This window comes from Fuscovulum blasticum DSM 2131, assembly GCF_003034965.1.
In the GTDB taxonomy this organism is placed as follows: domain Bacteria; phylum Pseudomonadota; class Alphaproteobacteria; order Rhodobacterales; family Rhodobacteraceae; genus Pseudogemmobacter; species Pseudogemmobacter blasticus.
The window spans coordinates 113715-169990 of record NZ_PZKE01000005.1 but is presented as its reverse complement, the minus strand read 5'-3'; the positions used below and the strand labels follow the sequence as shown (position 1 = coordinate 169990).

Annotated in this window: 49 protein-coding genes, 3 tRNA genes and 1 pseudogene (2 of these 53 cut by a window edge); 31 read left to right on the top strand and 22 right to left on the bottom strand. The window is 65.8% G+C overall.

What is annotated here, in order from left to right; genetic code table 11:
- The 6 genes from metA to C5F44_RS07190 all read right to left on the bottom strand — a co-directional run.
- Positions 1-835, bottom strand: partial view of a homoserine O-acetyltransferase MetA gene (gene metA, locus C5F44_RS07215; RefSeq protein WP_107672837.1) — the 5' portion only. It extends 83 nt beyond the left edge of the window; 835 of the gene's 918 nt are visible here — the first part of the coding sequence; the start codon lies at positions 833-835; the stop codon falls past the left edge of the window.
- A gap of 25 nt (positions 836-860) precedes the next feature.
- Entirely contained in the window at positions 861-1748 is an 888-nt protein-coding gene (locus C5F44_RS07210) for an ATPase (protein ID WP_107672836.1), read from the bottom strand.
- Positions 1749-1860: 112 nt separating this feature from the next.
- On the bottom strand, positions 1861-3000 hold the full coding sequence (locus C5F44_RS07205) for an OmpP1/FadL family transporter (RefSeq protein WP_107672835.1): 1140 nt from the start codon (positions 2998-3000) through the stop codon (positions 1861-1863).
- A 95-nt stretch (positions 3001-3095) separates the two neighbouring features.
- On the bottom strand, positions 3096-3938 hold the full coding sequence (locus tag C5F44_RS07200) for a DMT family transporter (protein WP_412917532.1): 843 nt from the start codon (positions 3936-3938) through the stop codon (positions 3096-3098).
- 87 nt (positions 3939-4025) lie between these two features.
- Positions 4026-6065 (bottom strand): NADH:flavin oxidoreductase, encoded by a 2040-nt coding sequence (locus tag C5F44_RS07195; RefSeq protein WP_107672833.1) that lies wholly within the window; start codon positions 6063-6065, stop codon positions 4026-4028.
- 124 nt (positions 6066-6189) lie between these two features.
- Entirely contained in the window at positions 6190-6624 is a 435-nt protein-coding gene (locus C5F44_RS07190; protein WP_107672832.1) for a MarR family winged helix-turn-helix transcriptional regulator, read from the bottom strand.
- 86 nt (positions 6625-6710) lie between these two features.
- On the opposite strand from C5F44_RS07190, the gene C5F44_RS07185 reads away from it, so the two are divergent.
- From C5F44_RS07185 to C5F44_RS07125, 13 genes and pseudogenes are all read left to right on the top strand, one after another.
- A complete protein-coding gene (locus C5F44_RS07185) occupies positions 6711-7523 on the top strand; it encodes an FAD binding domain-containing protein (RefSeq protein WP_107672831.1) in 813 nt (270 codons plus the stop codon).
- Positions 7520-10201 carry a molybdopterin-dependent oxidoreductase gene (locus tag C5F44_RS07180; protein WP_107672830.1) on the top strand — a complete coding sequence of 894 codons (2682 nt, stop codon included), beginning with the start codon at positions 7520-7522 and terminating at the stop codon, positions 10199-10201. The genes C5F44_RS07185 and C5F44_RS07180 overlap by 4 nt, the downstream gene beginning before the upstream one ends.
- Positions 10202-10285: 84 nt before the next feature.
- Positions 10286-11738: pseudogene (locus tag C5F44_RS07175) on the top strand (6-hydroxynicotinate reductase).
- On the top strand, positions 11735-12574 hold the full coding sequence (locus C5F44_RS07170) for a UPF0280 family protein (protein ID WP_107672829.1): 840 nt from the start codon (positions 11735-11737) through the stop codon (positions 12572-12574). The pseudogene C5F44_RS07175 and the gene C5F44_RS07170 overlap by 4 nt, the downstream one beginning before the upstream one ends.
- Positions 12567-13148: an amino acid synthesis family protein gene (locus tag C5F44_RS07165; RefSeq protein WP_107672828.1), complete on the top strand. Its 582-nt coding sequence runs from the start codon at positions 12567-12569 to the stop codon at positions 13146-13148. Before C5F44_RS07170 ends, C5F44_RS07165 begins: the two co-directional genes overlap by 8 nt.
- Positions 13145-14509 carry a hypothetical protein gene (locus tag C5F44_RS07160; RefSeq protein ID WP_107672827.1) on the top strand — a complete coding sequence of 455 codons (1365 nt, stop codon included), beginning with the start codon at positions 13145-13147 and terminating at the stop codon, positions 14507-14509. Before C5F44_RS07165 ends, C5F44_RS07160 begins: the two co-directional genes overlap by 4 nt.
- Positions 14510-14597: 88 nt before the next feature.
- Complete coding sequence (locus C5F44_RS07155; RefSeq protein ID WP_107672826.1) at positions 14598-15869, top strand: ABC transporter substrate-binding protein; 1272 nt, start codon at positions 14598-14600, stop codon at positions 15867-15869.
- Positions 15870-15952: 83 nt separating this feature from the next.
- Positions 15953-16834 (top strand): branched-chain amino acid ABC transporter permease, encoded by an 882-nt coding sequence (locus tag C5F44_RS07150; RefSeq protein ID WP_107672825.1) that lies wholly within the window; start codon positions 15953-15955, stop codon positions 16832-16834.
- On the top strand, positions 16831-17763 hold the full coding sequence (locus C5F44_RS07145; protein ID WP_107672824.1) for a branched-chain amino acid ABC transporter permease: 933 nt from the start codon (positions 16831-16833) through the stop codon (positions 17761-17763). Before C5F44_RS07150 ends, C5F44_RS07145 begins: the two co-directional genes overlap by 4 nt.
- Entirely contained in the window at positions 17760-18467 is a 708-nt protein-coding gene (locus tag C5F44_RS07140) for an ABC transporter ATP-binding protein (RefSeq protein WP_107672823.1), read from the top strand. Before C5F44_RS07145 ends, C5F44_RS07140 begins: the two co-directional genes overlap by 4 nt.
- Positions 18454-19155, top strand: coding sequence for an ABC transporter ATP-binding protein (locus tag C5F44_RS07135; RefSeq protein ID WP_412917534.1), 702 nt, complete (start codon positions 18454-18456; stop codon positions 19153-19155). Before C5F44_RS07140 ends, C5F44_RS07135 begins: the two co-directional genes overlap by 14 nt.
- A 131-nt stretch (positions 19156-19286) precedes the next feature.
- Positions 19287-21308, top strand: a complete 2022-nt coding sequence (locus tag C5F44_RS07130) for a hydantoinase/oxoprolinase family protein (RefSeq protein WP_107672821.1) — start codon at positions 19287-19289, stop codon at positions 21306-21308.
- The gene (locus C5F44_RS07125; protein ID WP_107672820.1) at positions 21305-22981 is read left to right on the top strand and encodes a hydantoinase B/oxoprolinase family protein; all 1677 of its coding nucleotides are present in this window, start codon (positions 21305-21307) and stop codon (positions 22979-22981) included. Before C5F44_RS07130 ends, C5F44_RS07125 begins: the two co-directional genes overlap by 4 nt.
- Before the next feature lie 121 nt (positions 22982-23102).
- On the opposite strand, the gene C5F44_RS07120 is transcribed toward C5F44_RS07125, so the two are convergent.
- The 3 genes from C5F44_RS07120 to C5F44_RS07110 are packed head-to-tail and all read right to left on the bottom strand — an operon-like array spanning position 23103 to position 28253.
- Positions 23103-26426, bottom strand: coding sequence for an efflux RND transporter permease subunit (locus C5F44_RS07120; protein ID WP_107672819.1), 3324 nt, complete (start codon positions 26424-26426; stop codon positions 23103-23105).
- Positions 26427-26439: 13 nt separating this feature from the next.
- On the bottom strand, positions 26440-27636 hold the full coding sequence (locus tag C5F44_RS07115; RefSeq protein WP_107672818.1) for an efflux RND transporter periplasmic adaptor subunit: 1197 nt from the start codon (positions 27634-27636) through the stop codon (positions 26440-26442).
- 5 nt (positions 27637-27641) lie between these two features.
- Positions 27642-28253 carry a TetR/AcrR family transcriptional regulator gene (locus C5F44_RS07110; protein ID WP_107672817.1) on the bottom strand — a complete coding sequence of 204 codons (612 nt, stop codon included), beginning with the start codon at positions 28251-28253 and terminating at the stop codon, positions 27642-27644.
- Positions 28254-28417: 164 nt separating this feature from the next.
- On the opposite strand from C5F44_RS07110, the gene tgt reads away from it, so the two are divergent.
- The 6 genes from tgt to C5F44_RS07075 all read left to right on the top strand — a co-directional run bounded on the left by tgt (position 28418) and on the right by C5F44_RS07075 (position 33986).
- The gene (tgt, locus tag C5F44_RS07105; RefSeq protein WP_107672916.1) at positions 28418-29548 is read left to right on the top strand and encodes a tRNA guanosine(34) transglycosylase Tgt; all 1131 of its coding nucleotides are present in this window, start codon (positions 28418-28420) and stop codon (positions 29546-29548) included.
- 184 nt (positions 29549-29732) lie between these two features.
- Positions 29733-30254, top strand: a complete 522-nt coding sequence (locus C5F44_RS07100; RefSeq protein ID WP_107672816.1) for a hypothetical protein — start codon at positions 29733-29735, stop codon at positions 30252-30254.
- A 202-nt stretch (positions 30255-30456) separates the two neighbouring features.
- Positions 30457-32865, top strand: a complete 2409-nt coding sequence (gene lon / locus C5F44_RS07095) for an endopeptidase La (RefSeq protein WP_107672815.1) — start codon at positions 30457-30459, stop codon at positions 32863-32865.
- A 158-nt stretch (positions 32866-33023) separates the two neighbouring features.
- On the top strand, positions 33024-33443 hold the full coding sequence (locus C5F44_RS07090; protein WP_107672814.1) for an HU family DNA-binding protein: 420 nt from the start codon (positions 33024-33026) through the stop codon (positions 33441-33443).
- 13 nt (positions 33444-33456) lie between these two features.
- A tRNA-Val gene (locus C5F44_RS07085) sits at positions 33457-33531 on the top strand.
- 379 nt (positions 33532-33910) lie between these two features.
- Positions 33911-33986: transfer RNA gene (locus tag C5F44_RS07075), tRNA-Val, on the top strand.
- Between the two features lie 28 nt (positions 33987-34014).
- Here the strand turns inward: C5F44_RS07075 and C5F44_RS07070 are convergent.
- Positions 34015-34602, bottom strand: coding sequence for a 3'-5' exonuclease (locus C5F44_RS07070; RefSeq protein ID WP_107672812.1), 588 nt, complete (start codon positions 34600-34602; stop codon positions 34015-34017).
- Between the two features lie 127 nt (positions 34603-34729).
- Between C5F44_RS07070 and C5F44_RS07065 the strand changes: the two genes are divergently transcribed.
- Entirely contained in the window at positions 34730-35974 is a 1245-nt protein-coding gene (locus C5F44_RS07065) for an Hsp70 family protein (protein WP_107672811.1), read from the top strand.
- A 102-nt stretch (positions 35975-36076) separates the two neighbouring features.
- On the opposite strand, the gene C5F44_RS07060 is transcribed toward C5F44_RS07065, so the two are convergent.
- Positions 36077-38104, bottom strand: a complete 2028-nt coding sequence (locus tag C5F44_RS07060) for an elongation factor G (RefSeq protein ID WP_107672810.1) — start codon at positions 38102-38104, stop codon at positions 36077-36079.
- Between the two features lie 230 nt (positions 38105-38334).
- Here C5F44_RS07060 and C5F44_RS07055 point away from each other — a divergent pair, with 230 nt between their 5' ends.
- Together C5F44_RS07055 and C5F44_RS07050 are read left to right on the top strand one after the other, a co-directional pair.
- Positions 38335-39123: a heme-dependent oxidative N-demethylase family protein gene (locus tag C5F44_RS07055; RefSeq protein ID WP_107672809.1), complete on the top strand. Its 789-nt coding sequence runs from the start codon at positions 38335-38337 to the stop codon at positions 39121-39123.
- Positions 39120-39728 (top strand): NAD(P)H-dependent oxidoreductase, encoded by a 609-nt coding sequence (locus C5F44_RS07050; protein ID WP_219908667.1) that lies wholly within the window; start codon positions 39120-39122, stop codon positions 39726-39728. Before C5F44_RS07055 ends, C5F44_RS07050 begins: the two co-directional genes overlap by 4 nt.
- 62 nt (positions 39729-39790) lie before the next feature.
- Here C5F44_RS07050 and tig read toward each other — a convergent pair whose 3' ends face one another.
- A complete protein-coding gene (tig, locus tag C5F44_RS07045) occupies positions 39791-41125 on the bottom strand; it encodes a trigger factor (protein ID WP_107672807.1) in 1335 nt (444 codons plus the stop codon).
- Positions 41126-41150: 25 nt separating this feature from the next.
- A tRNA-Leu gene (locus C5F44_RS07040) sits at positions 41151-41235 on the bottom strand.
- 261 nt (positions 41236-41496) lie between these two features.
- Between C5F44_RS07040 and C5F44_RS07035 the strand changes: the two genes are divergently transcribed.
- Positions 41497-41805: a Hint domain-containing protein gene (locus C5F44_RS07035; RefSeq protein WP_235822557.1), complete on the top strand. Its 309-nt coding sequence runs from the start codon at positions 41497-41499 to the stop codon at positions 41803-41805.
- Positions 41806-41810: 5 nt separating this feature from the next.
- Here C5F44_RS07035 and C5F44_RS07030 read toward each other — a convergent pair whose 3' ends face one another.
- Positions 41811-43361 carry an NAD(P)H-hydrate dehydratase gene (locus C5F44_RS07030; RefSeq protein WP_107672914.1) on the bottom strand — a complete coding sequence of 517 codons (1551 nt, stop codon included), beginning with the start codon at positions 43359-43361 and terminating at the stop codon, positions 41811-41813.
- A 170-nt stretch (positions 43362-43531) separates the two neighbouring features.
- On the opposite strand from C5F44_RS07030, the gene C5F44_RS07025 reads away from it, so the two are divergent.
- The 3 genes from C5F44_RS07025 (at position 43532) to C5F44_RS07015 (ending at position 46155) form a co-directional block, all read left to right on the top strand.
- Positions 43532-43870, top strand: coding sequence for a P-II family nitrogen regulator (locus tag C5F44_RS07025; protein ID WP_107672806.1), 339 nt, complete (start codon positions 43532-43534; stop codon positions 43868-43870).
- An 82-nt stretch (positions 43871-43952) separates the two neighbouring features.
- Complete coding sequence (glnA, locus tag C5F44_RS07020; RefSeq protein WP_107672805.1) at positions 43953-45362, top strand: type I glutamate--ammonia ligase; 1410 nt, start codon at positions 43953-43955, stop codon at positions 45360-45362.
- 247 nt (positions 45363-45609) lie between these two features.
- Positions 45610-46155 carry a hypothetical protein gene (locus C5F44_RS07015; protein WP_107672804.1) on the top strand — a complete coding sequence of 182 codons (546 nt, stop codon included), beginning with the start codon at positions 45610-45612 and terminating at the stop codon, positions 46153-46155.
- On the opposite strand, the gene C5F44_RS07010 is transcribed toward C5F44_RS07015, so the two are convergent.
- The 5 genes from C5F44_RS07010 to rpsF all read right to left on the bottom strand — a co-directional run bounded on the left by C5F44_RS07010 (position 46152) and on the right by rpsF (position 49597).
- A complete protein-coding gene (locus C5F44_RS07010; RefSeq protein WP_107672803.1) occupies positions 46152-47105 on the bottom strand; it encodes a DMT family transporter in 954 nt (317 codons plus the stop codon). The genes C5F44_RS07015 and C5F44_RS07010 overlap by 4 nt on opposite strands.
- A gap of 55 nt (positions 47106-47160) precedes the next feature.
- Positions 47161-48180 (bottom strand): nucleotidyltransferase family protein, encoded by a 1020-nt coding sequence (locus tag C5F44_RS07005; RefSeq protein ID WP_107672802.1) that lies wholly within the window; start codon positions 48178-48180, stop codon positions 47161-47163.
- Positions 48181-48317: 137 nt separating this feature from the next.
- Positions 48318-48887, bottom strand: coding sequence for a 50S ribosomal protein L9 (gene rplI / locus C5F44_RS07000; RefSeq protein WP_107672801.1), 570 nt, complete (start codon positions 48885-48887; stop codon positions 48318-48320).
- 12 nt (positions 48888-48899) lie between these two features.
- Positions 48900-49127, bottom strand: a complete 228-nt coding sequence (gene rpsR, locus C5F44_RS06995; RefSeq protein WP_103256213.1) for a 30S ribosomal protein S18 — start codon at positions 49125-49127, stop codon at positions 48900-48902.
- A 20-nt stretch (positions 49128-49147) separates the two neighbouring features.
- On the bottom strand, positions 49148-49597 hold the full coding sequence (rpsF, locus tag C5F44_RS06990; protein WP_107672800.1) for a 30S ribosomal protein S6: 450 nt from the start codon (positions 49595-49597) through the stop codon (positions 49148-49150).
- 280 nt (positions 49598-49877) lie between these two features.
- Between rpsF and C5F44_RS06985 the strand changes: the two genes are divergently transcribed.
- Positions 49878-50453, top strand: a complete 576-nt coding sequence (locus C5F44_RS06985) for a YceI family protein (RefSeq protein ID WP_107672913.1) — start codon at positions 49878-49880, stop codon at positions 50451-50453.
- A 190-nt stretch (positions 50454-50643) separates the two neighbouring features.
- Positions 50644-51186 (top strand): hypothetical protein, encoded by a 543-nt coding sequence (locus tag C5F44_RS06980; RefSeq protein ID WP_146161912.1) that lies wholly within the window; start codon positions 50644-50646, stop codon positions 51184-51186.
- Positions 51187-51222: 36 nt separating this feature from the next.
- Here C5F44_RS06980 and C5F44_RS06975 read toward each other — a convergent pair whose 3' ends face one another.
- Positions 51223-52434, bottom strand: coding sequence for a cytochrome b/b6 domain-containing protein (locus C5F44_RS06975; RefSeq protein ID WP_107672912.1), 1212 nt, complete (start codon positions 52432-52434; stop codon positions 51223-51225).
- A 158-nt stretch (positions 52435-52592) separates the two neighbouring features.
- Here C5F44_RS06975 and fabD point away from each other — a divergent pair, with 158 nt between their 5' ends.
- The 3 genes from fabD (at position 52593) to C5F44_RS06960 (ending at position 54743) form a co-directional block, all read left to right on the top strand.
- A complete protein-coding gene (gene fabD, locus C5F44_RS06970) occupies positions 52593-53528 on the top strand; it encodes an ACP S-malonyltransferase (RefSeq protein WP_107672798.1) in 936 nt (311 codons plus the stop codon).
- A 77-nt stretch (positions 53529-53605) separates the two neighbouring features.
- Positions 53606-54343: a 3-oxoacyl-[acyl-carrier-protein] reductase gene (fabG, locus tag C5F44_RS06965; RefSeq protein WP_107672797.1), complete on the top strand. Its 738-nt coding sequence runs from the start codon at positions 53606-53608 to the stop codon at positions 54341-54343.
- 166 nt (positions 54344-54509) lie between these two features.
- A complete protein-coding gene (locus C5F44_RS06960; RefSeq protein ID WP_107672796.1) occupies positions 54510-54743 on the top strand; it encodes an acyl carrier protein in 234 nt (77 codons plus the stop codon).
- Positions 54744-54807: 64 nt separating this feature from the next.
- On the opposite strand, the gene C5F44_RS06955 is transcribed toward C5F44_RS06960, so the two are convergent.
- Entirely contained in the window at positions 54808-55752 is a 945-nt protein-coding gene (locus C5F44_RS06955; protein WP_107672795.1) for a nucleoside hydrolase, read from the bottom strand.
- A gap of 97 nt (positions 55753-55849) precedes the next feature.
- Positions 55850-56276, bottom strand: the 3' end of a protein-coding gene (locus tag C5F44_RS06950) for a Fe(3+) ABC transporter substrate-binding protein (RefSeq protein WP_107672794.1). 578 nt of this gene lie beyond the right edge of the window; 427 of the gene's 1005 nt are visible here — the last part of the coding sequence; the start codon falls outside the window, past its right edge; it ends in the stop codon at positions 55850-55852.

Sequence of the window (56276 nt, the reverse complement as noted above, 5' to 3'; positions counted from 1 at the left end):
ACCGCCATCTGTTCAGGGGGCGGCGCGTAGGATCATCGTCGGGATAGTAGTTCAGCGGCACGTTGATCGGCGTGGCATTGGCCACGTCGCGATCATATTCCTGTTTCAGCGTGTCGCTGTCATATTCGAAGTGGTTGAAGATATACAGCGCGCGATGCCCGGTATCGTCCACCAGGCAGGGCCCGGTCTCGGCGCTGCCCAGAAGGGTGCGCAGACCGGGGGCGGCGTCGATTTCCGACTGGCGCATCTCGGTCCAACGGCTGACCGGAATCACGAAATCATCCGAAAACCCGCGCAGCAGCGGCGAGGTGGGGGCAAGATTCTGGTGGCGGAAGCAGCCGAAGGCCTTGGCGGGCAGCATGTGTTTCTGCACGCCATGGAAGTGGTAGATCATTGCCATGCCGCCCCAGCAGACGCCGAAGGTGGAATGGACATGGGTCTGGGTCCAGTCCATCACCTCGCGCAGTTCGTCCCAATAGGTGACCTGCTCGAAGGGCAGATGCTCGATCGGGGCGCCGGTAATGATCAGGCCGTCGAACTTCTCGTGCTTCACCTCCTGAAACGGGCGGTAGAAGGTCGCCATATGCTCTGCGGCGGTGTTCCTGGTCTGATGTTCGGTCATGCGGATCAGTTGCAGGTCGATCTGCAACGGCGTGGCGCCGATCAGCCGGGCAAACTGGTTCTCGGTCTGGATCTTCTTCGGCATCAGGTTCAGCAGGCCGATGCGCAGCGGGCGGATGTCCTGCCGGGCCGCGCGTTCGGGCGACATGACGCTGACGCCTTCCTTTCGGAGAACGTCGAACGCAGGCAGGGTTTCGGGCAGGGTGATGGGCATTTCGGGATCTGGTCCTTGATGCGGGTCAGATATGCACCGGCAGGCGCCGGTCAATGGCACGGGCGATCAAGGCATCGAAATCGCCGGGGCTGCGCACCTCGGCCACTTCTTCGGCAGTAACCGTGACACCCCATTTCGCCATGGCTGCATAGCGCGGCTGGCGGTGCGCCAGAGCGCGGGCATAGGTCCAGCGCACGAAGTGATCGGGATCGCAGGTTTCTTCGGTTTTTCCGAAGGCTGACCGATATTCCTCCCACATTTCATGAAGAAAGGCGGGCTGGTAATACATCGGCTTCGGCGCACGGTCGAACCGGCGGACCAGCTCTGCCGTATGGGCATCAGAGCCGCGAATCCAGACCATCAGCAATGTGCTGGCAAGCTGCGTCATCACCGGATCATGCGCGTCATGCGGGTTCACCACCTCGCAGATCGAGCCCGAGGTATCGCAGACGAAATTCCTGTAACCATAGATGTCTTCGGCCCGCGCGATGAAACGGGCGCTGTCCAGCGTGGCTGCCACCTCGGCCTCACGGTGCTGGTCCTGCCGCTTCATGTATTCGGCAAAGGGCAGGCCGCCCTTGGCCGGATCGCCGGGTTTGCCCAGATAGGTGGAAAGCGGCGCCAGGTTGTTGAAGGTGATGTTGGAGGCGATGAAGACGCTGTCGGTCATCATCAGCTCGCGCAGAAGTGGCACCTTCATCGCTTCGCGCTTGAACATGTCGGCGATGAATTCGCCCATGTAATGCGTGCCGATGCGGTAATCGACCGAGTAATGGAACCAGCCGCCGCCCTTGGACAAGGGTTCGTCGCGCAGCATGTTCGACAGATAGGTCTTGCCCAGGCCAGACATGCCGAACAGCATGATCCGTTTGTGCGATGCCGAAAGATAATCCTGCCCCGAGCTGTAGATCATGGCACCGTCCTAGCCTGCCTGTCCGGGGTCTTGCTACTGCCGCCGGCCGGGGGGTGCAACGAAAAACCCGCCCCCGAAGGGGCGGGTTGGGTCTGCGTCAGGCGCAGAGCGATCAGAAGCTGAAGCCGACACGCACACCGACGGCGACGGCGTCATTGTCGGTCATGTTGGCGCGGGCCACGTCCGGGGTGCCGGTTTCCGGCTGGGCATCGCCCAGTTTCAGATAGCGCACGCCCATGGTGACCTTCATGTTGTCCTGCGTGTAAACCGCAGCAACGCCAATGCCCTTGTAGCCATTGGTCGGCGCCAGCGGCGACACCAGCGGATCGCCACCGGCTTCGTAGGTGGCAAAGACCGAGCCTGACCAGTTGTCGCTGAACTTGCGGCCGACACCCAGGGTGTAGGTGGTCGAATCTTCAAGGCTGACAAGGCCGCCGCCAGTTGCCGCAGTGAATGTGGCAGGGTCGATCAGGAAGTTTGACCAGTCCACCCAACGGATCGTACCGAAGACCAGTGTGTCTTTTGCCACCCCCGACTGGAAGTCGAGGTTCACAGCCTGCGGCGTATCGACCGACAATACGCTGGCGAGAGGCACGCCGGCCGGAATAGGCCCCAATGGCGATGCAAATGTCTCGACCGTATCGAGATCATGGGTCACCTTGGAGAAATAAGTCAAAGCGACGCGCAGGGCGATGTCAGGCCGTTCATAGGCCGCGCCAACCAGATAGCCGGTGCCCCAAGCCGGGTCGAATGAGACGTTGTAGCCCGACAGGTTCGCCGGACCCTGCGGGTCGTAGGCGAGGCCAGACAGGGTTACTTCACCCGAAGCCTTGGAAGCGCGTATACCGCCATGGACTGACCAGTTCTCGTCGAACTTGTAGCGCAGGATCCCGGTGATAACTTCAGAGTCGAGCACTGCCGACGTGCCGCCCAACAAGATTGATTGACCCATTGGATAGTTGATGTCGGCGCCATAAGCGTGTTCGTAGATCAGCGCGGCCGAGAAGTTGTCGTTGAACTTGTAATTCAGCGCCAGTCCCGGAAGGGTGTGCTTGTCGGCCACGCTGCCGGTGGGGCGAGACGCCACATCAGTGCCGCTCACATTGGGATTGATCACGCCGTAGCTCAGTTCGACGTAATTGCCCTTTTCGAAGATGATGCCGATGGACTGGCCCGAACGGTCCACCCCGCCTGCTTCTGCCATCCCCGCCGCTGCCGCCAGTGCGGCGACGCTTGTCATCAGTTTTTTCATTGTCCTCATCCCTGGAAAGGATTTCCCCTGATGCTGACGCTAGGGGGCACGACAAAACGGGTCAATCAATGACGCAACGTCACGGGTTTGTGAGATTATAGCTGTGGCTTGGGTGCACGGGATTCCGCCCGGAGAGAGATATAGTTCGCCGTCAGGATAAGGGCCGCGCCCAGGGCCAGCGTCCAGGCCAGCGGCTCATCATAAAAGGCGGCGCCGATCAGGGCGATGACCGGCAGGCGGGCGAAATCCACCGGGCCCACAAAACTGGCCGGGGCCAGCGACAGCGCCGTGGTCAGGCACAGATGCGCCACGATCCCGGCAAGGCCGATCAGCAAAAGCCAGGGCAGGGTGGCACTGTCGGGCAGGGTGATGGCGCCATCGCGGAAGGACAGCGCCAGGCCGAAGATCGCCTGCAGCAGTGTCAGCCAGAACAGGATGGACAGGATATCCTCGCCCCGGGTCAGTTTCTTGGTCATCAGCATGGTGGCGGCAAAGAACACCGCGCAGCCGGCGGCGGCCATCACGCCCGGTTCGATGTGGCCAAAGTCGGGGCGGGCGACGATCAGGATGCCTGCAAAGCCAAGCCCCGCCGCCAGAAGCCGGGGCCGCGTCAGCCGTTCGCCCAGCACCAGCGGCGACAGCAGGATGACCCAGAGCGGCGAGGTGAATTCCAGCGCGAAGACCTGGGCCAGCGGGATTTGCGTCACCGCCCAGAACCACAGGGCCTGCCCGGTGAAATGGAACCCGTTGCGCAGAACGTGGCTGGGAAAGCGCCTGGCGCTGATGCGGTTCAGCCGGCCCAGCAGGGTGGCCGCCAGCAGCACGATCATCAGCCCCAGGATCGAGCGGTAGGCAAGAATCTCGAAGGTTTCATGCCGGACCTTCACCGCCCGCGTCGCGACTGCCATGGCCGAGAACGAGGCGATGGAGCCTGTCATCCAAAGGGCGGCGGCAAGGGGGCGGTGCGGGTCGGACATGGCGGGAAGATGTGCCCGCCACGCAGCCATTTGTCGAGTCGCGACGGATCAGATGTCCTTCATCAGCCGCAGGGCATCATAGATCGCGGCATGGGTGTTGCGCGCTTCGACCGCATCGCCGATACGGTAGAGGCGAAACCCTTTCGGTCCCCTGCCGGCGGGCTGCGGACGGCCGTCGATCAGGGCGGAATAATCAACCGCACCAAGGTTTTCCGACCGGGGCTTGAGATCGAAGTAGAGCCCCGCATTGGGTTCCGTGCCGTGGTTCACGACGATCTGGTCGAAATGACGTTCCTGCGCCAGATCACGTAGGTAGTCCGAGCCGATCACCGCCTTCAGCCGGTTGCCGTCGCGTGTCACCGATTGCAGGCGGTAGGTCACGGTGAAGGTGACAGATTTTCCTTGCAGGGCGCGCATATAGGGCACGAGGTTCATGCCCATCACCTCGGGCGAGAAGGTGCGGTCTGGCGTCATCACCTCGACCGTGGCACCGGCTTCGGCCAGCACTTCGGCGGCCTGCAAGGCGGCGTGGTCGCCGGCATCATCATAGACCAGCACGGAATTGCCCGGCTTCACGTCGCCCGACAGGATGTCCCAGGCGGTCACGGTCAGGTCATCGCCCGCTGTCAGCGTGGGTTTTTGCGGCAGGCCGCCGGTCGCAACGATGACAACATCCGGGGAAAGAGACAGAACATCATCGGCTTCCGCCCATGTATTGAAGTTGAACTTTACCCCCTTCGCCTCGCATTGCTCCATCCGCCAGTCGATGATGCCAATCATTTCGAACCGTCGTTTGGTCTGCGCGGTCAGGCGGACCTGGCCACCGGCGCGGTCGGCCACTTCGAACACGGTCACGTCATGGCCGCGCTCGGCGGCGACACGGGCGGCTTCCAGCCCCCCGGGGCCGGCCCCGACGACGACAACCTTCTTGCGGACCGCCGCAGGGGTTGCCTCATGGGGCATCCCCTCGACCTCGCGTCCGGTGGCGGGGTTGTGGATGCACAGCGCCATGCCACCCTGATAGATGCGGTCCAGGCAATAGGTGGCCCCGACGCAGGGGCGGATGTCATGTTCGCGCCCTTCGGCGATCTTCCGCACGATATGCGGGTCGGCGATATGGGCGCGGGTCATGCCGACCATATCCAGCAGACCATTCGCCACCGCATGGCGGGCCGTGGCCACATCGGGAATCCGCGAGGCATGGAAGGTGGGCAGCCCCACTTCGGCCCGGATACGGCCGGCGAAATCCAGATGCGGGGCGCTGCGCATACCCTGCACCGGGATCACCCCGGTCAGGGCGGCATCGGTATGGATACGCCCCCGTATGACGTTCACGAAGTCGATCAGCCCGGCGTCCCGGAACCGCCGCGCCAGTTCCACGCCATCTTCGGTGGTGATGCCACCAGAATGATCTTCGTCCGCCACATAGCGGATTCCCAACAGGAAATCCGGTCCCACACGGCGGCGGCAGGCGTCCAGAACCTGGGTTGCAAAGCGCAGGCGGTTGTCGAAGCTGCCGCCATAGTCACCCTCCAGCGCATTGGTCAGCGGGCTGAACATCTGGTCCATCAGATGGCCGTAGACCTCGAACTCCACCCCGTCCAGACCGGCGGCCTGCATCCGTTCCACGCCATCGGCGTAGTCGGTGATGATGCGGTCGATGTCCCAATCCTCGATCACCTTGGGAAAGGCGCGGTGCGCGGGTTCGCGGGCCGGGCCTGCCCCCAGAACCGGCAGCCAGTCGCCCTTGTCCCAGCGGGTGCGATAGCCAAGGTGCGTTACCTGGATCATCACCGCCGCGCCGGCCTCGTGGCAGTCGTCTGCCAGCCGTTTCATCCACGGCACCACCTCATCCTTCCAGACCAGCACATTGCCGAAGGCGGGCGGGCTGTCGCGGCTGACACTGGCAGAACCGGCCGTCATCACCATGGCAACCCCGGCCTTTGCCCGTTCCAGATGATACAGCCGGTAGCGATCCTTGGGCATACCGTCCTCGGTATAGGCCGGCTCGTGGCTGGTGGTCAGAATCCGGTTGCGCAGGCGCAGGTGGCGCAGTTGGAAGGGTTGCAGAAGTGGATCGTTCGACATTGGACCCCCCGGGTCTGTGCGTGCGGTCTGGTGTTGCCGGGTCAGGTTAGACGCGGCGGGCGCCCCGGCTCATGGCGGAATGCGACCGATGAGCGTCGGATTTCGCGCTGCGCTGCGGCGGCTGTCAGGCCAGACGTGCCAGAAGGGCGGAAAGCGTCGCGCGTTCTTCGGTGGTCAGCGGGGCCAGCGTGGCCTCGGTCACCGCAAGCGCGGCCGGAACAAGTGAGGTAACCAGCGTGGCGCCAGTCTCTGTCAGGCTGACCGTCAGGCGGCGGCGGTCGTCAGGATCTGGCGTGGTAACCACAAGCCCCTGCCGGATCAGCCGGTCGACGACGCCCTTGATGGTGGCGGCATCCATCGACGCCTCGCGCCCCAGATGGTTTTGCGACAGGGGGCCCAGTTCGGCCAGACGTGCCAGCACGGCGAATTGCATCGTGGTCAGTTCTGGAATGGCTTGGCCGAACAGCGCCAGATGCCGCTGCGTGACCCGCCGCAGCAGGTAGCCGATCTGTGCATCAAGGTCATATCCGGGCAGGGCCATTGCATCAGAAATACCCATGCCTTCCCCGTTTGCGCAAGACTGTTGACAGCGTGCCGCCGGATCGTGAAGCCTGTTGGTGTGCGAACAATCCAGCCGGTGGCAAGATGGGCTATCTCCGTCCCGCAACCCTGAGCGAGGTGTTCCCCGCAGTGGCCTCCGGTGCGCGGGTGCTGGCGGGCGGCACAGACCTGTATCCGGGGCAGGGTTCGCGTCTGGTCGGGCCGGTGGTTGATCTGACTTCGGTGGCCGCGCTGCGCGGGATCAGCCTTTCGGGCGGCCTGCGCCTTGGGGCCTGCACAAGCTGGAGCGAGATCGCAGAGGCTGGCCTTCCTCCCGCCTGCGCCGCGCTGCAACAGGCGGCGCGTCAGGTGGGGGGGCGGCAGATCCAGAATGTCGGCACTATCGGCGGCAATCTTTGCAATGCCTCGCCCGCGGCCGATGGGGTGCCGCCGCTTCTGGCGCTGGACGCCGAGGTTGAACTGCTGTCGGCGGCCGGGGCTCGACGCCTGCCGCTGGCGCGGTTCCTGCTGGGGCCGCGCAAGGTGGACCTGCGCGCCGGAGAAATTCTTGCCGCCGTGCTGATCCCCGAAACGGCCCTGACCGGGCGGTCGGCCTTTCAAAAGCTGGGCGCGCGGGCCTATCTGGTGATTTCGATCGCCATGGCGGCAGTTCGCCTGACCGTGGACGGCGACCGTATCACCCGGGCGGCAGTGGCGGTTGGCGCTTGCGGGCCGGTTGCCAGCCGGTTGCCTGCGGTCGAGGCGGCGCTGCTTGGCCCGGTGGCCGGGGCGGCGGACCGGGCCCGACAGGCGGATTACGCGGCGCTGTCGCCCATTGACGATGTGCGCGCCACGGCGGCCTATCGCCGGCGGGCGGCGCGGGAGCTGGTGGCCCGGGCGGTGGAGAGCTGCGCATGATCGGCTTTCGCCTGAATGGGCGTGCAGTGCAGGTCGCGGCCCCCCCCGGCGAACGGTTGTCCGAAGTGCTGCGCGAACGGCTGGGGGCGCGGGGCACAAAGGTAGGGTGCGACGCCGGTGATTGCGGCGCCTGTTCGGTGCTGCTGAACGGCCGCTCGGTCTGTTCCTGTCTGGTGCCGGCGGGGCAGGCCGACGGGGCCGAGATCGTGACGGTGGAAGGGGAAACGCCGGAACTGACCCGGCTGCGCGCGGCCTTCCTGCGCCATGGCGCGGCGCAATGCGGCATCTGCACGCCGGGGATGCTGATTGCGGGGGCAGAGCTGCTGGCCCGCAACCCGACCCCGACCGAGGCCGAGGCGATGGACGCGCTTGGCGGTGTGCTGTGCCGCTGCACCGGATACCGCAAGATCCTTGCTGCCGTCTGCGATGCGGCGCCCGCGGTTGCCGCCGATGCGCCGCCGGCCGGGCAGGCGGTGGGGGCGGCGCTGGTCCGGCTGGATGGTGCGGCCAAGGTCGCGGGCGACAGTTTCGGCGCCGACCATGCGCCAGAGGGGGCGCTGACCGTCAAGGCGGTGCGGTCGCCCCATCCCCATGCGGCGTTCCGCTTCGGCGATCTGGCCGGGTTCGCGGCCCGGCCCGGCGTGGCCGGTGTCTTTACGGCTGCCGACATTCCCGGCCGCAACGCCTTTTCCGTCATCCCGCCCTTTGCCGACCAGCCCGCCATTGCCCGTTCCCCCGCGCGGTTCCGGGGCGAATGTGTGGCGCTGGTGGCCTTTGAACCGGGTGCCGAGGCCAGCCTTGACGGCTTTCCCGTGGACTGGGCGCCGCTGCCGCCTGTGTTGACACCCGCCGAGGCTGAATCCGAAGGTGCGCACCTGCTGCACCCCGACCGCAAGGCGAACCTGCTGATCGAGGGGCGGGTGCAGAAGGGCAATGCCGAGGCGGCGCTGGCCGCCAGCGCGCATGTGGTCGAGGGCAGTTTCACCACGTCTTACGTCGAACACGCCTATATCGAACCCGAGGCCGGTGTTGCCTGGATCGAGGGCGATACGCTGGTGATCCGGGCCTGCACCCAGGCGCCGGGGATGGACCGCGAGGATACCGCGCTGGTCCTGGGCCTGCCGGCCGAGCGGGTGCGCATCATCCCCTCTGCCGTGGGGGGCGGCTTCGGTTCGAAGCTTGATCTGTCGGTGCAGCCGCTGATCGGGCTGGTGGCGCTGCGCACTGGACGGCCGGCGCGGATGATCTATTCCCGCGCCGAAAGCATGGCCTCGACCACCAAGCGCCACCCGGCCGAGATGACGGGGCGGATCGGCTGCGATGCCAGGGGCCGCATCACCGGCATCGTGTTCGAGGGGCGCTTCAACACCGGGGCCTATTCCAGTTGGGGGCCGACTGTGGCGAACCGGGTGCCGGTTCATGTGTCCGGCCCCTATCTGACGCCGAACATCACCGCCCGCGCCCGCGCCGTGCATACGCATGGCCCGGTCTCGGGCGCGTTTCGCGGCTTCGGCGTGCCGCAGGGCGCGCTGTGGCAGGAAACGCTGTATGACCGGCTGGCGGAAAAGGCCGGGCTGGACCGGCTGGAGTTCCGCATCCTGAACGCGCTGCGCGACGGTCAGTGCAGCGCCACGGGCCAGATCCTGCAGGCGGTCGGCATCGGCCCCTGTCTTGAGGCATTGCGTCCGCGCTGGCGCGCCGCGCTGGACTGGGCCGCGCAGGGGCCGGGGCGCGGGGTGGGGGTCGCCTCGTGCTGGTATGGCTGCGGCAACACCGCCTTGCCCAACCCGTCAACCATCCGCATCGGTATGACGCCGGGCGGTGAGGTGGTGTTGCATCAGGGCGCAACCGACATCGGGCAGGGCTCGAACACCGTGATTGCGCAGATCGCTGCCGATGCGCTGGGGCTGCCGGTTGCCGCGCTGCGCCTGCTGGGCGGCGATACCGCGATCACGCCGGACGCCGGCAAGACCAGCGCCTCGCGTCAGACCTTCGTTTCGGGGCGGGCGGCGGAAAAGGCGGGCCGCGCCTTGCGCCATGCGACCCTGCGGCTGGCCAATGCGGGGCAGGGTGCCCGTCTAGACCTTGCGCCGGGGTGCATCACCGTTACCGATGGCCCGGTCCGGCGCCGCATCGACCTTACCGCTCTGCCGGTTGACGCCCGCGGCTATGCCCTGTCTGCCGAAGAAACCTATGACCCGCCCACAACGGGGCTGGATGCGAATGGCCAGGGCACGCCCTATGCCGTTTACGGCTATGGCGCCCAACTGGTTGAGCTTTCGGTGGACCGCGCGCTTGGCACGGTCACCCTGTATCACATCACCGCCGCGCATGATCTGGGCCGCGCGATCAACCCGCAACTGGTGACCGGCCAGATCGAGGGAGGTATCGCGCAGGGCATCGGCCTTGCGCTGATGGAGGAATATCTTTCAGGCCGGACCGAGAATCTGCACGACTACCTGATCCCGACCGCGGGCGATGTGCCGCCTATCGACAGCATCCTGCTGGAAATCCCCGATCCCGAAGGTCCGTTCGGCGCCAAAGGTCTGGGGGAACACGTCCTGATCCCCACCGCCCCGGCCATCCTGAACGCCATTCGCCACGCCACCGGCGCCGTCCTGACCCGCACGCCCGCGTTGCCGCACCGCATCCTTGCCGCGATGGAGGGGCAGGAATGACGCCCCCTTCATCTGTCTTCAAATATCCCACTGGGGTCCGGGGGTGTGAAACCCCCGGCTTCCGGCCCCACCCGGAGCCGCGCCATGACCGATGCGCCACTGTCTGAGGCCGCCGAGAAGATCCGCTGCGACGCCTGCCCGGTGATGTGCTACATCGCGCCCGGGCAGACCGGCGCCTGCGACCGCTATGCCAATCACGCAGGCCGGATCGTGCGTAGCGATCCGGTGGTGATGCTGAGCCACGCGCTGGACGCGGGCAGCCGCATCGTGCCCTTTGCCGTGCGTGACTGGGATGGCAGCCCCGTGCCCGCCGATGCCTTCGTGACCGGCATCGGATCAGGGACCACCTACCCGGATTACAAGCCCGCGCCTTTCATCGTTTCTTCCATCATCGACGGGGCCGATATGGTGACCGTGGTCACCGAGGCGATCTTTTCCTATTGCGGGGTCAAGGTGAAGATCGACACCGACCGTTTCCTTGGCCCCGAAGGCGCGACCGTGCGGGTGGGCGGCGAGGCGGTTGGCCATGTCACCACCGCCGAATACGGCAGCCAGATGCTGTCGCTGGGCGGTGTGCACCATCTGACGGGCGGCACCAAGGCGGAAGGCCGTGTCACCTGTGATGCACTGTTGCGGCTGTGCAATGGCGAAGCGGTCGAGATGCGGATTGACCACGGTTCCATCGTGGTGGTGCAGGCAGGCCAGCCGCCGGTGGTGGACGGCACGCCCGAACGGCGGATGCGGGTTGGCTGCGGCTCGGCCACCATCGGGATGTTCGCGGCGCAATGGAAGGGGCTGGTCGATGAGGTGGTGGTGGTCGATGACCACATTACCGGGGTGGTCAGTGAACATCAGGCCGGCAGGGTGCTGGGCTGGCAACCGACCGGCATCCGCATCAAGGGCCAGCGGTCAACGCCGGGGCGCTATTTCAGGGTCTCGGAACCGGGCCTTGGCTGGGGGGGCACCCGCCTGACCGATCCGCTGGAGATTCTGGGCGAGTGGAACCCGAAAAAAGGCGCACGTCCGGGGCTGACGTTGCTGATGGTCTCGACCACCGGCGAAGAGTTTGCCTATTACGAACTGGATGCCGACCTGCATCCGCAGCCGCGTGACCTGCCGGATAGCCTGCGCCGCACGGTGGATCTGATCGACGAGAATTGCGAACCGTCGCTTTGCACCGTGCTGTTCATGGGGGGCGCGGGGGGGCAGTCTGCGCGCCGGGGTGACGAAGAACCCGGTGCGGCTGACCCGATCAGTGCAGGGCGGCATCACCCGGCTGACCAGCGGCGGCGCCGAAACCTATGTCTGGCCGGGCGGCGGGATCACCTTCATGGTCGATGTGACGCGCCTGCCCAAAGGCGCCTTCGGCTATGTGCCGACGCCGGCGCTGGTGGCCCCGCTGGAATTCACCCTGCCTCGAGCCGATTACATTGCCATGGGCGGGCATGAGGGCAGCATCCGCAGCCTCTCTGAAACCATGGCCGAAGGCGGCGAATATCCGACCGAGGCCCATCTGCAACCCTGGCCCCGGCAATGAGCGGGGCGATTGTCGCGCGTCTGCCCGACGGGCGGCTGCATTTGCAGCACGGGCCGATCGACATCGTGGCGGCCGCCTTCGGGTCGGCGGCGGCGGTGCAGGCCGCCCATGCCCGCGCTGCCGCACGCTTCGCAACCGTGCTTGAGGAACTGGTGTCAGAGCTTGCCGCTCTGCGGTCGCCCGAAGCGGCCGTGTCGGGCCGCATCGCCCGGTGCATGGCGGCGGCTGTGGCGCCGTTCCGCCCGGCCTTCATCACCCCGATGGCCGCGGTTGCGGGCGCGGTGGCGGATGAGGTCGTCGCGGCGCTGGCCGGGCCGGGCGTGTTGCGGGCCTATGCCAACAATGGTGGCGACATTGCGTTTTGGCTGGCCCCCGATCAGGCGCTGACCTGCGCGCTGGCGGTGACCGGGGGAATGGACCGGGTGACGGTGCGCGCGGCAGACCCGGTGCGCGGCATCGCCACCTCGGGCTGGCGCGGGCGCAGCCTGTCGCTGGGGATTGCCGATGCGGTCACGGTGGTGGCGCGCAGCGCGGCGGCGGCGGATGCGGCGGCGACGATGATCGCCAATGCGGTTGATCTGCCGGGGCATCCGGGCATCGGGCGGCGCCCGGCCTGCAGGGTGCAGGCCGACAGCGATCTTGGTGCGCGGGCCGTGACGACCGCGGTGCCTTCCCTGCCGCCGGATGACCGGGGCAGGGCGCTGGATGCCGGCCTTCGCGCGGCGCAGGGCTTTGCCGCGCGCGGGCTGATTGAAGGGGCGGCTCTTTTCCTTCAGGGTGAGTGCAGGATGACCGGCGCGCTGGCGCTGCCGGAAAGGGAGGCGACAGGTGTCTGAGTTCAAGCTGCGCAAGATCGTGGTGCAGGTGGAGGAAATCCTCCACGAAGGCGGGCCTGTGGCCGACCCGGCCCCGGTCAAGGGGGCGGTCTATGCCATCTGTTCCAACCCCTTCGCCGGCCGTTTCGAGCCCGACCTTCAGCCGGCGATGGAATGGCTGAAGCCGCTGGCGCTGCGCCTGACCGACCGGCTGGTCGCGGCGCTTGGCGGGCGCGAGGGCATTGATGCCTATGGCAAGGGCGCCATCGTGGGCGAAGCCGGCGAACATGAGCACGGCGCGATCTGGCATGTCTCGGGCGGCTACGGGATGCGCGACCGGCTGGGCGAATGTCGCGCCATCGTGCCAAGCGCCATGAAGGTGGGCGGCCTTGGCAGCACGCTGGACATTCCGCTGGGCCATCTGAACGCGGCTTATGTCCGGTCACGCTTCGACGTGATCACCATCGCCTGCGAGGATGGGCCGCGCGCGAACGAGGTGCTTTTCGCGCTGGCCATGGCGCGCGGCGGCCGGGTCCATTCCCGCATGGGCGGGCTGGAGGTGGATCAGGTCAAGGGGGAGGACGGGTTGCGATGATCCAGAGGGGCCTGCTGACCCCGACACTGATCCTTGCGCTTGTTCCCGGCGTGGCCTTTGCCTGCGCCCTGCCGCCTTCGGTCATCCTGACGCTGCCGACCGGGCATTACATCACCGCCGCCGCGCTGACCGTGGCGCTGACCGCGCTTCTGGCGGCGGTGGCGCCGCGCCTGCCGGCGTTTCGGCCGCATCTGATGTGGGACCGGCCGGTGCTGGTGCCGGAAACCCTGTCTTCCTATCTGGGGTTCCTGGGCTTTCTGGCCTTGCTGTTCATCGGCTGGACCGGCAGCCGCGACCCGATGCACAACCTGATGACGCTGGTGTTCTGGACCGGGGTCTGGATCGTGGTGCCGCTGGGGTCGATGGGTTTCGGCAATCTCTGGCGGCCGATCAACCCCTGGACCGGGCCGGTGCGGATTGCGCGGCTGCTGCTGGGGCGGACCGGCCGTGTCGGACTGGCCCGGCTGGGGTATGTTCCGGCGGTGCTGGGCTATGCGGGGTTTGCCTGGTTCCAGATGATCTCGCTTTACCCGGACGATCCGGCGGTGCTGGCGACGGTGGCCGCCTGCTATTACGGCGTGATCTTCCTTCTTGCCGTGGCCGAAGGCGAGGACTGGTTGCAGAAGGGCGAGTTCCTGACCGTGCTGTTCGGCTTCATCGCCCGCATCGCGCCGCTGTGGCTTGAGGTCGAAGGAAACTGCGCCCGGCTGATGGCCGGCCCGCCCGGCGCGCAGGTGCTGCGCATGGTGCCCCTGGCGCCTTCGGCGGTGATGTTCCTGTGCCTTGCCCTTGCGGCGCTGACCTTCGACGGGCTGAACGAAACCTTCTGGTGGCAGGCCCTGATCGGGGAAAACCCGCTGGAACCGACGGGGCGGTCGGCGGTGGTCTGGGTCAACACGCTGGGGCTTCTGGCGGTCTGGGCCATCACGCTGCTGGCCGTGCCGGGCATGGTCTGGCTGGGCCGCGTCCTTGGCGGGCCGGGTTTTGCGCTGGGGCCGCTGATGCTGTCCTTTCTGGCCATCGCGGCGGGCTATCATGCCGCGCATTATCTGGTGATGCTGCTGACCGCCGGCCAATACACGCTGGCCGCGCTGAATGATCCGTTCTTCACCGGCGACAGCTTCCTTGGTCTGCCACCGTTCTATGTGTCCTTCGGCTTCCTGACCGATCCGCGCATCATGCCCCTTATCTATGGCGCGCAGTTCACGGCCATCCTGGGCGCGCATCTTCTGGCCGTAGTGCTGTCGTGCAAGCTGGCGGGGCCGGGCACGCGGGCGCTGGCGCATGTGCCGATGACCGGATTGATGGTCGGGTATACAGTTCTTGGCCTGTGGCTGCTGTCCACGGCAAGGGTCGGGTGATTTTTGTGGACAGGACGTTTGCGCACCTACAATCTTGACCGCGAGGCCACCCGGAAAGAGGGGCCCGCCCAACACGAGGAGAGACGAGATGACGAATTTCCTGATGCCGTCGCGGCGGGCGCTGCTGAAAGGGGCGGGGGCGGGGCTTCTGGCTTTGGCACTGCCGGCCGTGGTGGGCGCGCAGGCCGCGCCGATCAAGATCGGGTTCCAGTTACACCGCACCGGCATCGGCGCCAGCTATGGCCGCTGGTATGAACGCACCGCGACCGCCGCGCTGAAGCTGATCAATGACGCGGGCGGCATCGCCGGCCGTCCGGTCGAGATCGTGTTCGAGGATGACGCGACCGATCCCAAGCGCGGCGCCGAGGTGGTGGACAAGCTGACCCAGCAGGCCGGTTGCGATCTGGTCATGGGCACGCTGTTTTCCCATGTCGTCATGGGGTCGGCCCCGCGCGCGGGCGAGCTGAAGGTGCCTTATCTGGTCTGTTCCGAAGGTTACCACGTCGCCAGCGGCGCGCTGAACCGCTGGACGCTGCAACCCGGCATCACCGATGTGCGGGCGCAGATTTCCACCATGGCGCCCTGGGTGGCGGCGAACCTGGGCAAGAAGGTGACAATGGTGTTCCCCGACTATGCCTTCGGCCACGATCACCGCGATTTCTTTACCAAGGCCATGGCCGAACAGGGCGGCGAAGTGATCGCCCAGATCGCCATTCCGCCGACCGAAACCAGCTTCACCCGCTATTTCCCGCAGATCCCGGCCGAGACCGAGGTGCTGTATCACGTCATGGTCGGGCCGGCCGTTCTGACCTTTGTCAAGGAGCTGGGCGAATTCTACGGCACCGGCGCGAAACCGGCGCTGTTCGGCTTCGTTGACAGCCTTGAGGCGGTGGATACCGCCACGCCGGGGCTGGAGTTCCTGGAGGGCAGCCATTTCTGGGAAGGTCATCCGCGGGTGAAACCGGCCGATGCCGGCGAACACGAGGCCGCCTATCGCGCCGCCGTGGGGGTGGACGACAACGGCGCCAGCGTCAGCGATGCCAAGGATGTCTCAACCTACGCCCATATGTTCAGCACCTGGGAGACGCTCTATTTCATCAAGAACGCGATGGAGGCCGCGGGCTATACCGGCCCGGCCGACCGGCAGAAACTGGTTGAGGCGATGGAGGCGATCACCGATCTGCCCTATGGGCTGGAACACCCGCAGGGCGCCAAGCGGTTCAACGGCAAGACGCACCAAGTTTTCGGCAGCCAGTACATCAGCCAGATCCAGTCAGGCAAACTGATCAAGGTGCACGCGACCACCATCGACGAGGGGCTTTACCCCGATGCGGTGGATTACACCGCGATGTCGTTCTGATCCCGCCGGGCGGGGCGGCGGGGGTCATGGCCCCTTCCGCCTTTGCCCATGCCGCTTCTCCGGTCAACGGTTTGTCCTGATCCATGGCCTTCGGACCTTTCCTGCTGCTCGCCCTGATGGAAGGGCTGGTGACCGCCGCCGTGCTGGCGCTGGCGGCTTCCGGCCTGTCGCTGGTGTTCGGCGTCATGCGGGTGGTGAACGTCGCCCATGGCGAGTTCTTCATGCTGGGCGCGGTGATCGCCTGGTTCGTGACCGGGATGGTGCCGGGGCCGGCCTGGCTGGCCTTTGCCGTGGCCGTGGTGGTGGCACCGCTTGCCGTGGCGGCGCTGGCGGCACTGGCCGATGCGCTGGTGCTGAAACGGCTGAACTACGACCCCGAGGCGACCATCGTCGCCACCATCGGCCTGCTTTACATGCTGCAACAGGCGGCGCTGACCTTCTATGGCCCCGATGCCCGGCCCGTGGCGGCGCCGTTCGATCTGCGGCTGCAGACGCCGTGGTTCGGCTATTCCGGCTACAAGCTGTTCGTCGTGCTGGCCGCCGGGGTGGTGCTGGCCGGCATCTGGGCGCTGATGACCCGGACAAAGGCTGGTCTGGTGATGCGGGCAACGCAGGTTGACCGCGACGTGGCCCGTGCCTTCGGCATCAACGTGGATCGCGTCTATATGGGCACCTTCGCGCTTGGCGCCGGGCTGGCGGCGCTGGCGGGCGTGCTGATCGTACCGATCACCCAGGCGCATTACCTGATGGGGGGCGATCCGCTGCTCTTGTCCTTCATCGTGGTCATCATCGGCGGCCTTGGCAGCTTGCGCGGCACGCTGGTTGCGGCGCTGGTGATCGGGCTGTCGGATGGTGTGATCAGCATGTTCTTTTCACCGACACTGGCCAAGATCCTGGCCACGCTGCTGGTGGCAATGGTGCTGGTCTTTCGCCCGCAGGGCCTGTTCGGGACGCGCAGCCCATGAAGGTCTGGGCGTCCCATCTGGCTGTTGTTGCGCTGCTGCTGGCGCTTGGCTTCCTGCTGCCGCCCTATCACGCCACCAACATGGCGCGGATCATGGTGCTGGCGGTGTTCGCCATGGGCTACAATCTGGCCTTCGGCTACACCGGCCTTCTGTCGCTGGGCCATGCGCTGTTCTTCGCCGCCGGCATTTATGCCGCCGGGCTGCCGATCTGGCATTGGGGCCTTGGGGCCGCGCCAGCGCTGATCCTTGGCCTTCTGGGCGGCGGTATCGTCGCCGGGGTCACGGGGCTGCTGGCGTTGCGCACCGCAGGTGTCAGCTTCATGATCGTGACGCTGATGTTCGCGCAGGCAGGGTACCTGACGCTGCTTTACTTCAACGGCGTGACCGGCGGGGACGAAGGCTTTGCGCTGCCCGCCTCGGGCCGGATGCTGTTCGGCGCCGATCTTTCCACCGACCTGCCGCGCTATCTGACGGCCTGGGCGCTGTTCTCGGCCACCTTCCTTGCCACGCTGGCGCTGGTGCGGTCGCGCTTTGGCCGCGTGATGGTGGCGCTGCGCGAGAATGAGGAACGCGCGCGGATGCTGGGCATCAACCCGTTCACCGCCAAGCTGGCGGTTCTAGTGCTGTCCGGGGCGGCCTCGGGTCTGGCGGGGGCGGCTTATGGCGTGTTGTTCGGTTATGCCGGGGCCAGCTTTGCCACTATCCAGTATTCCATCCTGCCGATGCTTTACGTTCTGCTGGGCGGCGCGGGCACTGTGGCCGGGCCGCTGCTGGGGGCCGTCCTGATGTTCGCCCTGATCGAGGTGGCGAACGACCTGACCTCGGCCTGGCTGTTCATTGTCGGCGCGGTGCTGGTGATTGTCGTCCTGTTCGCGCCCAAGGGGATTCTTGGCGCGCTGCGCGACCGTTTCTTCCGGGGGCTGCCATGAGCCTTCTGGAAGCCCGCGGCCTGACCCGGCATTTCGGCGGTCTGCGCGCCGTGGACGGGGTGGATTTCGACCTTGCGGCGGGTGAGATTCACGCCCTGATCGGCCCCAATGGCGCCGGCAAGACCACCTTTGTCTCGCTCCTGTCCGGCCGGGTGCCGGTGCAGGCGGGCAGTATCCGGCTGGTGGGCGAGGACATCACCCGCCTGCCGGCCCATGCCCGGGTGCGCAAGGGCATTGCCTATACCTTCCAGATCACCTCGGTCTTTCCGGGGCTGTCGGTCTTTGACAATGTGGCGTTGGCGGTGCAGGGCGGGCGCGGATCGGCGCGTGACCTGCGCGGCGCGGTGGCGGCGGCGCTGTCCCGCGTCGGGCTTGAGGCGATGGCAAGCGACATCGCTGGAACCCTGTCATACGGCCACCAGAGGTTGCTTGAACTGGCCATGGGGCTGGCGCTGCAACCGCGCGTGCTGATCCTGGATGAACCGACACAGGGGCTGGCCGCGGGCGAGATCGGCAATTTCAAGGATCTGGTCCGCAGCCTGGTGCCCGAGGTGGCCGTCCTGCTGATCGAGCACAACATGGAGGTGGTGATGGACCTGGCCCACCGGATCACCGTGCTGAACTTCGGTCAGGTGCTGGCCCGCGGCACGCCCGCCGAGGTGCGCGCCAGCCCCGCCGTGCAGGAGGCCTATCTTGGCGCTTGAGGTGAAGGGGCTGACTGCGGGCTATGGCCCGGTGACCGTGTTGCGCGGTGTCGATTTCGAGGCGCGGGCCGGGCAGGTGACCTGTCTCATGGGCCGCAATGGCGCTGGAAAGACCACGCTTCTGAAGGCGATCATGGGGCTGGTCGAGCTGGCCGAGGGCAGCGTCCGGCTTGGCGGCGTTGATCTGCAAGGGCTGCCGGCACATCGGATTCCGTGCCATGGGCTGGCCTGGGTGCCGCAGGGCCGCCGCCTGTTCGGCCCGCTGACCGTGGCCGAAAACCTTGAGGTCGGGGGCCTGACCCGTGGCAACCGGGCCGAGGTGCGCGAGCATGTTCTGACGCTGTTTCCCCGGTTGCGCGAACGTCTGGCCCAACCTGCCGCCACGCTGTCAGGCGGCGAACAGCAGATGCTGGCGATCGGCCGGGCGCTGTGTCTTGAACCGAAGGTGCTGCTGCTGGACGAACCGACCGAGGGGCTGCAGCCCAGCATGATCGCGCTGATCCGCGATGCCGTATTGCGCCTGCGTGCCGAAGGGGTGGCGGTGGTGCTTGTCGAACAGCGGGTCGAGGCGGTGCTGAAGATGGCCGACCGCGTGGCCTTCATGGCGCATGGCCGTGTGGAAGAGATGGTCGAGGCGCGCCGTCTGGAACCGGGCGCGCGGCAGTTTCTTGATTATGTGGGGGTCTGAATGACAGCCGGTGCGCGCAAGCCCGGAGTTTTCGAAAACTCCGGCACGGACGCCTTGAAGGGGCCGGCCCGATTTCCCGGAGGAAATCGTCGCCGGTCGGATTGCCGCGCGCACCGATCAGGAGAGACCCGATGACCGGCCTGGTTGCCGGCGTCGATGTCGGCGGAACCTTTACCGATCTGGTGATTTTCGATCCGGCCTCGGGTGGGGTGAAACTGGCCAAGGTGCCCACCAGCCTGCCCAATCAGGCCCCCGGTGTGCTGGCTGCGTTTGACGCGGCCGGGGCGCGGCTTGCCGATCTTGACCTGATCGTCCATGGCACCACCACCACCACCAATGCCGTGCTGGAACGGCGACTGGCAAAAACCGGGCTGATCACCACCGCCGGGTTCCGTGACGTGCTGGAACTGGGGCGCCGCACCCGGCCGAACGCCTATGGCATGTCGGGCAGCTTCGTTCCCATCATTCCGCGCAACCTGCGGCTGGAGGTGCCCGAACGGATGGATGCCCGTGGCCGCGTGGTCACGACGCTGGATGAGGATGCGCTGCAAGCCGCCGTCGTGCAGTTGCGCGATCAGGGCTGCGAGGCGCTGGTGATCCATTTCCTTCATGCCTATGCCAACCCTGCGCATGAACTGCGGGCGGGTGAACTTGCCGCAAGTCTTTGGCCGAATGGCTATATCACCCTGGGCCACGCCCTGCTGTCCGAGGCGCGGGAATATGAGCGCGGCGTGACCGCTGCGGTGAACGCCAGCGTTCAGCCCATTCTTGAGCGGTATATCGCGCGTCTGGCGGGGGAGTTGAAGGCGCGCGGCTATGCCCGCGATCTGCTGGTGATGAACGGCAACGGCGGCATGGTCAGCGCGGCCCATGTCGCGCGCGAGGCGGTGAAGACCGTGATGTCGGGCCCGGCCTCGGGCGTGATGGCGGCGGTTGCCACCGGGCGGCGGGCCGGTGTGGCGAACCTGCTGACCTATGACATGGGCGGCACCAGCACCGATGTTGCCATGATCCGCAACGGGGTGGCCCCGGTCTCGAACGAGATCGAGGTGGAATATGCCATGCCGATCCATGTGCCGATGGTGGATGTGCGGACGGTGGGCGCCGGGGGCGGGTCGATCGCGCGGGTCGATGAAAGCGGCATGTTGCGGGTGGGGCCGGAAAGCGCGGGGTCCACGCCCGGACCCATCTGCTATGGCCGGGGTGGCACGCGCGTCACCATCTCGGACGCGAACCTGATCCTTGGCCGCTTGCCCGCCGCCCGCTTCGGCCAGGCGGCCGAGGCCGCGCGGCAGGCCATGTCCGACCAGATCGGGCGGCCCCTGGGCCTGTCAATCGAAGCGGCAGCCGAGGCGGTGGTGCGCATCGCCAATACCCATATGGCGGGTGCGGTGCGGATGGTGTCGATTTCGCTTGGCGCCGATCCGCGCGATTTCGCGCTGTTCGCCTTCGGCGGTGCGGGGCCGCTGCACGCGGTGGCGCTGGCCCGCGAGTTGTCGGTGCCGAAGGTTCTGGTGCCGGCCCGACCGGGCATCACCAATGCGCTTGGCTGCGTGGTGGCCGACCTGCGGCACGATTTCGTTCGCACGCTGAACCGGCCGCTGGATGCGCTGGAGATGGACGAGGTTCACGCCGTTCTGGCCGCGCAAGAGGCCGAGGGGCGGCGGTTGATCGGTGAAGAACGGATCGAGGTCCGCGACATCCGCGCCGAATATTCGGCCGACATGCAGTTCGTTGGCCAGACCCATCTGCTGCGGGTGGCGTTACCCACCGCCCGGCCCACGCGGCAAGACCTGCAACGCCTCTTCGAGGCGGCCTATCACGCCCGGTTCAAGGTGGATCTGACGGAAATCCGCGCAAGTGTGATGAACCTGAACGTCAGTGTGACCGGACGGCGGACCGAGTTGGACCTGTCGCGGCTGATCGACCCGGTCGGGCGCAAGCCAAAGGCCGAACCGGCGGGCAGCCGCCCTGTCTGGTTCGCCGGCGGTTGGGTGGAAACCCCGGTCTACTGGCGCGATCACCTGCCGCTGGACCTGTCACTGACCGGACCGGCGATCATCGAGCAGATGGATACGACGCTGGTGGTCGAACCGGGCTGTCATGTCACCTCGGATGCCGATGGCAACCTGATCGTGGAGGTGGGCGCATGATCGACCCCGTCACTCTGGCCGTGATCCAAGCCGGCTTGCAGCAGGTCTGCGACGAGATGGACCTGACCTTTTCGCGCGCTGCATTTTCGCCGGTGATTGCCGAGGCCGACGACCGTTCGGACGGGATCTATTCGGCGGAAGACGGCAGTCTGATCGCGCAAGGATCGAAGGGTCTGCCGGTCTTTGTCGGGGTGATGCAGTTTTCAACGCGCACGCTGGTGGAACGCATCAGGGCAGGTATCACAGCCGCGCCCGAGCCCGGCGACATCTATATCGTCAACGATCCCTATCTGGGCGGCACGCATCTGATGGATGTGCGTTTCGCCATGCCGGTCTGGCGGCAGGGGCGCATCTGGTGCTGGTTGTCGAACACCGGGCACTGGCCCGATACCGGCGGCATGGTGCCGGGCGGGTTTTCGGCCAGCGCCATCAGTGCCGAGCAGGAAGGGCTGCGACTGCCGCCGGTCAAGCTGTTCAAGAAGGGACAACTGGACGCGGAAATCTGGGCCATCATCCAGTCGAACATCCGCGTGGCCGACCAGCGCATCGGCGATGTGAAGGCGCAGGCCAGCGCGCTGATGGTGGGCGCCGAACGGCTGGGCCAGTTGCTGGACCGCTATGGCGACGACACCGTGACCGAGGCCGTGGCGCGGATGCGCGATCTGGCGGCGCGGCAGATGCGGGCGATGATCGGGCTGATCCCCGTTGGCAGCTACCAGGCCACGGCGTTTATCGACAGCGATGGCGTGGTGAATGAACCGCTGACCATTGCGCTGACCGTCACCCGGCGGGGGGACGGGCTGACGTTCGATTTCGCCGGATCGTCGCCGCCCTGCATGGGCCCGATGAACTCGGTCCGGGCGACCACGCTGTCGTCGGTCTATCTGGCGATGCGCCATATCTTCCCCGATGTGCCGATCAGCGCCGGTGCCTTTGAACCGCTGAACGTGACCGGCATCGAGGGCACCTTTCTGGATGCGCAATATCCGCGCCCGGTGTCGGGCTGCGCGGCCGAGGTCAGCCAGCGCATTGCCGAGGCGGTGTTCGCGGCGCTGGTGCAGGCGATCCCGGACCGGGTGACGGCGGCGCCCGCCGGCACCAGCGGCAATTTCGGCCTTGGTGGCAACGACCCGGAAACCGGATCGGGCTATGTGATGTATCAGATCTCGGGCGGTGGCTATGGCGGCTTTGCCGGGGGCGACGGCATTGCGAACGGATGTTCGACAATCGGCATTTCCAAGGCGCCGCCGGTCGAGATCATGGAACAGAAATACCCGGTGCTTTACCGCCGCTACGCGCTGCACGAAGGCAGTGGCGGGGCGGGGCAATTCCGGGGCGGCATGGGGCTGGATTACGAGATCGAGCTTCTGCGCGGCACCGCACGGGCGTCCTTTGTGATGGACCATGGCCGCACCGGGCCGCAGGGGGCGCTTGGCGGGCAGGATGGTGCGGTGAACCGGGTGGAAATCCATCAGGGCGGCAGGGTGGTCATTCCAGAACACCTGTCCAAGGCGCAGGACATCGTGCTGCAACCCGGTGACCGGGTGCGGGTGCGCACGCCCGGCGGCGGTGGCTATGGTGATCCGGCGGCGCGTGATCCGGCCCGGGTTGCCGAAGATGTGGCCTTGGGCCGCTACACGGCGGATGAGGCCGCGCACCTTTGGCCGCGATGACGTAACCACCAAGGTTTCAGCCCCAAGCCCGATTTCTTGCAAGAAATCGGGCCGGAGCCTTCAAAGGCTCCTCACCGGAGTTTTTGAAAACTCCGGGCGAAGTCTGGGCTTTTGGCCGCGTCTATTCCGCGACATGCAGGGTGGTGCCGGAGCGGGGGGCGCCGCCAAGGCGATCCTCGACCGCCGCCAGCCGGTTGCCCAGCCGGTCCATCTCTTCACGGTTGCGGGCGATGCGGTCGGCCAGAACGTCGGGGGCAGGCGAGTCCGGTTCTTCTTCCTTGCTGCTGACAAGGCGGCGGAAGACCAGAGCCAGCACCCGGCTGATGTCATCCATCACCAGATAGAACGCCGGCACGATGACAAGGCTGAGCACCGTTGAGACGATGATGCCGCCGATCACCGCCGTGGCCATCGGTGCGCGGAAGGCGCCGCCTTCGCCCACGCCAAGGGCCGAGGGCAGCATCCCCGCCGACATTGCGATCGAGGTCATCACCACGGGCTGTGCCCGCTTGTGCCCGGCCTCGACCACGGCCTGATAGCGGTCAAACCCGCGGCGGCGCATTTCGATGGCGAAGTCGATGATCAGGATGGCGTTCTTCGACACGATCCCCATCAGCATCAGCAGCCCGATCAGCACCGGCATCGACAGCGCTGATCCGGTGGACAGCAGCGCGATGGCCACCCCGCCGATGGCCAGCGGCAGCGAGAACAGGATGGTGAAGGGCTGGATGACAGATCCGAACAGCAGGATCAGCACGGTCAGCATCAGCATCATGCCCAGGACCATGGCCTTGACGAAACTGGAGTTCAGTTCCTGCTGGATTTCGGCATCGCCGGATTCCTTGAGCCGTGCGGTCGGGGGCAGTCTGGTTGCATCGGCGATTTCCTTGAACCGGGCCGAGGCTTCCCCCAGGGCCACACCCACGGGAAGGTTCGCGCCCAGGGTGGCGCGGCGTTCCTTGTTCAGCCGTTCAATGGTGCTAGGCCCTTCGGCGATGCGGATGTCGGCCACCGCCGACAGCGGCACCTGCGCCCCGGTCGCGGTGGTGACCTTCAGGCTGGAAATCCTCGTCAGATCCTCGCGCGAGGAATCCGCCAGCCGCACCCGCACCGGGATCAGCCGATTGTCGATGGAGATCTTCGGCAGCGCCGCATCCACATCGCCAATGGTGGCGACCCGCACCACGGCGGCAATGTCCGAGGTGGTGACACCCAGCCGCGCGGCTTCGTCCTTGCGGGGCGTGATCTGGATTTCCGGGCGGGGCAGGGCGCCTTCACTGGCGACATTAGCCAGTTTCGGATCGCCGCGCAGCGCCTCTTCCAGCGCCTTGACGGCGCCGTTCAGGTCGGCCTCGTTGGCGGCCAGTACGGAATAGGAAATGTCACGTTCGCCGCGGTCATTCAGCTTGACCACGCGCACATCGGGCACGGCGGCCAGACGGCGGAAGATTTCGGCCTCGATCACGTTCTGCGGCACGCTGCGGCCCTTGTTTTCCACCTCGGGCACCAGGGCCCCCAGCACGGGGATCTTTCGGCCCAGTTGCGACAGTTTCAGCAGAAGGGAATGGTCGATCTTGACCAGGGTCACCGTGATCGAGGCGCGGCGGATGTCGCGGTCGCCTTTGGGCGAGGCGCCGCCAAGGACAAAGATGTTCTCGATGCCCTCCATATCCCTGATGCTGTCCACCATGGCCTGGGTGGTTCGGTCGGTCTCGTCCAGGGTCGATCCGGGCGGCAGTTCGACCGAGATCGAGACGCGGCTCACGTCTTCCGGCGGCATGAAGCTGCCGGGCACCCGCATCATCGCCATGACCGAGATCACCACCACGACCAGCGCGCCCAGCAGCGTGAGATAATAGCGCCCGAAGGAAACCTTGCGCGAAATCCGCCAGGTGCCGGTCGCGGCCCGCACGGCGCGCAGATAGCCACGCATGAAAGGCCCGTCACGGTGGGCATGTTCGGTGCCGGCATCCTTGGCCCGCATCAGATAGGCCGCCATCATCGGCGTGATCAGCCGCGCCACCAACAGCGAGAACATCACCGAAATGGCGACCGTCAGGCCGAACTGCCGGAAATACTGCCCCGGAATCCCGGCCATGAAGCTGACCGGCACGAAAACCGCGATGATGGTCGAGGTGGTGGCGATCACCGCCAGCCCGATTTCATCCGCCGCATCTATGGCCGCGCGATAGGGCGTTTTTCCCATGCGGATGTGCCGGGTGATGTTTTCGATTTCCACGATGGCATCATCGACCAGAATCCCTGTCGCCAGCGTCAGCGCCAGGAAGGACACCAGGTTCAGCGAGAACCCGATCAAGTCCATCACCCAGAAGGTGGGAATGGCCGACAGCGGCAGCGCAATGGCGGAAATCAGCGTGGCCCGCCAGTTGCGCAGGAAGGCCAGCACCACCAGAACCGCCAGAAGCGACCCTTCGACCAGCGTGTTCAGCGCGCTTTCATAATTGCCGTAGGTGTAGAAGACCGTCTCGTCCACAAGTTTGAAGCCCACGCCGGGGCTTTGCGCCTTCAGCTCGTCAATTGTCTTGTTGACCGTTTCCGCAACCGACACTTCCGAGGCGCCCTTGGCGCGATAGACCGCGAAGACCACCACCTGTTCGCCGTTCACCTTGGCGAAGGACCGCAGTTCTTCATAGGTATCGACGATCCGGCCAAGGTCCGACAGTTTGACATGGCGGCCCGAGGGCGTGGCGATGGTGGTGGCCGACAGCCGGTCCACATCCTGCGCATCGCCCAGCAGGCGGATCGCCTGTTCGCCTTCGCCCAGTTCGGCACGGCCCGCGCCAAGGTTGGTGTTGGTGGCACGCAACTGCCCCGACACGGCCTGCGCCGTCAGACCGAAACTACCCAGCTTCACCGGGTCAAGCAGAACCTGCACCTCGCGGTCGGCACCGCCATAGCGGCTGATGCGGCCGATGCCCTGTTTCGATTGCAGGGCGCGGGTGACGGTGTCATCGACATACCAGCTCAGTTCTTCGAAGGTCATCGCGGGTGCGGTGACGGCGAAGGTCATGATCGCCTGGCCTTCCACGTCGATCTTGGTCACGATCGGCGTATCGGCATCGGCGGGCAGGTCGCCAAGGATCTGGTCGATGGCGTCCTTGGTGTCCTGAACCGCCTCATCCGTCGGCTTTTCCATGCGGAATTCGATCAGCGTGGTCGAAACCCCGTCCGAGATGTTCGAAACCACGTTCTTGACCCCGGTGATGCCGGAGACCGCATCTTCGACCTCTTTCGTCACCTGGGTTTCCAGTTCGGCCGGGGCGGCACCAGACTGGGTGATGGTGACCGAGACAAGCGGGAAGTCGATGTTCGGGAAACGGGTGATCGGCAGCGCCTGAAACGATTGCAGGCCCAGGATCAGCAGCATGAAGAAGGCCAGCAGCGGCGCGACCGGATTTCGGATCGCCCAGGCGGAGAAGTTCATCGCGGGACGCTCCTCAGTTGGTTGCCGGGGCGTCGACCGGGGTGATCCGGTCGCCGCTGCGCACGAAAGACCCCGCCTTGGTGACAACCGTGTCACCGTCGCTTAGACCCGAGAGGATTTCCACGAAGCCGCCGTCGCGGATGCCGGTCTCGACGATCACCCGCTCGACGATGCCGTCCTTGACCCGCATCACGGTCGAGGCGCCGTCTTCCGACCCGACGGCGGTGACCGGCACCGCCAGCGCGTCATGTTCGGCGACAAGGATCTCGGCCTCAAGGAACATTCCGGCGCGCAGGTTGGCCGGGGCATCGACAGCCAGTCGTGCCCGGCCCAGCCGGGTGGTGGCGTCAATCGACGGCTCGACCAGCCGGACCGTGCCGCTGAGCGGCGCGGACAGGCCGGCCGCGCGCAGGTTGGCGCGCTGGCCCGGCTTCAGCCGCAGCAGATCGGCCTCGGCCACATCGACGCGCAATTCCAGTGCGCCGTCGCGTTCCAGCACGAACATCGGCAGGCCCGCGGCCGTGGCGATAGCGCCGATGGTGGCGTTGCGGGCGGTGACGCGGCCCGCGTAGGGGGCCTTCACATCGGTGCGCGTCAGTTGCAGTTCCACATTGGCAAGCTGCGCCTCGGTCAGCGCCAGTTGCGCGCGGGCGGCTTCCAGCGATTGCCGCGCCACGGTGACCCGGGCGGTGGCCGAAACCGCTGTCGCATTGGCAGTGTCCAGCGCGGCCTGGCTGGCAGAGCCCTGTTCATGCAGCTTGCGCGTCCGGTCGGCCACCCGCTGCGCCTCGGCGGCGGAGGATTCCGCATCCAGAAGCTGCGCTTCGGCCTGCGCGATGGTGGCCCTGGCCGAAGCCGCCCCGGCGATTGCCTGCGCGCGTTGCAGTTCCAGCGTCGAGGTTGAAAGCTGCGCCAGAACCTGGCCGGCGGCCACATCATCGCCGACATCGGCCAGAAGCGACTGGATCGGCTGGCCTTCGATCAACGGCTGGACATTCACTTCCTCGATGGGGGCGACCAGACCGGATGCGATGATCCTGTCCGACATCCGGCGCGATGCCGCGGTCGAAACGGTGATGGCTGGCAGGCTGATTTCGGTGGCGGCCTCGGCGGCCGGGTCTGCGGGGCCGGTCTCGGCCCGAACCTGCAAGGGCAAGGCCAGCGCAGCGGCGGCAAGGGCGGCAACAAAGGCGTGGGGGCGAAGGCGCATGGCGTTCAGGGTCCGGTGCTTGCGGTGATTTCGTTCAGCGTGGCGTCAATGCTGCGCAGGATCAGGGCATCAAGGTCGGGGTCTTTTGCGGAAGGATTCCGCGTTTCCGCAGCCTTCACCATCATCACCACGAAACGGGCATGGGCGCCAAAGCGCGCCCGGGTGGTTTCGGGGGCAAGGCCGGTCACGCGGGCAAAGATCTTCAACAGGTTCTCGGCCACCATGTCTTCCAACCCGCCGCAGATCTGGGCGATTTCGCCCTTGCGCTGTGCGGCGGCGCTGATTTCGGCCCAGAGGTGCCCATTCTCGGACGGGCAACCTTCCCCCAGCTTGGTCACGATCTTGGCGCGGATGGCCGCCATCGGTGCCGGAGAGCGGTGAATCTCGTCAAGCTCGCGGCGCATCTCTTCCATGTCGAAGGCCACCATTGCGGCGACGATGGCGTCCTTGGACGGGAAGTAGCGATAGAAGTTGCCAACGCTCATCCCGGCCGCGCGGGCCAGATCCTGCATCGAGGCGCCGTCAAAACCCTTTTCGGCAAAGGCACCACGGATGCGCGCCAGAATCTCGGCGCTGCGGGCATCATTGGCCTGGGGCAGGGTGGCAAGCGTATTCATGGATGGGGAAGGTATCCGGCAAGGGAATGAACGTTCATTCATTGACATATCGGAGCCAATCAAAACGTCAAGTGTCCTGCCGGGCCAAAAGGCGCGCAAGCGACGCGCCCTTGGCAAATGCCGCATTTTCGCGCATGACCCTGCCGGTCCAGCAGGGGAAGATGATGACGGAACGGTTCGGCTTCACGGTCAACGCGCGCGATGGCCGGGCGCGCAGCGGCGTGATCTCGACCCCGCGGGGCGACGTGCGCACCCCGGCCTTCATGCCGGTCGGCACCGCCGGCACCGTCAAGGCGATGCTGCCCGAAAGCGTGCGCGCCACCGGTGCCGACATCCTGCTGGGCAACACCTATCACCTGATGTTGCGGCCCACCGCCGAACGCATCGCCCGGCTTGGCGGCTTGCACCGTTTCATGAACTGGGATCGCCCAATCCTGACCGACAGCGGCGGCTTTCAGGTGATGAGCCTGGCCGACCTGCGCAAGCTGACCGAGGACGGCGTGACCTTCCGCAGCCATGTGGATGGATCGAAACATCACCTGTCGCCCGAACGCAGCATGGAAATCCAGCGGCTGCTGGGCAGCGACATCGTCATGTGTTTCGACGAATGCCCCGCGCTGCCGGCCACCGATGAGGCGGTGGCGAAATCCATGCGGCTGTCGATGCGGTGGGCACAGCGGTCGCGCGATGCCTTTGGCGACCGGCCCGGCCATGCGCTGTTCGGCATCATGCAGGGCGGCGTCAACCGCGACCTACGCGAGGAATCGGCGACGGCGCTGAAAGCCATCGACTTTGACGGTTACGCTGTGGGCGGCCTTGCCGTGGGCGAAGGGCAGGAGGCGATGTTCGGCGTTCTGGATTATGCCCCGGACTTTCTGCCCGAGGACAAGCCCCGCTATCTGATGGGCGTGGGCAAGCCCGATGACATCGTGGGGGCCGTCGAACGCGGCATCGACATGATGGATTGTGTGCTGCCCTCGCGCTCGGGGCGGACCGGGCAGGCCTGGACGCCGCGCGGCCAGGTCAACATCAAGAATGCCCGCCACCAGGACGATCCCCGCCCGCTGGACGAAGGTTGCACCTGTCCGGCCTGCCGCAGCTATTCGCGCGCCTATCTGCACCATGTGTTCAAGGCGCAGGAGATCATCGCCTCGATGCTGCTGACCTGGCACAACCTGCATTATTACCAGCAGTTGATGCAGGGCCTGCGCGATGCCATCGACGCCGGGCAGCTGGCCGCCTTCGTTGCGGAATTCCATGCCCGCCGGGCCGAGGGCGACATTCCCCCGCTGTAGTCCGCCGCCCGTTTCTGCCCCCCGAAGGCAGGCATCTCCGGCGCTTTCCAAGCCGTTTCAAAAACTTCGCCGGCAACTCTGGAAATCCCTTTTCCCCGTTCTACCCTTTCTCGGAAAACAGCCCGGCCATACCGGGTTTCGTCCGAGGGTGGCCGCTATCGTCAAGTTTCAACAAGTATTTTATGTGCTCGACAGCGCGTATCGCCTGCTGTGGGTCGGCGGCGACTGGGATGATTTTGCCGCAGAAAACCTTGGCGGACCGGCACGGGCGTCGCGGGTTCTTGGCAGTAATCTGATGGACCATGTCGCCGGCGCCGAAGCGCAAGAAGTGATGGCGGACATCCTGAACGATGTGCAGGAAACCAAGCGCAGCTTTCGCATGGAATACCGCTGCGACAGCCCCGAGCAGCGGCGGGACATGCGGATGACCGTCACCCCCATGCGGCATGACCGGCTGATGGTGACGCATGATCTGCGCGATGCGCGGTCGCTTCCGGCGGTGGGGCCCGGCTGGCGGTGGGAAAAGGGCGCCTGGGACTGCAAGTGCAGCTTCTGCGGCTTCCTTCGCCGCACCGACGGCTGGGTGGACCCGTTCGAAACCGGGTTGCGGCATCCCGAAGTTGTTGACTACGGCGTGTGTCCGACCTGCCGGCAGGTGATCGAGAAAGAGCTGGAGCGCATCCGCAAAGCCGGCCGCGCCGGTTGAGATGTGGGGAGAGGCGGTCTGCCGAAAGTCAGGCCCGCCCAAAGGGATCGCGCAAAAGCGATGAATAAACGCATTGCGCACACCATGCTGGCCCTTGAACTCTTGGGCCGGTAGGAACAAGTTTGTGGACCAGATCCGTTGGAGAATGTGTGGCTGCCGATGATCGGGGCCGGGCATTTCTGCCGCAAGCGAAGGATAGATAATGAACGAATCCCTGTCTTCCAGCTACCCCGTGCTGCCGCTGCGTGACATCGTGGTGTTTCCCCACATGATCGTTCCGCTGTTTGTCGGCCGCGAGAAATCGGTGCGCGCGTTGGAAGAGGTCATGCAGGACGACAAGCAGATCCTGCTGTCCAGCCAGATCGACCCGACGATCGACGATCCGTCCTCGGACGGTATCTATCGCACCGGGGTTCTGGCCAATGTGCTGCAACTGCTGAAACTGCCCGATGGCACGGTGAAAGTGCTGGTCGAGGGCAAGGCGCGCGTGCGCATCACCGAATTCATCGACAACCCGGCCTATTTCGAAGCCAGCGCCGAGCGTCTTGAAGAAACCGCCGGCGACAAGACCAGCGTCGAGGCGCTGCTGCGCGCCGTGGGCGAGGAATTCGAACGCTACGCCAAGGTCAAGAAGAACATCCCCGAAGAGGCGCTTGCCGCGGTTGCTGAAACCCGCGAACCCGCACGGCTGGCCGACCTTGTGGCCGGTCACCTGGGCATCGACGTGGCGCTGAAGCAGGAAATCCTGGAAACGCTGAACGTCGCCGAGCGTCTGGAAAAGGTTTTCGGCCAGATGCAGGGCGAACTGTCCGTCCTGCAGGTCGAGAAGAAGATCAAGAGCCGCGTCAAGACCCAGATGGAGAAGACGCAGCGCGAATACTATCTGAACGAGCAGATGAAGGCGATCCAGCGCGAGCTGGGTGATGGCGAGGACGGCCAGAATGAAGTGGCCGAGCTGGAAGAGCGGATTCGCAAGACCGCGCTTTCCAAGGAAGCCCGCGAGAAGGCCGAGGCCGAGGTCAAGAAGCTGAAGTCGATGTCGCCGATGTCGGCCGAGGCGACCGTGGTTCGCAACTATCTTGACTGGCTTCTGGGCGTGCCCTGGGGCGTCAAGAGCCGCATGAAGAAAGACCTGACCGCCGCGCAGGCGGTGCTGGATACCGATCACTACGGTCTTGAAAAGGTCAAGGAACGCATCGTCGAATATCTGGCCGTGCAGGCCCGTTCGACCAAGCTCAAGGGACCGATCCTGTGCCTTGTCGGCCCTCCCGGCGTGGGGAAAACCTCGCTTGGCCGGTCTGTTGCCAAGGCCACGGGGCGCGAATTCATCCGCATCTCCTTGGGCGGTGTGCGGGACGAATCCGAAATCCGCGGCCACCGGCGGACCTACATCGGTTCGATGCCCGGCAAGATCATTCAGTCGCTGAAGAAGGCCAAGACCAACAACCCGCTGATCCTGCTCGATGAAATCGACAAGATGGGGCAGGATTTCCGTGGTGATCCGGCCAGTGCCCTGCTTGAGGTGCTGGACCCGGAACAGAACAACACCTTCGTCGACCACTATCTTGAGGTGGAATACGACCTGTCGAACGTGATGTTCATCACCACGGCCAACAGCTACAACATGCCGGGCCCGCTTCTGGACCGGATGGAGATCATCCCGCTTGCCGGCTACACCGAAGACGAAAAGCGCGAGATCGCCCGCCAGCACCTGCTGACCAAGCAGATCAAGGCCAACGGGTTGAAGAAGGGCGAGTTCTCGGTCACGGACGAGGCGCTGACCCATGTCATCCGCTATTACACCCGCGAGGCGGGGGTGCGGAACCTGGAGCGTGAAATCGCCAAGCTTGCCCGCAAGGCGGTGACCGAGATCCTGAAAGGCAAGGAAAAGACCGTCACGGTGACGCCCGAGAAGGCCGAGGAATACCTTGGCGTCCAGCGCTATCGCTATGGTCTTGCCGAGAAGGAGGACCAGATCGGTGTGGTCACCGGGCTGGCCTGGACCAGCGTCGGCGGCGATCTTCTGCAGATCGAGGCGTTGAAGCTGCCGGGCAAGGGCCGGATGAAGACCACCGGCAAGCTGGGCGACGTGATGAAGGAATCGATCGAGGCGGCTTCCAGCTATGTCCGCTCGGTCAGCCCGCAGCTTGGCGTCAAGCCGCCCAAGTTCGAGACGATGGACATTCACGTCCACGTTCCCGATGGCGCGACGCCCAAGGATGGCCCGTCGGCCGGTCTGGCCATGGTAACGTCGATCGTTTCGGTGATCACCGGCATCCCGGTGCGCAAGGACATTGCCATGACGGGCGAAGTGTCGCTGCGGGGCAATGCCATGGCCATCGGTGGGTTGAAGGAAAAGCTGCTGGCAGCGCTGCGCGGCGGGATCAAGACCGTGTTCATTCCAGAAGAGAACGAGAAGGATCTGGCCGAGATTCCCGCAAACGTGAAGGAAGGGCTCAAGATCATTCCCGTCAGCCATGTGCGCGAAGTGCTGGCCCAGGTTCTGGTCCGTCAGCCCGAGCCGGTGGAGTGGGATGAGGTGGCCGAAGAGGCTGCGGCTGCGGCGCGCCTGAAGGCCGCCGAGGGGGCGGCAGGGCAGACCGCGCATTAGCGCAAGCCGATCTTACTGTAAGGTGAAGATGTGCCGGGGAAACCGGCACATCTTTTCATTTTTCCCAAGGCCCGCGGATGCCGCCTTAAACTGGTGGCGTCGCCTGCACGACAGAGGTAGTCTGCGTGGCATCTGTATGTGCAAAGGATTCCTGAAGTATGGCTCCGACCACCAAGAAACCAGCCGCTGCCAAGGCTGCGGCCAAGCCGGTGCGTGCCAAGCCCGCAGCCAAGCCTGCTGCAACCGCGGCTGCGGCGAAAAAGGTCGATGATACGCCTGTCGTCCGTGTGCGCGGCCCCAGCCTTCGCATCAAGGGTCTGGTTGACCAGGTGACAGAGGCAACCGGCGTCAAGAAAAAGGACGTGAAGGCCGTTGTCGAGGCAACGCTTGCCGCGCTTGGCGATGCCCTTGGCCGCAGCGAAGAGCTGAACCTGCCCGGATTCGGCCGTTCGCGCGTGGCGCGCACGGTTGAAAAGGACGGTGCGTCGCATCTGACGCTGAAGATCCGTCGCGGACCGCACAAGAAGCGCGAAAACAATGACAATGATGCTCTTGCGGACGACGGCGAGGATAGCTAAAAGCCGCCCCATCGGGCGATTAGCTCAGCGGTAGAGCGCTTCGTTCACATCGAAGATGTCAGCGGTTCAAATCCGTTATCGCCCACCATTATTTTCAAAGGCGCCTCCTGTCCGGGGGCGCCTTTGTCTTTGTGCCACTCTGTCATGCCGGCTTCGGTCAGTCCGATATGGGCGGCGCCGCGCTTTCAGGGCAGGGCGTCGTCTGGCTTGCGCCGCAGGCTTTGGCTGGTGCCGGCGTCCTTGCGGGCTTTTCGCCATAGGGCGGGTAGATCGGCAGATGCACGATGATGAAGATCGCGGCCACCACAAGGGTTTCCACGATGATCCGCGTTCTGCTTGGCCTTCGCGCCATGTCGGGCAGCATGACACCGCCGTAGCCGGCCCGTCCATTCGTCCTGACGCCGCACACGCAATGTTTCGGCGCCATGCTTGCGTCCGGCGCCGCGCCCCGATAAACGGACCGTCGCGGGTGGTTAGCTCAGTTGGTAGAGCGTCTCGTTTACACCGAGAATGTCGGGGGTTCGAGTCCCTCACCACCCACCATTTCGCGGCACGCAATGACGCGCCGCTGTCACGCCTCGGCGCGCATCCATCCGAAAAACCTGTCGCAGCTTTCGCCGGTGTGCCTTTCGGCCTTCAGAACCACCAGGGCTGCGGCGCGCGCATCTTCGCCGGCGTCATGATGGTCGAAACACAGATCAAGCCGCTGTTTCAGATGCGCCAGCCCATGGCCGCCATTGCCCGTAAATTCAGGCCAGGCGCGGCGGGCGATCCGCACACTGTCGCCCCATTGCCAAGGCGGGGCCTCGCGGCCCAGCAGGGCACAGGCGCCCTGAATCGCCCGGCGGTCAAAACTGCTGTGCTGGATCACCGGCTGCCGCGCCAGCAATGGGGCCAGCCAGCCGATCACCGTGGCAAAGTCCGGCGCATTGCGCACATGGTCCGGGCCGATGCCGTGAAGCTGGGTGTTGAACGAGGAAAAGGGCGCACGGGGGTTCACATAGGTGCACCAGCCATCAATCCGGTCGTCCCCGGTGACGCAGGCGATGCCGATCTGGCAGATGCTTGCGGCATCGCCGTTTGCGGTTTCGACATCCAGCGCGACAAAACGATAAGGGCCCTGGGGCAGCGACGGCTGGGCGTCTGAAACGGGGGGCATCGGCGGCCTTTCTGCGATGGCGCACCCTAGACACCGCCCGTTCCGGGATCAAGCCCGGCCCCTTCGGCGCTTGCGTCGCCGGGGCGGCTGGATTACGCGGGGCGCTTTCCGCGCACAGGGGCTTGGGATGCACAGGCTGGCAATCGACTTCGGCACCTCGAATTCCGCGGTGGCGCTGCCCTATCCCGGCGGGATCTATCGGATCCCGCTGGAACAGGGGGCCGACACGCTGCCCACGGCCGTGTTCTTTCCGGCGGAAGGCGGGCCGATGCGCATTGGCGCGGCAGCGGCCGAGGCCCTGATCGCCGGAGACGAGGGGCGCTACATGCGGGCGCTGAAAAGCGTGCTTGGGCTGCCGTTGCTACACGAATCGCGGCTGATTGCCGGGCGCCGGCGCACGCTGGCCGATGTCATCACCGCCTTTCTGACCGAGATCCGCGACCGCGCCGAGACAGCCACGGGCTTGCGGCTGCGGCGGGCCCTGTCCGGGCGCCCGGTTCACTTCCACACCGCCGATCCCGCCAAGGACGCCCAGGCCGAGGCCGATCTGCGGGCCTGTTATCACGCCGCCGGGTTCGAGGAGGTTGCCTTTCTGGCCGAACCCGAAGCCGCCGCTCTGGCCAGCCACCGGCCCGGTGCAGGGCTGGGGCTGATCGTCGATATCGGTGGCGGCACCTCGGATTTCTCGGTGTTCCGCAGCCGCGATGGTCAGCCCGAGATTATGGCCAGCCATGGCATCCGTCTGGGAGGGACCGATTTCGATCAGGCGGTCTCGCTGGCCCATGCCATGCCGCTCTTGGGGCTTGAGGGGCAGTTGCGGCGGCAGATGGGGGCGGGCCTGCTGCCGGTGCCGCGCGCGCCCTATGTGGATCTTGCGACCTGGGCCAAGATCCCGTTCCTGTATACGCCGGAAACCCGCAGGATGGCCGCCGATCTGGTCAGGATGGCGGTCGAGCCGGCCGTGATGGCGCGGTTTCGCGATGTGCTGGAGCGGGAGTTGGGCCATGGGCTGGCCTTCGCGGTTGAGCGCGGCAAGATCGCGGCGAACCGCGACGATGGGCCGGGCCGGATCGACATGGCGGAGATAGAGCCAGGCCTTTTCGCGCTGGTGACGCCCGACAGTCTGGACGCCGCCCTGGCACGCCATCGCAGCGCGCTGCGCGCGGCCGCGGCCGAAACGCTGGTCTTGGCCGGGGCCGATCCTGCGGCGGTAGGCGAAGTGATCCTTGTCGGAGGTTCAAGCCTGATGCGGCTGGTCCGGCAAGAGATGCAGGTGCTGTTCCCCGCCGCCACGATCCGCACCGCCGAGGCTTTCACCGCCGTGGTCGATGGCCTTGCGCTGGCGGCGCGGGAGCCGGGCCTGGCGAGCTGAGGCCGCACGGCTTAGCGTGAATTGCGCCAGAACATGCCGGAGGGCGGAAAACCGCCCCCCGGTCAGGATATGCGCTTTGTGCCGGCGCAGGGCGGCGCCGGCTCAGGCCTTCAGTGCCTCGGCCCGCGCTGCGATCACCTGGTCGGCCTCGCGGCCGGCAAGCTGTTCCAGATGGTCGAAGCCGGCGGTGTAGAAGCCCACGCCCAGCGTCTGCGACCGGATCTCGGTGATCATCCCGTCAAGTTCGCCTTGCGGGATCAGCGCCGAAACCTCGTCCCAACCTTTCCAGCCGGCCTTGGCGTCAAAGCCAAGCAACTGGCCGCGCCGCGCGGTGACAATGCGCTGCGCGCGCGGCGTGAACTCGGACGGGATCGACAGGATCACCTCCATCACCGGCTCAAGCAGGACCGGGCCGCAGCCGGGCAGGGCCTCTTGCAGCGCCTTGGCCCCTGCCTTCTGGAACGCGAAGTCCGAACTGTCGACGGCATGGTAGCTGCCATCGGTCAGCACCACCGAGACATCGACGACCGGAAAGCCCAGCGTTCCGCGCTGCAATGCCGCCTCGGCGCCCTTCTGGACGGCGGGGATATAGTTCTTCGGCACCACGCCGCCGGTGATCCGGTCCGAGAAGGCAAAACCTTCGCCCCGCGCCCGGGGCGCGATTTCGACCACGATGTCGGCGAACTCGCCATGGCCGCCCGACTGTTTCTTGTGCCGCGAATGTTGGGTGACAGCCTTGCTGATAGTTTCCCTGTAGGAAACCGTTGGCTTGGCGGTCTTCACCGAAAGACCCGCCTCGGACTTCAGTCGCGACAGGGCGATCTGAAGATGGATGTCACCCTGGCCCTGCAACAGTGTTTCCCCTGTATCGGCGGCCCAGGTGGTGGACAGGGCCGGGTCTTCGTCCAGCAGCCGCGCCAGCGCGGTTGACAGCTTCGCCTCGTCCGAAGGGTGTTCGGCGCGGATGGCAAGGGCGGCCAGCGGGGCGGGCGGTTCGGGCCAGTCCACCGCTTGCGACGCGCCTTCGGTCAGCACTTCGCCGGCGCGGGCCTGTGCCATGCGGCCCAGCACCACCACCTCGCCGGGGCCGGCGCTGCCCTTCGGTGTGCTCTTGCGGCCCAGCACCGACGACACGGACCCGACCCGGTCCTGCCCAAGGGTCTGGCCATCCTTCACCTCGCCGCGCCAGATGCGCGCCAGGGCAGACCGGCCTGCCTGACCGGACTGGAAGGTCTTGAACACCTGCAACATCGGGCCGCTGCCTTCGGGCAGGCCCAGCCGGGCGGCGGTGGTGGCGGGCAAGGGGGCGTCATGCCGCAGCGCCTTCCACAGCCGGCGCACACCGTTTTCAAATTCGGCCGCGCCAAAGAACACCGGCACCACCAGATCCTGCTCCAGATCGCGCGCAAGCGAGCCGTAAATCTCTTGCGGGGCCGGGGTCATGTCGTCCAGCACCTGTTCCATGATGCTGTCATCGAAATCGGCCAGGGCCTCCAGCAAGCCGCCGCGTTCCCGGCTTTCATCGGCGCGGATGGCTTCGGGCAGGGGAATCAGGTCGGACGGCCTGTTCGGGTTCCAGCGCCAGGCGCGTTCGGACACCAGGTCGATCAGCCCCGTGACCTGACCGTGTTCGTCGCGGATCGGGATCTCGCGCAGCGCAAGCGGGCGGTCGGACAGTGCCTGCAGGGCATGGAACGTGGCGCGGACATGCGCCTCGGGCGCGTCAAGCCGGTTGATGAAAACCATATGCGGGATGCGCCGGTCATCCAGAAAGCGCAACAGCGGTGAAACCGCCACCGCGCGGTCAGGAAAGGGATCGGCAACGACGACAACGATGTCGGCCACGCACATCGCAGCCCGGGTGTCGGACAGCAGTTCGACCGAGCCGGGGCAGTCGATCAGCGTCCAGTCCTCATCCATGAAGCGGCAGTTGGCGACGGTCATCTCCGTGGAAATCCCGCGGGCGCGCGCTTCGGGCGCGGCATCGCCCACGGTGGTTCGTTCCTTGACGGTTCCGCGCCGGTCGGTGGTTCCGGCGGCATGTAACAGCGATTCGAACAATGTCGTCTTGCCGCTGCCATGCGCGCCGACCAGCGCGGCGCATCGGGTGCCGTGGCTATCGTGGCTCATTTGGTCCCTCCCTTGAGCCGGGGGCGGCGCGAGGGCAGGGCGCGGGATCCAGAGCATCTCTGGCGGCCCGTTGCCCGGCCGCCGGTTCGGGGGCCGCCGTTCTTGCGGTCCCATGGATGTATCTTTGCATCCGCCAGACGGCGGTGTCGCGTGAAATCGGCACGCCGTGTCGCAAGGTCGCGGGTGGCGGGTGTGGTTGTGTTTGCCGATGGCGCGGCTAGGGTGCCGTCATGCAAGACGAACCTGTTTTCCAGTCCCGCCTGCCGTTCCTGCCCTGGATGGACCCGCGCACCGCCCGTCTGCCGGGGATTCTGCCGGTCGAGGTTGATGACTGGCTGGCGGTGGACGATGCCTTCGCCGGCCAGATGGCACTGCGCGACCGGCTGATTGACCAAGCCGAACCGCGCGTTCACGCGCTGCTGCCCGAAGGGCGGCCGGCGGCGGATGAGCTGTATGCGCGGGTGCTGGACCGGCTGACGCGGACGCCGGGCTATGCGGTCGGCCCAACTGCGGTGCTGCGGCCGGATGGCGTTGAGGTGCCGCTGGGCCCGGCGATGCCGCTGCGCACGCTGGGGCGGCTGGTGCAGGAAGACCTGTGTCTGCTGGAGGCGGGTGAAGGGGGCGAACACCGGCTGACCGGGGCGATCCTGTGCTTCCCGGCAAGCTGGACGCTGGCGCAGAAGCTGGGGCGCGGCCTGCTGGGCATCCATGAGCCGGTGCCGCCCTATGACGAAGGTTTGGCCCGCCGGGTGCAGCGGCTGTTCGATGCCATCCGCCCCGAACAGCCGCTGTGGCGGATGAACTATCTGACCTATGACGATTGGGCATTGCACCAGCCCCGGCGCGAGGGCGAGAAACGGCCGCGCCCCGAGGGGCATTTCTTTGTGCGCTGCGAACGGCAATGCCTGCTGCGGCTGCCGGAAACGCGGGCGGTCGTGTTCAGCATCCATACCTATGTGGTCAAGGCCGACACCCTGAGCCCGGCCGAGCAGGCCGCCTTGCGCGAGGCGGTGCATTGAGCGGGCGCCGCTGCCTGCTGGTGCTGGCCCATCCGCAAGACGCCAGCCTTTGCGCGCATCTGGCGGCCGAAGCCGAGGCGGCGGCGCTGTCTGCTGGATGGCAGGTCCGTCGCTGCGATCTTTACGCGCGCGACTTCGATCCGCGTCTTAGAAGGGGCGAAAGGGAAAGCTATTACAGCGGCTTCCGTGGCGAGGCTTCCTGGGAACTTGAAGATCTGGCCTGGGCCGAGGTAGTGATCCTGGTGTTCCCGACCTGGTGGTTCGGCTTTCCCGCGATCCTGAAAGGCTGGTTCGACCGGGTCTGGGCGCCCGGCCTGGCCTATGACCATGCGCCGGTGTTCGGGCCGATGATCCCGCGGCTGACCGTCCTGCAGGCGGTGCTGGCGATCACCACCATGGGTGCTCCCGGCTGGGTCGACTGGCTGGTGATGCGGCGTCCGCTGCGGCGGGTGCTGCGGCTGGGGATCGTCGCACCCTGTGCCCCCAAGGCGCGGCTGGTCTGGCGGGCGCTGTACCGGGCCGAGGCGGTTGCCCCGGCCCGTCTGATCCGGTTCAAGGCGGACATGCGCCGGCAGATCGCGGCGCTGGCGGCCCGGCTGGGCTGACGAATATGAAAAAGGCCGCCCGGTCGGGCGGCCTTTCGGTCACGGCAGGGCCAGACTCGCGATCAGAGTTCGTCCAGCGCCTCGATGGCCTTCTGGAGCTTCTCCTTCGAGACTTCCTTCTCGGTCACCTTGGCCTGACCGACGATCAGGTCCACGACCTTGTCTTCGAAGATCGGCGCGCGCAGTTGCTGTTGCACCTGCTGGTTCTTCTGCACGAATTCGAAGTACTGGCGTTCCTGACCCGGATACTGACGGGCAGCGGCCAGCACGGCCTGGGTCATTTCGGCGTCGGTGACGGTGACTTCGGCCTTGCGACCGACTTCGGCCAGCAACAGGCCAAGGCGAACCCGGCGTTCGGCCAGCGACTTGTGCTCATCCGTGGTCTCGATCGAACCATGGTTGTGGCCATGCTCTTCGGGATGCTCTTCATGCCACAGTTGGTGCGCAATCTGGGCGGCTTCCGCTTCGACCAGCTTCGAGGGCAGTTCGAACTTGACCAGTTCGTCCAGCTTGTCGAGCAGGGCCCGCTTCAGCACGGCGCGCGAGGCTCCGGTGTATTCGGCTTCAAGACGCTGGGTGATCTGCGTCTTCAGCGCGGCCAGATCCTCGGCACCGAACTTCTTGGCCAGTTCGTCGTCGATCTCGGCGGCTTTCGGTTCCTTCACCGCCTTGACGGTGCAGGCAAAGACCGCGTCCTTGCCGGCCAGATGCTTGGCACCGTATTCGGCCGGGAAGGTGACCTTGACCGAAACCTCGTCGCCGACCTTGGCGCCGACAAGCTGGTCTTCGAAGCCGGGGATGAACGACTTGGAGCCGAGCACCAGCGGGTAATCCTCGGCGCTGCCGCCCTGGAATTCCTCACCGTCGACCGAACCCTTGAAGTCGATCACGATCTGGTCGCCGTCCTTGGCCTTGGCGCCCTTCTTGCGGTCGTCGAAGGATTGCGCGCTTTCGGCCAGATTCTTCAGCGCCTCTTCAACGGCGGCGTCATCGGCTTTCACGATCAGCTTTTCCAGCTTGATCTTGGAGGCGTCGAATTCCGGCACCTCGGGCAGGGCTTCGTAGCTGAGTTCAACCACGACATCCTGACCTTCGGCCCAGGTTTCGCCGCCAACCATCTTGACTTCGGGTTGCAGGGCCGGACGGTCGCCGGTGGCCTCGAAGTGGCCCTTCATGGCGCCGTCGATCGTATCCTGCATGGCGTCGCCCATCAGGCGGGCGCCGAACTGCTTCTTCAGGATCGCGAGCGGCACCTTGCCCTTGCGGAAGCCCTTGATTTCAATGTCGGGCTGGGCTTCGACCAGCTTCTCCTGAACCTTGGCCTCCAGCTCGGCCGCCGGCACCGTGATGGTGTAGCCGCGCTTCAGGCCGTCTTTCAGGGTCTCGGTGACCTGCATTCGTGTCGTCCTTCCTGTCCAAACCTGGTGCGGGTGAAGGGACTTGAACCCCCACGCCTTGCGGCGCTGGAACCTAAATCCAGTGCGTCTGCCAATTCCGCCACACCCGCATGTCTTGCCCTTCCGAAACGCGCAAAGCCACCTTGCCCCCTTTGCGTCAGGAGGCACGGTCCACGCGGCCCGGAAAATCCGGCGCCCTTCTAACAAAGGCGGGGGGCGGATGCGAGAGGAAAAGTTTGCAGCTTTTTCGCCGCAACCGCCGCGGTTCGGCATGAAATGGCCTGCGTTTCGGACCGACCGTGGCCCAGTGCTGCCACCATCCGGGGGAAGGGTGGCAAAAAGGGCAATCCCGCCCGCAACGGACCGGCATCATGGGCCAGCGCATCCCGTCTTCTGACAGCAGTTCTGCCACCTGGCCCGGCATCCTGTCCGGCACCCCGGTTCTGACGCTGGACGGCGAATTGCCGGTGCAGTTCCTGTGCCCTGGCGACCGGATCATCACCCGGTCGGGCGCGCGGGTCTTGCGCGGGGTTGAAATGCGGATCGAGGCCGCGCCTGTATTGCCTTTCCTGCCCAAGGTCGCGCCCATGCGGCGGGTCTATGCCCTGCATTTCGACGGCGCAGAAACCGTCTATGCCGGCGGAAGGGAATTGGGCTGCCGTCCCGAAAGCCGGGGCTAGTGCAGTCAGACGCCCAAAGCGCGGAAGACCTTTGGCAGCTCCTCGGGCAGGTCTTCGGCAATCAGGCCGGGGCCGAAGCTGCGTGCGGCTTCCACATGCAGCCAGGCCGCCGTACAGGCGGCGTCGAACGGGGGAAAGCCGCGCGCCATCAACCCGCACAGGAACCCCGCCAGCACGTCGCCAGATCCGGCCGTGGCCAGCCAGGGCGCGGCGCGGTCATAGGCCGCCGCGTTGAGGGCGCACCGGCCCGACGGCGCGGCGATCACCGTATCTGCCCCCTTGAACAGCACCACACAGCCAGCCCGCGCGGCTGCCTCGCGCGTGGCATCGACCTTCGAGAAGGCCGGTCCGCCGGTCATCGGCGCGGCCAGCCTTTCTGAAATGTCGGGGAACAGACGGGCGAACTCTCCGGCGTGCGGGGTCAGGACGCAGCCACCGTGCAGGGCGGAGAAAAGGTCGGGGCGCTGTGACAGAAGGGTCAGCGCATCGGCATCCAGCACCAGCGGTCGCGCCGCCTGCAGCGCGGTGGCCACCAGCGCGGCTTCACGCGCGGTGGTTCCCAGCCCCGGCCCAAGGCAAAGCGCGTTGATCCGCCGGTCCTCCAGCACCCTTGCCAAAGCATCGGCATCGGCAATCGGGCGCAGCATCACCGCGTCCAGCCGCGCGGCAGTCTCGGGCAGGGCATCGGGCGGGCAGCCCAGCGTCACCAGCCCCGCCCCGATCCGCAGGCTGCCACGGGCGGAAAGTCGCGCCGCGCCGCCATGGCCGGGCGGACCGGACAGGATCAGGGCGTGGCCATGGGTGAACTTGTGCCCGGCGCCTTTGGCCAGCGCGCCGGGATCGACGGCTGTTTCCTCGATCGGGGACCAGGCGGCCTCATCGCGCGACAGGTGGTCTGCGGTGGTCTCAAGCCCGATCGGGGCCACCACAAGCCGGCCACAGCGCGCCGACCCTTCGGCCAGCAGATGGCCGGGCTTACGGCTGTGAAACGTTACCGTCAGGTCGGCGGGGTGATCTGGGCCAATCCCTTCGACCAGCATCCGCCCTGACCAGGCACACAGGCCCGAGGGCAGGTCGATGGCCACCAGCCGGGTGCCGGCCTCTTTTGCCATTTCCAGCGCGCCCCAAAGACCCGCCGCCAGCGGGCGTTGCAGGCCGATGCCGAACAGCGCGTCAATGGTGATGTCGGTTCGGCGCAGCAGTGGCCAGTCCAGCGTGTCAAGCGGGGCCACCGCGCCAATCGCCCGCCAGCGGTCGTAATTCGCCCGCGCATCGGGTGGCAGACGGTCGGGGGTGCCGTGCAGGAACACAGCCACATCCCAACCCCATTCCCGCAGCAGGCGGGCCACGACAAAGCCGTCGCCGCCATTGTTGCCGGGGCCGCACAGCACCACCGCGCGGTGTGAGGTGGCGCGCAACGCGGGCCATTCCTGAAAGATCGCCTCGACCACGCCGCGGCCCGCGCGCTCCATCAGCTCAAGGCCGGTCACCCGGCCGCTGGCGATGGCAGCCTGTTCAAGTGCACGCATCTGGGCCGCAGTCAGAAGATCGGTCATCGGCTTTTCCGAGCTGTTCGCATCTTGCTCATTTCCGCGCCGCATTGCCTAAAAAACGGGCAGTCACCAAGGATTTCCAAGGTGGGGCGACCTTGCTGCCACCCTAGTCAATTGTCGGCCTGCAAGGGAAGTGCTGTGAGGGACAGAGCGAGAAACGGGGGAGTCGGCGCATGAAGAAGATTGAGGCGATCATCAAGCCGTTCAAGCTTGATGAAGTTAAGGAGGCGCTTCAGGAAGCCGGCATCCAGGGTCTTTCCGTCACCGAGGTCAAGGGCTTCGGTCGCCAGAAGGGCCATACCGAACTTTATCGCGGCGCCGAATATGTGGTCGATTTCCTGCCCAAGGTGAAGATCGAGGTCGTGCTGACCGACGACATGGTTGATGCCGCCGTGCAGGCCATCGTCTCGGCCGCGCGCACCGACAAGATCGGCGATGGCAAGATCTTCGTCACCCCTGTCGAACAAGCCATCCGCATCCGCACCGGCGAAACCGGCGATGATGCCGTCTGAGCGCAGCACGACGCGCGAAAGATGATCCCTGAACTGGCCTTCGCGGCCTGAACCTGTAACCCAAGCACCGAAAGGCAGTCAGATGAGCGCAGTTGCGAAAGCTCTGAAACTGATCAAGGACGAGGAAGTCGAATACGTCGACATCCGTTTCACCGACCCCAAGGGCAAGCTGCAGCACGTCACGCTGGTGGCTGATCTTGTGGATGAAGACTTCTTCGAGGAAGGCTTCATGTTCGACGGCTCGTCGATCGCCGGCTGGAAGTCGATCGACCAGTCCGACATGAAGCTGATCCCCGATCCGACCAGCGTCTATATCGACCCGTTCTATGCCGAGAAAACCCTCTGCGTGCATTGCAACGTGGTCGAACCCGACACCGGCGAAGCCTATTCGCGCTGCCCGCGTCAGACCGCGGTCAAGGCGGAAGCCTATCTCAAGTCTTCGGGCGTGGGCGACGCGGCCTATTTCGGGCCGGAAGCCGAATTCTTCATCTTCGACGACGTGCGCTATTCGGTGACGCCGCAGAAGGTGTCGTTCCAGATCGACTCGGAAGATGCCGCCTGGAACACCGACGCGGCCTTTGAAGGCGGCAACCTTGCGCATCGTGCCGGCCACAAGGGCGGCTACTTCCCGGTGAACCCGGTCGATGCGGCGCAAGACCTGCGCAGCGAGATGCTGTCCACCATGAAGCGCATGGGTATGCGCGTGGACAAGCACCACCACGAAGTGGCGACCGCCCAGCATGAGCTGGGGATGATCTTTGGCGGACTGGTCGAGCAGGCCGACAACATCCAGAAGTACAAGTATGTGATCCACAACGTGGCTCATGCCTACGGCAAGACCGTGACCTTCATGCCCAAACCCATGAAGGGTGACAACGGCAGCGGGATGCACGTCAACATGTCGATCTGGAAGAACGGCAAGCCGCTGTTCGCCGGCGACAAGTATGCCGACCTGAGCCAGGAAGCCCTGTGGTTCATCGGCGGCATCCTGAAGCACGCCAAGGCGCTGAACGCGCTGACCAACCCGGCGACCAACAGCTACAAGCGCCTGATCCCCGGCTTCGAGGCCCCGGTTCTGCGCGCCTATTCGGCCCGCAACCGCAGTGGCTGCGTCCGTATTCCGTGGACCGAATCGCCCAAGGCCAAGCGTGTGGAAGCCCGCTTCCCCGATCCGGCGGCCAACCCCTATCTGGCCTTCGCCGCCCTGCTGATGGCCGGTCTGGATGGCATCAAGAACAAGATCGACCCGGGTCCGGCTTCGGACAAGGATCTGTATGATCTGCCGCCGGAAGAACTGGCCGAAATCCCGACCGTCTGCGGCAGCCTGCGCGAGGCGCTGGAAGAGCTGGAGAAGGATCACGACTTCCTGCTGGCCGGCGACGTGTTCACCAAGGACCAGCTCGAAGGCTATATCGCGCTGAAGTGGGAAGAGGTTTACGCCTTCGAACACACCCCGCATCCGGTGGAATACCAGATGTATTATTCCTGCTGAGACGGGATTTCCCCGGACCGGCAGCAAGGGCCGTCCCGCAAAGGGCGGCCCTTCGCATTTCCGGCCGCCGCACGGGTCGGGGTATGATTTTCCGCCTGCCTTTTGTAGACCATCCGTGGCAGTCTGGCGTCGTCACATGCTTGCGGTTGATCCGATGAGCCGAAAATCACCCGATGAAAGGCCCCGAATCTGGGCCGAAGGCAGCCAGCACCCACCCTTGCAACCCCGGGCTTTCGCGCTGGCGTCCGTGCTGTTCGCGCGTGAAGGCTTGGGCCGGCTGCTGCGGCGCTGCTCGGTCTGGAGCCATGGCTTTTCGGAAACGGTGGCAAGCGGGCGCTGGCAGATCCCCGAGGCGCGGCTTGGCCGCATCGGGCGGGTTCTGCCAACGTATCAGCAGGTCAGCCGGGCCATCACGGCGGGGGCGGCGCTACTGGAGACGGCCGCGCAGACTGTCCGCCCGCAGACCGCCACACCCGCCGAACCCTTGTTGTCCGTTCCCGACAGGACTGCCGCCGCGCCATCGGGGGCCGATCCGCTGGCTGATCCCGATCTTGCCGCGATCCGGGCCTTGATGACGGCCCCGGCAGAGGCCGCGGCGGACGCCTCCGGTGTTCCCCAGGAATTTTCGGTCGAAGGGGGCGCCTTTACTGACAGCCCCGGCCTGCCGCACCGGATTGCAGCGGCGGGTCTGGGATACGGCCTTCTGGTGCTGGCCGTGCCCTATGGCGCCGTGCGCGCGGGTCTGGCGCATCTGAACGGCGAAGATCTGCGCAAGCTGGTTGAAGAAGGTTAGGCCGGGTCGCCCCCGGGCACCGGCGGGGCCGCGGTCTCGGGGGCAGGCTGGCGGATGACGTAGATCCCGGCGGCGATGATTACCGCGATGCCAACCCAGGCCAGCGCATCGGGCAGGTCGCCCCAGAACTTCCAGCCCCAGAGCAGCCCCCAGAACATGAAGCTGTATTCAAAGGGCGCAATCGCTGCCGAAGGTGCAATCCGGTAGGCATGGGTCAGCAGGGTCAGCCCCACCGCCGCGATCACGCCGCAGGACACCATCAGCGCCAGATCGCGCAGCGGCGGCATGATCCAGCCCCGTGTCAGGAAGGCCAGCGAAGGGTCGGCTGTCCCGGCCATGGTGCCGCTGCCAAAGACCGCCGATAGCACCAGCGCGCAGATCAGAAAGCAGCTATTGCCCCAGAAGGCCATGGCCGCGGCTGATTCCGTGCGCCCCATCGGGCGGGCAACCACCATTGACAGTGCATAGCCAAGCGCCCCCAGGATCGGCAGCAGCGCGGTCCAGCCAAGGCCCGATGCACCCGGCCGCACGATCAGCAGCACGCCGGCAAACCCCAGCACCACTGCAAGGCCCGAGGCGAAGGGCACCTTTTCGCGGAAGAACAGCGCCGTGGACAGGGTGATGAACAGCGGCGCGGTGAAGAACAGCGCCACGGTCGTGGCAATCGGCAGGGCGGCAAGGCCCAGGTAATAGGCCGTATAGGCGGTGAAATTCAGCAGACCGCGCGCCAGCATCTTCCACCAGCCAGGGGTGGTGATGGTGGACAGCCGCCCGTCGAACCACCAGACGATCGCCAGATGAAAGGGCAGGGCGGTCAGGCTGCGCAGGACCATGGCCTGATGCAGCGGATAATCGCCCGACAGCCGTTTCAGGATCAGATCCTGAACCGAGAAGATGGCAATCCCGGCGCACAGGGCCAGGATGCCTTGGGTGATGACCGAGGCGCGCATTCAGGCAGGCTAGCCGCGCCGGCGGCCGATTCTGTCCTGCCGCCGACACCGGCAGTCAAAGCGCGGCGAGACGGGCGGCGGTTTCCGGCATCCGCGCCAGACTGCGGGCGATGTGGTCGCGCCAATGCGGGCCACGCGACAGCGCGTCCTCATGGGCTTCGCGCAGTTCATCGGGCCGGTCCTCGGCCAGAACCTCGACCAGCAGCGCCGCCTGCGCTCGGTCCTTCCGCGACTTGATCTGGTCCGGCCCGCCCCGGCGGCGGTCGGCGACGATCAGCTTGTGAATGGCAAAAGCCTCGGGGCGGGGGATCTGCACCAGAACCCCCGAGCGATACAGCGCCGCCGCCTTGATCGGCTGCGCGATCAGGTAGTTCAGGAAATGCAGCGACTGCGCCGAAACACCAAGCGCCGGCAGGTCGCGGATGTCCTCCTCGGACCGGAACGACGGGGTAAGAAATTCGACCATCACGTCCGAACGTGTCTGGCGCCATTTCCACACGGCCGCCCGCTCAAGACCTGGGACGGGTTCAAAGGACAAGGCCTTGAAGGTTTCCGAGATACTGCCAGTAACCTGATCATCCAGTGCAAGCGAAAGGCGTTCGAACTGAGCAAAATCAATGTCGCCAGTCTGGGCAAGTTCAGAACTGGGAATTCGTAGCCCAAGTTCGCCCTCATACAGCCGGAAGGCCTGTGTGCCTACCAGGGTTCCACCAAGCCGGAAGACCCCCAGCTTTTCTGCCGCCGCGAACAATGCGCCGACAGAGCCATCGGTTGACAGCATTCCTTCGGCCCGCAGAAGCCGGACCAGCCTTGTTCTTGTCTGGCGGCGTTGGGCAACTTCGGCGGCAAGACCCGCCTGCCGTTCAAGACGGTCACGCAGTTCGGCGGTATCTTCGCCGATATAGCTGCGCCGAACCGAAGTGCCGATGCGGTATTGGTCATACCAGTAGGTCCGACCGTTTCTTGTTTCTTTGACGGGGGTGCCGCGCAGGTCGGATACGGCATCATCTTTCAGGCCGCGCAGCAGATCATGATAAGCAGACTGCGCATTCAGGGAATGTCGGGCAATGACCATGTGCTACACTTTCTATTTTTGTATACCATGGCATTATGTGATACAAAAGTAAATTATGTAACCCACGCGCCCCGCCCAAACGAAAACCGCGCCCCGGTTGCCCGGGGCGCGGCTTCAATCCGGCAGGCCGGAAAGGATTATTCGTCCGAAGCGGCCGAACCCATGTCGTCGAACAGTTCGGCGATCTCGAAGTCGGCCGCCGCATCGGCTTCGGCCGCCGCATCGCGGATCGACTTGCCCGAGGCTTGCAGTTCGGCTTCTTCCGGCGAACGGGCAACGTTCACGCTGACCTTGACCGAGACTTCGGGGTGCAGAACCACGGTCACCGGGTGGATGCCCAGGTCCTTGATCGGCTTGTCCATCTCGACCTGGCCACGCTCGACGGTGAAACCGGCGGCGGTCGCAGCTTCGGAAATGTCACGGGCCGAAACCGAACCGTAAAGCGCACCGGATTCCGATGCCGAACGGATGACGATGAACGTCTGGCCGTCCAGCTTGGCGGCAACGCCTTCGGCTTCCTTGCGGGTTTCCAGGTTGTTTGCTTCAAGCTGGGCTTTCTTCGCCTCGAACGCCTTCACGTTCGATTCGTTGGCGCGCAGCGCCTTGCCCTGCGGCAGCAGGTAGTTGCGGGCATAGCCGTCCTTGACGTTGACGACTTCGCCCATCTGGCCAAGTTTGGCCACGCGCTGAAGAAGGATCACTTGCATCGGTCGTGCTCCTTATTTCACGGCATAGGGCAGCAGGGCCAGGAAGCGGGCGCGCTTGATGGCCTGAGCCAGTTCACGCTGCTTCTTCGCCGAGACTGCGGTGATGCGGGACGGCACGATCTTGCCGCGCTCGGAGATGTAGCGCTGCAGAAGACGGGTGTCCTTGTAGTCGATCGCCGGAGCATTGTCGCCCGAGAAGGGGCAAACCTTGCGGCGGCGGAAAAACGGTTTGTTCGCCATGGGTGTGGTCCTTTCTCAGATCAACGACGCGGAGCGCCGAACGACGGGCGTTCGCCACGGTCGGGGCGGTCGCCAAAGCTGCGCTCGCGGCGTTCGCCGCCAAAGCTGCCACGGTCGCCATCGCGGTCGCCACGGCCTTCACGCTCATCGCGCTTCTGCATCTGGACCGACGGACCTTCGGCGTGCTTGTCGACCTTGATGGTCAGCACGCGCATCACGTCGTCATGAAGGCGCATCAGGCGTTCCATTTCCTGCACAGCCGCCGCCGGAGCGTCGGACCGGAGCAGGGCATAGTGGCCCTTGCGGTTCTTGTTGATCTTGTAGGCCATGGTCTTCACGCCCCAGTATTCGGATTCGACGACCTTGCCGCCGTTGTCCGAAAGGACCGTGGAGAAATGTTCGACAAGGCCTTCGGCCTGCGTGTTGGACAAGTCCTGACGCGCAATGAAGACATGCTCGTAAAGCGGCATGCGGTCTTCCTTCGTCTCGGGGCGGCTTCAAAGAACGGGCCAACCTTCCTGCGGCCCGTCCACGAGAGGCATCGCCGGTTCATGGGAATGCAGGAAGGATGGGGCCTTATACAGATCGGCGGCCGGGATGCAAGGGCTGCGGGGGCGGCACCCTGTCCAGCGCATCTGACGCCAAGGTGATGTTCACCACCGCGCAAGTCCTGTTCGGGTGTGCCGGATTGCCCGATGCCGCCTGTGCGGGCAGGTATGCTGCATGTGCATCATCCAGCAGGAGTTTCTGATGATCCGTTTCGCCCCCCTTGCGCTGGCCGCCGCGCTGGTTTCGGCCCCGGCCTTTGCCGAGGCTGAAAAGTATGTGCTGGACCCCAGCCACAGCCAGATCGTGTTTTCCTACAACCACCTCGGCTTTTCCACCGGTTACGGCATGTTCTCGGGCTTTGAAGGCGAGATCCAGTTCGATCAGGCCAATCCGGCGGCGTCCTCGGTGAAGGTCAGCTTCCCGGTGACCACCATGCTGACCGGCTGGCAGGCCCGCTTCGATCACCTGATGTCGCCCGATTTCTTCGGCGCGACCGAGGACAAGACCGTCAGCTTCACCTCGACCGGCATTGAAGTGACCGGCGAGAAGACCGCCAAGATCACCGGCGACCTGACGCTGAACGGCGTGACCAAGCCGGTCGTGCTGGAGGCGGTGCTGAACCAGGCGGGTGAACACCCGATGGAGAAAAAGCCCTGGGCCGGGTTCTCGGCCACCACCACCGTGCTGCGGTCGGACTACAATCTGGGCATGTTCGCACCCTATGTCAGCGACGAAGTGCAGATCCAGATCTCGGTCGAGGCGATGAAGGCCGAGTGACGGCCTGACTTGCCCTCGGCAAGACACCGGAACAACAGGGGCCACCGGAGCGATCCGGTGGCCTTTTCCCTGTGAAATCCGCCCGTGTGGCCGTGCAAGCCGGTTGATTGCGAGCCCGTGCTGGCGTTAAATGATGTAACGGCGCCGTGTGTTTGGTGCCCTTGGCTTCGTGTTGGTGAAGGTGATGCAAATGGCGCGTTTTGCCATAGGGGTCGGGTTGCTGGCTGTTGGTGCCTCTGCGGCAATCACTTATGCCGTGGCCGACTGGTATCGGTTCACCACCACAAGCGAAATCAGCCCGACCGACGGGGTTCGCGGCAACAGCCATCTTCTGGTCTGGGAAAATCTCAACGCCCTGATGCCTGCGGTGGCGCAGGCCTGGGGGTGCAAGACGCTGATTGACCGACAGGGCCAGGCCATGGCGGGTGCGCACGCCGCGCCGCCGCCCACTTGCCAGTTGCACTATGACTTCGAGACACCGCAGGCCGATGTGGCCTTTATCGAAGCACAGGCCAATGCGGCCGTGCTGCTGGCCGGGCGGCAATTCTCGGCAAGTGACGGACAGTTGCGGCAGTTGCAGCGCTGCATGGTCGAGACCTTGCCCATGGCCCTGACCCGGAACCAGCGCGAAGAGCTGCGGCTGAGCCCGTCGAGCGATGCCCTCAGATCGGCCAATGTCGCCGCTGCCAGCGTGGCCAGCGAATGTCAGGCCAAGGCCGGCATCACGGGGTGACGGCAGGCACCCGGGGGGCGCCTGCCCGCCGTTTGGTCAGGGCGCCTTGCGCGCGGTCAGCTTGACCGAGACGATGACGGAAAAGCCGACCTGGCTTTCGTCCTTGTAGCCTGCGCCCATGCCGAAATCGCGCCGGTCCAGCGTGGTCTCGCCCGACATGGTGGCCGTGTCGCCGTCCAGCGTCAGGGTGAAGGGCAGGGTGACGGGGTGTTCCACCCCCCGCAGGGTCAGGGTGCCGGTCGCCGTGTGCCCGTTCTCCGTTTGCCCGTCAGCCGTCCGCGCGATGTCGGCGGTGAAGGTGGCGGTCGGGTGCTGGGCCACGTCGAAGAAATCGGCCCCCTTGGCCTGATCGGTCACGGAGCCCAGCGTCATCTGCGTGGTGTCGATGCCGACTCTGACGCGGCCGGTGCCGGTTGCGTCATCATAGGTGATGTCGGCGGTCCAGGCGGGCAGGGTGCCGCTGACGGCGCTGCCCATCTGCTTGACCGCAAAGCTCAGGCTGCCCGACTCCACCATCCAGTTGCCGGCCGGCGCCGGCGCGGCGGCTGCCTGCGGGGCCGGGGGGACGGGCGGCGCGGCGGGCGGCTCGGATGCGGCCCAGGCCAGCCCAAGACCGGCGGCAAAGATCGCCAGCGCGGCCAGCATCGGCGCGCGGCCATGCCGGGCCGCGGTCGTTGCGGTTGAGGCCGTGCCGCGGGTCATCCGGGCAAGGGTGTCGTCGCGGTCGATCAGCACATGTTTCAGCGCGCCCAGAACGTGCAGCGCGACCGAGGCCAGCAGCACCTTGGTAAAGATGCCATGCACGGTCGAGGCGCCATGCGAGATCACCTCGGACTTGGGCACAAAGGGCAGGCCCTGGCCCAGCGGCCACAGGATCGGGGCGAAACCGTCCACGGCGGCATGGTGAATCCAACCCGACAGCGGCACCACGACCAGCGACAGGTAAAGCGCCCAATGCACCAGTTCGGCCAGGAAGGTTTCCAGCCGGCGCTCGGGGTGCAGCGGCGCGGGGCGCGGCTGGGTCAGGGCCCAGAGGATGCGCGCCGAGGCGACCAGGAAGACCGCCACGCCCACCGTCTTGTGGATTGAAAACAGTTGCGCCTTGCGCGCCAGCGCCTCGACCGTGTCATAGGGCATGTCGCTGGCGATCATGCCCAGCGGAAAGGCCGCGATGATCAGAAGGGCGGTCAGCCAGTGAAAGGTGCGGGCAACGCTGCCGTAGCTGTGCGGCGTATTCGGTACGGGCATGGGGTGCAGGTCCTTGGCAATCGGTTTCGGCGCAAGGTAGCAGGCTTTGCGGAACTGGCCATGCGCGGCGGGGCACAGTCCCTGTGCGCGGCTTTGCACGATTGCGGGACCGGCGGCCGCAGGTTATGCCGGGGAAAACAGGTTTCAAGAGGTCAAGCATGAGCCGTGCATTCGTTTTCCCCGGTCAGGGCGCCCAGACCATCGGCATGGGCCGCGCGCTGGCTGACGCCTATCCCGCCGCAAAAGCGGTGTTCGACGAGGTGGATGCGGCGCTTGGCGAAAAGCTGTCGGCGCTTATCTGGGAAGGCGACATCGCCGAACTGACGCTGACACAGAACGCCCAGCCGGCGCTGATGGCCACCTCGATCGCGGCGCTGCGGGCGCTGGAGGCGGAAGGCATCTCGGTTGCAAGCCATGCCGATTTCGTGGCCGGGCACAGCTTGGGTGAGTATTCCGCGCTCTGTGCCGCTGGGGCCCTGTCGCTGAGCGACACTGCCCGCCTTCTGCGTCTGCGCGGCGAGGCGATGCAGGAAGCCGTGCCGGTGGGCGTGGGCGCGATGGCCGCGCTTCTGGGGCTGGACTTCGCCACTGCGCAGGCGGTGGCGGAAGAGGCCGCGCAGGGCGAGGTGTGCCAAGCGGCGAATGACAATGACCCCGCACAGGTGGTGGTTTCCGGCCACAAGGGCGCGGTCGAGCGGGCGATCGAGATTGCCAAGGCCAAAGGCGCAAAGCGCGCGCTTCTGTTGCCGGTCAGCGCCCCCTTCCATTGCGCCTTGATGCAGCCGGCCGCGCATCGCATGGCCGAGGCGCTGTCGGCGGTGGTGATCTCCAAACCCAGCGTGCCGGTCGTTGTGAACGTCCGTGCCGAGGCGGTGACCGAGCCGGACCGTTTCTTCGACCTGCTGGTCGCGCAGGTGACCGGATCGGTCCGCTGGCGGGAATCGGTGCTGTGGATGGAAACCGCAGGCGTCACCGAATATTGGGAAATCGGTGCCGGCAAGGCGCTGTCGGGAATGATCAAGCGCATCACCTCGGGCGAGGTGGTGCTGAAGGCCATCGGCACGCCCGAGGATGTGGCGGCGGTCAGGGGCTGACGCCGGCGCGCAGGCCGGGGGCTTTGCCCCCGGACCCCCAGGGTATTTGAGCCAATTGGAAGGCAGGAGATTCGGACATGTTCGATCTGACGGGAAAATCTGCGCTGGTGACCGGCGCTTCGGGCGGGATCGGCGCGGACATCGCGCGCGCCCTTCATGCGGCGGGGGCGACGGTCGGCCTGTCGGGCACAAGGGTCGAGCCGCTGGAGGCGCTGGCGGCGGAACTGGGGGGGCGGGCGCATGTGCTGCCCTGCAACCTGTCGGATGCCGAGGCGGTGGAAGGCCTGGTCAAGCGCGCGGCCGAGGCGATGGGGGCGGTCGACATTCTGGTGAACAATGCCGGCATCACCCGTGATGGGCTGGTCATGCGGATGTCGGATGCCGACTGGCAGGCGGTGATCGACGTGAACCTGACCGCGACCTTCCGGCTGTGCCGCGCCGCCATCCGCGGCATGATGAAGGCGCGCTGGGGCCGGATCGTGAACATCTCGTCGGTCGTGGGCCAGACCGGCAACGCGGGGCAGGTGAACTATGCCGCCTCGAAGGCCGGCATGGTGGGGATGTCGAAGTCGCTGGCGGCCGAGGTGGCCAGCCGTGGCATCACGGTGAATTGCGTCGCGCCGGGGTTTATCGAGACCGCGATGACCGACAAGCTGAACGAGGCGCAGCGGGCCGGCATCCTGGGCGCGGTGCCGGCGGGCCGCATGGGCACCCCGCAGGAGATTGCCGCCGCGGTGCTGTATCTGGCATCGCCGGAGGCCGGATATGTGACCGGGGCCACGCTGCATGTGAACGGCGGCATGGCCATGGTGTGACGGCAGACCGAAAGGGTTTGCCATGGCGCGGCGCTGTTGTTATAGCGCGCGCCAGATTCCCGGGCGGTTGCCCGGAACTGCGCCTCCCATAGCGGGGCAATAGGACGGCCCGCTTCGGGCAGGATAATCAGCCGGGGTCTCCCCGAGAACGAAAGCAGAGGAAGACATGAGCGATATCGCCGAGCGCGTGAAGAAGATCGTGGTCGAGCACCTGGGCGTGGAAGAGGACAAGGTCGTCGAGAACGCCTCGTTCATCGACGACCTCGGCGCGGACTCGCTGGACACCGTCGAACTGGTGATGGCCTTCGAGGAAGAGTTCGGGATCGAGATCCCGGATGACGCCGCCGAAACCATCCAGACCTTCGGCGACGCCGTCGGCTTCATCTCGAAGGCCGTGTGATTCAAGGCCCCTCGGGCCTGATCGGGGCACCCGTATCGGGTGCCCCTTTTCATTTGTGCAGTCGTCAGAACCGCGCCAGACGGTCTGAAAGCAGGCGGTAGAAACCGTCCCGGTCGACCGAGCCCACGAACAGCGCATTTGCCGGCCGGTCGGTGACGCGCCACCAGTCGGCCACCGTCATGCCCAGCGTCAGCGCGGACCGGGTTTCGATCTCGACATTGATATGACGCCCCGCGAACAGGCCGGGGTCGATCAGATAGGCGATCACGCAAGGATCATGCAGCGGGGCGCCTTCGCTGCCATATTTCGCGGTGTCGAAGCGTTCGAAGAAATCGGTCCAGCTTGCCACCGCCTGACCGACGCGGGTGCCAAGGCCACGCATCTCCTCGACCCAGGCGCGCGAGGTCAGCGCCTTGTGGGTGACATCCAGCGGCATCACCACAATAGGAACGCCGGATTTGAACACGATTTCAGCGGCTTTCGGGTCAACGTAAATGTTGAATTCGGCTGCGGGGGTGATGTTGCCCACCTCGAAATAGGCGCCGCCCATCAGCACGATCTCGGCCACGCGCGGCACGATGTCGGGCGCGCGCGCGAAGGCGGTGGCGATATTGGTCAGCGGCCCCAGCGGGCACAGCGTCACGCTGCCGGGGGCTTCGCGGCGCAGGGTCTCGATCAGGAAATCGACGGCGTGCTGGTCCTGCAACGGCATCTGCGGATCGGGCAGCGGGATGCCGTCAAGCCCGGTCTTGCCATGCACATGTTCCGCCGTCACCAGCTTGCGCTGAATCGGCGCGTCGCAGCCGGCAAAGACCGGCACCTCGGTCCGGCCGGCCAGTTCGCAGATCACGCGGGCGTTCTTCTGCGTCAGCGCCAGCGGCACGTTGCCGGCCACCGCCGTGATGCCCAGCACCTGCACCTCCTCGGGCGAGGCGAGGGCGAGCAGAATCGCCACGGCGTCATCCTGGCCGGGGTCGGTGTCGATGATGATCTTGCGGGGGTGTTTCATGGACGCGTCCTTCCTCAGGCCGCCCAAGAAAGCCGAAGGGCCGCGGCTTGTCCAGCCTGCGGCCCCCGGTGGTTGCGTTCAGGCGGATCGCGTGGCGTCAGCCGTCGAAATCAACCGTTTCGACCAGTTTCAGCGCGGCGGGCCGCAATGAGGCGATTTCGGCAAGCGTCTTGCTGTCGGGCGTGAAATCGCCCCAGCTTGCGACCAGCGCCGACCGTTCGACCCCCGGTTTGACCGGGTATTCATTGTTGGTCTCGGCATAGATCTTCTGCGCCGTGTCAGTGGTCAGCCATTCCATGAACTTCAGCGCCGCCTCGCGGTTCGGGGCGGCTTTGGTCATGGCCATGCCCGAAATGTTCACATGGGTGCCGTCGCCCTCGAACACCGGGAACAGCACGTTCACCGCTTCGGCAGCCGGGGCCTGTTCGGGGTCGGCCAGCATCTGGCCGATATAGTAGGTATTGCCGATGGCGATGTCGCACAGGCCGGCGGCGATGGCCTTCACCTGATCCCGGTCGCCGCCT

Coding starts and splice junctions, on each gene's coding strand:
- C5F44_RS07210 (WP_107672836.1), bottom strand. CDS start 1,748: ATGATCTACAGCTCGGGGCAGGATTATCTTTCGGCATCGCACAAACGG.
- C5F44_RS07205 (WP_107672835.1), bottom strand. CDS start 3,000: ATGAAAAAACTGATGACAAGCGTCGCCGCACTGGCGGCAGCGGCGGGG.
- C5F44_RS07200 (WP_412917532.1), bottom strand. CDS start 3,938: ATGACAGGCTCCATCGCCTCGTTCTCGGCCATGGCAGTCGCGACGCGG.
- C5F44_RS07195 (WP_107672833.1), bottom strand. CDS start 6,065: ATGTCGAACGATCCACTTCTGCAACCCTTCCAACTGCGCCACCTGCGC.
- C5F44_RS07190 (WP_107672832.1), bottom strand. CDS start 6,624: ATGGGTATTTCTGATGCAATGGCCCTGCCCGGATATGACCTTGATGCA.
- C5F44_RS07185 (WP_107672831.1), top strand. CDS start 6,711: ATGGGCTATCTCCGTCCCGCAACCCTGAGCGAGGTGTTCCCCGCAGTG.
- C5F44_RS07180 (WP_107672830.1), top strand. CDS start 7,520: ATGATCGGCTTTCGCCTGAATGGGCGTGCAGTGCAGGTCGCGGCCCCC.
- C5F44_RS07170 (WP_107672829.1), top strand. CDS start 11,735: ATGAGCGGGGCGATTGTCGCGCGTCTGCCCGACGGGCGGCTGCATTTG.
- C5F44_RS07160 (WP_107672827.1), top strand. CDS start 13,145: ATGATCCAGAGGGGCCTGCTGACCCCGACACTGATCCTTGCGCTTGTT.
- C5F44_RS07155 (WP_107672826.1), top strand. CDS start 14,598: ATGACGAATTTCCTGATGCCGTCGCGGCGGGCGCTGCTGAAAGGGGCG.
- C5F44_RS07150 (WP_107672825.1), top strand. CDS start 15,953: ATGGCCTTCGGACCTTTCCTGCTGCTCGCCCTGATGGAAGGGCTGGTG.
- C5F44_RS07145 (WP_107672824.1), top strand. CDS start 16,831: ATGAAGGTCTGGGCGTCCCATCTGGCTGTTGTTGCGCTGCTGCTGGCG.
- C5F44_RS07140 (WP_107672823.1), top strand. CDS start 17,760: ATGAGCCTTCTGGAAGCCCGCGGCCTGACCCGGCATTTCGGCGGTCTG.
- C5F44_RS07130 (WP_107672821.1), top strand. CDS start 19,287: ATGACCGGCCTGGTTGCCGGCGTCGATGTCGGCGGAACCTTTACCGAT.
- C5F44_RS07125 (WP_107672820.1), top strand. CDS start 21,305: ATGATCGACCCCGTCACTCTGGCCGTGATCCAAGCCGGCTTGCAGCAG.
- C5F44_RS07120 (WP_107672819.1), bottom strand. CDS start 26,426: ATGAACTTCTCCGCCTGGGCGATCCGAAATCCGGTCGCGCCGCTGCTG.
- C5F44_RS07115 (WP_107672818.1), bottom strand. CDS start 27,636: ATGCGCCTTCGCCCCCACGCCTTTGTTGCCGCCCTTGCCGCCGCTGCG.
- C5F44_RS07110 (WP_107672817.1), bottom strand. CDS start 28,253: ATGAATACGCTTGCCACCCTGCCCCAGGCCAATGATGCCCGCAGCGCC.
- tgt (WP_107672916.1), top strand. CDS start 28,418: ATGACGGAACGGTTCGGCTTCACGGTCAACGCGCGCGATGGCCGGGCG.
- lon (WP_107672815.1), top strand. CDS start 30,457: ATGAACGAATCCCTGTCTTCCAGCTACCCCGTGCTGCCGCTGCGTGAC.
- C5F44_RS07090 (WP_107672814.1), top strand. CDS start 33,024: ATGGCTCCGACCACCAAGAAACCAGCCGCTGCCAAGGCTGCGGCCAAG.
- C5F44_RS07070 (WP_107672812.1), bottom strand. CDS start 34,602: ATGCCCCCCGTTTCAGACGCCCAGCCGTCGCTGCCCCAGGGCCCTTAT.
- C5F44_RS07065 (WP_107672811.1), top strand. CDS start 34,730: ATGCACAGGCTGGCAATCGACTTCGGCACCTCGAATTCCGCGGTGGCG.
- C5F44_RS07060 (WP_107672810.1), bottom strand. CDS start 38,104: ATGAGCCACGATAGCCACGGCACCCGATGCGCCGCGCTGGTCGGCGCG.
- C5F44_RS07055 (WP_107672809.1), top strand. CDS start 38,335: ATGCAAGACGAACCTGTTTTCCAGTCCCGCCTGCCGTTCCTGCCCTGG.
- tig (WP_107672807.1), bottom strand. CDS start 41,125: ATGCAGGTCACCGAGACCCTGAAAGACGGCCTGAAGCGCGGCTACACC.
- C5F44_RS07035 (WP_235822557.1), top strand. CDS start 41,497: ATGGGCCAGCGCATCCCGTCTTCTGACAGCAGTTCTGCCACCTGGCCC.
- C5F44_RS07030 (WP_107672914.1), bottom strand. CDS start 43,361: ATGACCGATCTTCTGACTGCGGCCCAGATGCGTGCACTTGAACAGGCT.
- C5F44_RS07025 (WP_107672806.1), top strand. CDS start 43,532: ATGAAGAAGATTGAGGCGATCATCAAGCCGTTCAAGCTTGATGAAGTT.
- glnA (WP_107672805.1), top strand. CDS start 43,953: ATGAGCGCAGTTGCGAAAGCTCTGAAACTGATCAAGGACGAGGAAGTC.
- C5F44_RS07010 (WP_107672803.1), bottom strand. CDS start 47,105: ATGCGCGCCTCGGTCATCACCCAAGGCATCCTGGCCCTGTGCGCCGGG.
- C5F44_RS07005 (WP_107672802.1), bottom strand. CDS start 48,180: ATGGTCATTGCCCGACATTCCCTGAATGCGCAGTCTGCTTATCATGAT.
- rplI (WP_107672801.1), bottom strand. CDS start 48,887: ATGCAAGTGATCCTTCTTCAGCGCGTGGCCAAACTTGGCCAGATGGGC.
- rpsR (WP_103256213.1), bottom strand. CDS start 49,127: ATGGCGAACAAACCGTTTTTCCGCCGCCGCAAGGTTTGCCCCTTCTCG.
- rpsF (WP_107672800.1), bottom strand. CDS start 49,597: ATGCCGCTTTACGAGCATGTCTTCATTGCGCGTCAGGACTTGTCCAAC.
- C5F44_RS06985 (WP_107672913.1), top strand. CDS start 49,878: ATGATCCGTTTCGCCCCCCTTGCGCTGGCCGCCGCGCTGGTTTCGGCC.
- C5F44_RS06980 (WP_146161912.1), top strand. CDS start 50,644: ATGGCGCGTTTTGCCATAGGGGTCGGGTTGCTGGCTGTTGGTGCCTCT.
- C5F44_RS06975 (WP_107672912.1), bottom strand. CDS start 52,434: ATGCCCGTACCGAATACGCCGCACAGCTACGGCAGCGTTGCCCGCACC.
- fabD (WP_107672798.1), top strand. CDS start 52,593: ATGAGCCGTGCATTCGTTTTCCCCGGTCAGGGCGCCCAGACCATCGGC.
- fabG (WP_107672797.1), top strand. CDS start 53,606: ATGTTCGATCTGACGGGAAAATCTGCGCTGGTGACCGGCGCTTCGGGC.
- C5F44_RS06960 (WP_107672796.1), top strand. CDS start 54,510: ATGAGCGATATCGCCGAGCGCGTGAAGAAGATCGTGGTCGAGCACCTG.
- C5F44_RS06955 (WP_107672795.1), bottom strand. CDS start 55,752: ATGAAACACCCCCGCAAGATCATCATCGACACCGACCCCGGCCAGGAT.